The 56,094-nt window shown below is 69.7% G+C and carries 57 protein-coding genes and 9 pseudogenes (1 of these 66 only partly in view); 36 read left to right on the top strand and 30 right to left on the bottom strand.

Annotated elements, in window-relative coordinates:
- Positions 1–618: pseudogene (locus tag FXN61_RS09540) on the bottom strand (pyridoxal-phosphate dependent enzyme); the annotation flags it as partial.
- Positions 619–632: 14 nt separating this feature from the next.
- Positions 633–1,163 carry an NUDIX domain-containing protein gene (locus FXN61_RS09545; RefSeq protein ID WP_167972354.1) on the bottom strand — a complete coding sequence of 177 codons (531 nt, stop codon included), beginning with the start codon at positions 1,161–1,163 and terminating at the stop codon, positions 633–635.
- 177 nt (positions 1,164–1,340) lie between these two features.
- On the opposite strand from FXN61_RS09545, the gene FXN61_RS09550 reads away from it, so the two are divergent.
- Positions 1,341–1,688, top strand: a complete 348-nt coding sequence (locus FXN61_RS09550; RefSeq protein ID WP_167972356.1) for a hypothetical protein — start codon at positions 1,341–1,343, stop codon at positions 1,686–1,688.
- 152 nt (positions 1,689–1,840) lie between these two features.
- Entirely contained in the window at positions 1,841–2,305 is a 465-nt protein-coding gene (locus FXN61_RS09555) for a hypothetical protein (protein ID WP_167972358.1), read from the top strand.
- On the opposite strand, the gene FXN61_RS09560 is transcribed toward FXN61_RS09555, so the two are convergent.
- From FXN61_RS09560 to FXN61_RS50610, 5 genes and pseudogenes are all read right to left on the bottom strand, one after another.
- A complete protein-coding gene (locus FXN61_RS09560) occupies positions 2,302–3,129 on the bottom strand; it encodes a tetratricopeptide repeat protein (RefSeq protein ID WP_446684933.1) in 828 nt (275 codons plus the stop codon). The genes FXN61_RS09555 and FXN61_RS09560 overlap by 4 nt on opposite strands.
- Positions 3,127–3,267: pseudogene (locus FXN61_RS56915) on the bottom strand (hypothetical protein); the annotation flags it as partial. The pseudogene FXN61_RS56915 and the gene FXN61_RS09560, both read right to left, overlap by 3 nt.
- An 817-nt stretch (positions 3,268–4,084) precedes the next feature.
- Positions 4,085–5,407, bottom strand: a pseudogene (locus FXN61_RS56920) (AfsR/SARP family transcriptional regulator); the annotation flags it as partial.
- A gap of 93 nt (positions 5,408–5,500) precedes the next feature.
- The gene (locus tag FXN61_RS50605) at positions 5,501–5,908 is read right to left on the bottom strand and encodes an IucA/IucC family C-terminal-domain containing protein (protein WP_223165379.1); all 408 of its coding nucleotides are present in this window, start codon (positions 5,906–5,908) and stop codon (positions 5,501–5,503) included.
- Positions 5,908–6,921 carry an IucA/IucC family protein gene (locus tag FXN61_RS50610; protein ID WP_312877612.1) on the bottom strand — a complete coding sequence of 338 codons (1,014 nt, stop codon included), beginning with the start codon at positions 6,919–6,921 and terminating at the stop codon, positions 5,908–5,910. The genes FXN61_RS50605 and FXN61_RS50610 overlap by 1 nt, the downstream gene beginning before the upstream one ends.
- Between FXN61_RS50610 and FXN61_RS09575 the strand changes: the two genes are divergently transcribed.
- Positions 6,908–8,368, top strand: a complete 1,461-nt coding sequence (locus tag FXN61_RS09575; RefSeq protein WP_223165372.1) for an IucA/IucC family protein — start codon at positions 6,908–6,910, stop codon at positions 8,366–8,368. The genes FXN61_RS50610 and FXN61_RS09575 overlap by 14 nt on opposite strands.
- Here FXN61_RS09575 and FXN61_RS09580 read toward each other — a convergent pair.
- The 3 genes and pseudogenes from FXN61_RS09580 to FXN61_RS57095 all read right to left on the bottom strand — a co-directional run.
- Positions 8,355–9,185: a phosphoenolpyruvate hydrolase family protein gene (locus FXN61_RS09580; protein WP_167972364.1), complete on the bottom strand. Its 831-nt coding sequence runs from the start codon at positions 9,183–9,185 to the stop codon at positions 8,355–8,357. The genes FXN61_RS09575 and FXN61_RS09580 overlap by 14 nt on opposite strands.
- Before the next feature lie 2 nt (positions 9,186–9,187).
- The gene (locus tag FXN61_RS57090) at positions 9,188–9,589 is read right to left on the bottom strand and encodes an NAD-binding protein (RefSeq protein ID WP_512698744.1); all 402 of its coding nucleotides are present in this window, start codon (positions 9,587–9,589) and stop codon (positions 9,188–9,190) included.
- Positions 9,575–10,042: pseudogene (locus tag FXN61_RS57095) on the bottom strand (NAD(P)-dependent oxidoreductase); the annotation flags it as partial. The pseudogene FXN61_RS57095 and the gene FXN61_RS57090, both read right to left, overlap by 15 nt.
- A 109-nt stretch (positions 10,043–10,151) precedes the next feature.
- On the opposite strand from FXN61_RS57095, the gene FXN61_RS09590 reads away from it, so the two are divergent.
- The 23 genes and pseudogenes from FXN61_RS09590 to FXN61_RS09690 all read left to right on the top strand — a co-directional run bounded on the left by FXN61_RS09590 (position 10,152) and on the right by FXN61_RS09690 (position 32,074).
- A complete protein-coding gene (locus tag FXN61_RS09590; protein WP_376770612.1) occupies positions 10,152–11,507 on the top strand; it encodes an AMP-binding protein in 1,356 nt (451 codons plus the stop codon).
- Positions 11,429–12,058, top strand: coding sequence for a phosphopantetheine-binding protein (locus FXN61_RS56220; protein ID WP_376770613.1), 630 nt, complete (start codon positions 11,429–11,431; stop codon positions 12,056–12,058). Before FXN61_RS09590 ends, FXN61_RS56220 begins: the two co-directional genes overlap by 79 nt.
- Before the next feature lie 83 nt (positions 12,059–12,141).
- Positions 12,142–12,627 (top strand): annotated as a pseudogene (locus FXN61_RS54185) (condensation domain-containing protein); the annotation flags it as partial.
- 185 nt (positions 12,628–12,812) lie between these two features.
- Positions 12,813–15,083: pseudogene (locus FXN61_RS51780) on the top strand (non-ribosomal peptide synthetase); the annotation flags it as partial.
- Between the two features lie 101 nt (positions 15,084–15,184).
- Positions 15,185–16,360, top strand: coding sequence for a condensation domain-containing protein (locus FXN61_RS09610; protein WP_312877613.1), 1,176 nt, complete (start codon positions 15,185–15,187; stop codon positions 16,358–16,360).
- Positions 16,361–16,660: a phosphopantetheine-binding protein gene (locus FXN61_RS09615; protein ID WP_167972370.1), complete on the top strand. Its 300-nt coding sequence runs from the start codon at positions 16,361–16,363 to the stop codon at positions 16,658–16,660.
- A gap of 2 nt (positions 16,661–16,662) precedes the next feature.
- Complete coding sequence (locus tag FXN61_RS51785; RefSeq protein WP_376770614.1) at positions 16,663–17,250, top strand: beta-ketoacyl synthase N-terminal-like domain-containing protein; 588 nt, start codon at positions 16,663–16,665, stop codon at positions 17,248–17,250.
- Positions 17,183–18,115 carry a beta-ketoacyl [acyl carrier protein] synthase domain-containing protein gene (locus FXN61_RS51790; protein WP_376770615.1) on the top strand — a complete coding sequence of 311 codons (933 nt, stop codon included), beginning with the start codon at positions 17,183–17,185 and terminating at the stop codon, positions 18,113–18,115. Before FXN61_RS51785 ends, FXN61_RS51790 begins: the two co-directional genes overlap by 68 nt.
- Positions 18,003–19,997, top strand: coding sequence for a thioester reductase domain-containing protein (locus FXN61_RS51795; RefSeq protein ID WP_312877616.1), 1,995 nt, complete (start codon positions 18,003–18,005; stop codon positions 19,995–19,997). Before FXN61_RS51790 ends, FXN61_RS51795 begins: the two co-directional genes overlap by 113 nt.
- A gap of 3 nt (positions 19,998–20,000) precedes the next feature.
- Positions 20,001–20,846: a 3-hydroxyacyl-CoA dehydrogenase family protein gene (locus FXN61_RS09625; protein WP_167972372.1), complete on the top strand. Its 846-nt coding sequence runs from the start codon at positions 20,001–20,003 to the stop codon at positions 20,844–20,846.
- Positions 20,843–21,100: an acyl carrier protein gene (locus tag FXN61_RS50615; protein ID WP_167972374.1), complete on the top strand. Its 258-nt coding sequence runs from the start codon at positions 20,843–20,845 to the stop codon at positions 21,098–21,100. Before FXN61_RS09625 ends, FXN61_RS50615 begins: the two co-directional genes overlap by 4 nt.
- Positions 21,093–22,193 carry an acyl-CoA dehydrogenase family protein gene (locus FXN61_RS09635; protein WP_167972376.1) on the top strand — a complete coding sequence of 367 codons (1,101 nt, stop codon included), beginning with the start codon at positions 21,093–21,095 and terminating at the stop codon, positions 22,191–22,193. Before FXN61_RS50615 ends, FXN61_RS09635 begins: the two co-directional genes overlap by 8 nt.
- Positions 22,190–23,149 carry a 3-oxoacyl-ACP synthase gene (locus tag FXN61_RS09640; RefSeq protein WP_167972378.1) on the top strand — a complete coding sequence of 320 codons (960 nt, stop codon included), beginning with the start codon at positions 22,190–22,192 and terminating at the stop codon, positions 23,147–23,149. The genes FXN61_RS09635 and FXN61_RS09640 overlap by 4 nt, the downstream gene beginning before the upstream one ends.
- Before the next feature lie 8 nt (positions 23,150–23,157).
- Entirely contained in the window at positions 23,158–24,057 is a 900-nt protein-coding gene (locus tag FXN61_RS51800; protein ID WP_167972352.1) for an HAD-IIIC family phosphatase, read from the top strand.
- The gene (locus FXN61_RS51805) at positions 23,982–25,724 is read left to right on the top strand and encodes an amino acid adenylation domain-containing protein (protein ID WP_312877614.1); all 1,743 of its coding nucleotides are present in this window, start codon (positions 23,982–23,984) and stop codon (positions 25,722–25,724) included. Before FXN61_RS51800 ends, FXN61_RS51805 begins: the two co-directional genes overlap by 76 nt.
- 4 nt (positions 25,725–25,728) lie before the next feature.
- Positions 25,729–26,787: an MFS transporter gene (locus FXN61_RS09655; RefSeq protein WP_167972380.1), complete on the top strand. Its 1,059-nt coding sequence runs from the start codon at positions 25,729–25,731 to the stop codon at positions 26,785–26,787.
- On the top strand, positions 26,784–26,969 hold the full coding sequence (locus tag FXN61_RS09660) for a hypothetical protein (protein ID WP_167972382.1): 186 nt from the start codon (positions 26,784–26,786) through the stop codon (positions 26,967–26,969). Before FXN61_RS09655 ends, FXN61_RS09660 begins: the two co-directional genes overlap by 4 nt.
- Positions 26,970–26,982: 13 nt before the next feature.
- Complete coding sequence (locus tag FXN61_RS09665) at positions 26,983–27,906, top strand: phosphoenolpyruvate carboxykinase (ATP) (RefSeq protein WP_167972384.1); 924 nt, start codon at positions 26,983–26,985, stop codon at positions 27,904–27,906.
- A 1-nt stretch (position 27,907) separates the two neighbouring features.
- Positions 27,908–28,960: an LLM class flavin-dependent oxidoreductase gene (locus FXN61_RS09670; RefSeq protein ID WP_167972386.1), complete on the top strand. Its 1,053-nt coding sequence runs from the start codon at positions 27,908–27,910 to the stop codon at positions 28,958–28,960.
- On the top strand, positions 28,957–29,439 hold the full coding sequence (locus tag FXN61_RS09675; protein ID WP_167972388.1) for a flavin reductase family protein: 483 nt from the start codon (positions 28,957–28,959) through the stop codon (positions 29,437–29,439). Before FXN61_RS09670 ends, FXN61_RS09675 begins: the two co-directional genes overlap by 4 nt.
- A gap of 2 nt (positions 29,440–29,441) precedes the next feature.
- Positions 29,442–30,356, top strand: coding sequence for a hypothetical protein (locus FXN61_RS09680; RefSeq protein WP_167972390.1), 915 nt, complete (start codon positions 29,442–29,444; stop codon positions 30,354–30,356).
- Between the two features lie 11 nt (positions 30,357–30,367).
- The gene (locus FXN61_RS09685) at positions 30,368–30,586 is read left to right on the top strand and encodes a hypothetical protein (protein WP_167972392.1); all 219 of its coding nucleotides are present in this window, start codon (positions 30,368–30,370) and stop codon (positions 30,584–30,586) included.
- An 84-nt stretch (positions 30,587–30,670) separates the two neighbouring features.
- The gene (locus FXN61_RS09690; protein WP_312877617.1) at positions 30,671–32,074 is read left to right on the top strand and encodes a toll/interleukin-1 receptor domain-containing protein; all 1,404 of its coding nucleotides are present in this window, start codon (positions 30,671–30,673) and stop codon (positions 32,072–32,074) included.
- Here the strand turns inward: FXN61_RS09690 and FXN61_RS09695 are convergent.
- From FXN61_RS09695 to FXN61_RS09715, 5 genes are read right to left on the bottom strand one after another with little or no spacing between them, the layout of a single operon-like run.
- Positions 32,071–33,339, bottom strand: coding sequence for a protein kinase family protein (locus tag FXN61_RS09695; protein WP_223165373.1), 1,269 nt, complete (start codon positions 33,337–33,339; stop codon positions 32,071–32,073). The two genes, FXN61_RS09690 and FXN61_RS09695, sit on opposite strands and share 4 nt — an antisense overlap.
- Positions 33,336–34,130 (bottom strand): hypothetical protein, encoded by a 795-nt coding sequence (locus FXN61_RS09700; protein ID WP_167972396.1) that lies wholly within the window; start codon positions 34,128–34,130, stop codon positions 33,336–33,338. Before FXN61_RS09700 ends, FXN61_RS09695 begins: the two co-directional genes overlap by 4 nt.
- Positions 34,127–34,996: a VWA domain-containing protein gene (locus tag FXN61_RS09705; RefSeq protein WP_167972398.1), complete on the bottom strand. Its 870-nt coding sequence runs from the start codon at positions 34,994–34,996 to the stop codon at positions 34,127–34,129. The genes FXN61_RS09700 and FXN61_RS09705 overlap by 4 nt, the downstream gene beginning before the upstream one ends.
- Positions 34,993–35,562: a hypothetical protein gene (locus FXN61_RS09710; protein WP_167972400.1), complete on the bottom strand. Its 570-nt coding sequence runs from the start codon at positions 35,560–35,562 to the stop codon at positions 34,993–34,995. Before FXN61_RS09710 ends, FXN61_RS09705 begins: the two co-directional genes overlap by 4 nt.
- 2 nt (positions 35,563–35,564) lie before the next feature.
- Complete coding sequence (locus tag FXN61_RS09715; RefSeq protein ID WP_167972402.1) at positions 35,565–35,990, bottom strand: hypothetical protein; 426 nt, start codon at positions 35,988–35,990, stop codon at positions 35,565–35,567.
- A 207-nt stretch (positions 35,991–36,197) separates the two neighbouring features.
- Here FXN61_RS09715 and FXN61_RS09720 point away from each other — a divergent pair, with 207 nt between their 5' ends.
- Positions 36,198–36,563: an STAS domain-containing protein gene (locus tag FXN61_RS09720; RefSeq protein WP_167972404.1), complete on the top strand. Its 366-nt coding sequence runs from the start codon at positions 36,198–36,200 to the stop codon at positions 36,561–36,563.
- A gap of 6 nt (positions 36,564–36,569) precedes the next feature.
- On the opposite strand, the gene FXN61_RS09725 is transcribed toward FXN61_RS09720, so the two are convergent.
- From FXN61_RS09725 to FXN61_RS09735, 3 genes are all read right to left on the bottom strand, one after another.
- Positions 36,570–37,610 carry a fatty acid desaturase family protein gene (locus tag FXN61_RS09725; RefSeq protein ID WP_167972406.1) on the bottom strand — a complete coding sequence of 347 codons (1,041 nt, stop codon included), beginning with the start codon at positions 37,608–37,610 and terminating at the stop codon, positions 36,570–36,572.
- Between the two features lie 45 nt (positions 37,611–37,655).
- Positions 37,656–38,807, bottom strand: coding sequence for an AI-2E family transporter (locus FXN61_RS09730; protein ID WP_167972458.1), 1,152 nt, complete (start codon positions 38,805–38,807; stop codon positions 37,656–37,658).
- Positions 38,808–39,234: 427 nt separating this feature from the next.
- Positions 39,235–39,852: a hypothetical protein gene (locus tag FXN61_RS09735; RefSeq protein ID WP_167972408.1), complete on the bottom strand. Its 618-nt coding sequence runs from the start codon at positions 39,850–39,852 to the stop codon at positions 39,235–39,237.
- A 262-nt stretch (positions 39,853–40,114) separates the two neighbouring features.
- Between FXN61_RS09735 and FXN61_RS09740 the strand changes: the two genes are divergently transcribed.
- Positions 40,115–40,573, top strand: a complete 459-nt coding sequence (locus tag FXN61_RS09740) for an STAS domain-containing protein (RefSeq protein WP_167972410.1) — start codon at positions 40,115–40,117, stop codon at positions 40,571–40,573.
- Here the strand turns inward: FXN61_RS09740 and FXN61_RS09745 are convergent.
- Both FXN61_RS09745 and FXN61_RS09750 read right to left on the bottom strand, forming a co-directional pair.
- Complete coding sequence (locus FXN61_RS09745) at positions 40,520–41,254, bottom strand: GAF and ANTAR domain-containing protein (RefSeq protein ID WP_167972412.1); 735 nt, start codon at positions 41,252–41,254, stop codon at positions 40,520–40,522. The genes FXN61_RS09740 and FXN61_RS09745 overlap by 54 nt on opposite strands.
- A gap of 12 nt (positions 41,255–41,266) precedes the next feature.
- Positions 41,267–41,719, bottom strand: coding sequence for a GAF domain-containing protein (locus tag FXN61_RS09750; protein ID WP_167972414.1), 453 nt, complete (start codon positions 41,717–41,719; stop codon positions 41,267–41,269).
- Between the two features lie 409 nt (positions 41,720–42,128).
- Here FXN61_RS09750 and FXN61_RS09755 point away from each other — a divergent pair, with 409 nt between their 5' ends.
- Positions 42,129–42,575, top strand: coding sequence for a DUF5994 family protein (locus FXN61_RS09755; RefSeq protein ID WP_246291174.1), 447 nt, complete (start codon positions 42,129–42,131; stop codon positions 42,573–42,575).
- 5 nt (positions 42,576–42,580) lie between these two features.
- On the opposite strand, the gene FXN61_RS09760 is transcribed toward FXN61_RS09755, so the two are convergent.
- From FXN61_RS09760 to FXN61_RS09780, 5 genes and pseudogenes are all read right to left on the bottom strand, one after another.
- Positions 42,581–43,336, bottom strand: a complete 756-nt coding sequence (locus FXN61_RS09760; protein ID WP_167972416.1) for a GAF and ANTAR domain-containing protein — start codon at positions 43,334–43,336, stop codon at positions 42,581–42,583.
- Between the two features lie 41 nt (positions 43,337–43,377).
- Positions 43,378–44,109: a GAF and ANTAR domain-containing protein gene (locus FXN61_RS09765; RefSeq protein WP_167972418.1), complete on the bottom strand. Its 732-nt coding sequence runs from the start codon at positions 44,107–44,109 to the stop codon at positions 43,378–43,380.
- Positions 44,110–44,152: 43 nt separating this feature from the next.
- Complete coding sequence (locus FXN61_RS09770) at positions 44,153–44,365, bottom strand: sigma factor-like helix-turn-helix DNA-binding protein (protein ID WP_167972420.1); 213 nt, start codon at positions 44,363–44,365, stop codon at positions 44,153–44,155.
- Positions 44,362–45,390 (bottom strand): NsdA family TPR-like regulatory protein, encoded by a 1,029-nt coding sequence (locus FXN61_RS09775; protein WP_512698743.1) that lies wholly within the window; start codon positions 45,388–45,390, stop codon positions 44,362–44,364. Before FXN61_RS09775 ends, FXN61_RS09770 begins: the two co-directional genes overlap by 4 nt.
- Positions 45,377–46,314: pseudogene (locus FXN61_RS09780) on the bottom strand (acyl-CoA desaturase). Before FXN61_RS09780 ends, FXN61_RS09775 begins: the two are co-directional and overlap by 14 nt.
- A 230-nt stretch (positions 46,315–46,544) precedes the next feature.
- On the opposite strand from FXN61_RS09780, the gene FXN61_RS09785 reads away from it, so the two are divergent.
- Positions 46,545–47,057: a DinB family protein gene (locus FXN61_RS09785; protein ID WP_167972424.1), complete on the top strand. Its 513-nt coding sequence runs from the start codon at positions 46,545–46,547 to the stop codon at positions 47,055–47,057.
- 9 nt (positions 47,058–47,066) lie between these two features.
- Here FXN61_RS09785 and FXN61_RS09790 read toward each other — a convergent pair whose 3' ends face one another.
- On the bottom strand, positions 47,067–47,903 hold the full coding sequence (locus FXN61_RS09790) for a helix-turn-helix domain-containing GNAT family N-acetyltransferase (RefSeq protein ID WP_167972426.1): 837 nt from the start codon (positions 47,901–47,903) through the stop codon (positions 47,067–47,069).
- A gap of 98 nt (positions 47,904–48,001) precedes the next feature.
- On the opposite strand from FXN61_RS09790, the pseudogene FXN61_RS09795 reads away from it, so the two are divergent.
- Positions 48,002–49,333, top strand: a pseudogene (locus FXN61_RS09795) (FAD-dependent oxidoreductase).
- Positions 49,323–50,510, top strand: coding sequence for an MFS transporter (locus FXN61_RS09800; RefSeq protein WP_167972428.1), 1,188 nt, complete (start codon positions 49,323–49,325; stop codon positions 50,508–50,510). Before FXN61_RS09795 ends, FXN61_RS09800 begins: the two are co-directional and overlap by 11 nt.
- An 8-nt stretch (positions 50,511–50,518) precedes the next feature.
- Here FXN61_RS09800 and FXN61_RS09805 read toward each other — a convergent pair.
- Positions 50,519–50,626 (bottom strand): annotated as a pseudogene (locus tag FXN61_RS09805) (arsenate reductase ArsC); the annotation flags it as partial.
- 132 nt (positions 50,627–50,758) lie between these two features.
- Between FXN61_RS09805 and FXN61_RS09810 the strand changes: the two are divergent.
- On the top strand, positions 50,759–51,751 hold the full coding sequence (locus tag FXN61_RS09810) for an ArsO family NAD(P)H-dependent flavin-containing monooxygenase (RefSeq protein WP_167972462.1): 993 nt from the start codon (positions 50,759–50,761) through the stop codon (positions 51,749–51,751).
- Here the strand turns inward: FXN61_RS09810 and FXN61_RS09815 are convergent.
- Both FXN61_RS09815 and FXN61_RS09820 read right to left on the bottom strand, forming a co-directional pair.
- Complete coding sequence (locus FXN61_RS09815) at positions 51,741–52,097, bottom strand: ArsR/SmtB family transcription factor (protein WP_167972430.1); 357 nt, start codon at positions 52,095–52,097, stop codon at positions 51,741–51,743. The genes FXN61_RS09810 and FXN61_RS09815 overlap by 11 nt on opposite strands.
- A 52-nt stretch (positions 52,098–52,149) precedes the next feature.
- Entirely contained in the window at positions 52,150–52,944 is a 795-nt protein-coding gene (locus tag FXN61_RS09820) for a helix-turn-helix domain-containing protein (protein WP_167972432.1), read from the bottom strand.
- 86 nt (positions 52,945–53,030) lie between these two features.
- Here FXN61_RS09820 and FXN61_RS09825 point away from each other — a divergent pair, with 86 nt between their 5' ends.
- The 3 genes from FXN61_RS09825 to FXN61_RS09835 are packed head-to-tail and all read left to right on the top strand — an operon-like array spanning position 53,031 to position 54,957.
- Positions 53,031–53,189: a hypothetical protein gene (locus FXN61_RS09825; RefSeq protein WP_223165374.1), complete on the top strand. Its 159-nt coding sequence runs from the start codon at positions 53,031–53,033 to the stop codon at positions 53,187–53,189.
- Positions 53,182–54,177, top strand: coding sequence for a zinc-dependent alcohol dehydrogenase family protein (locus tag FXN61_RS09830; RefSeq protein WP_167972434.1), 996 nt, complete (start codon positions 53,182–53,184; stop codon positions 54,175–54,177). Before FXN61_RS09825 ends, FXN61_RS09830 begins: the two co-directional genes overlap by 8 nt.
- 27 nt (positions 54,178–54,204) lie before the next feature.
- Complete coding sequence (locus tag FXN61_RS09835; protein WP_167972436.1) at positions 54,205–54,957, top strand: hypothetical protein; 753 nt, start codon at positions 54,205–54,207, stop codon at positions 54,955–54,957.
- A 16-nt stretch (positions 54,958–54,973) separates the two neighbouring features.
- On the opposite strand, the gene FXN61_RS55200 is transcribed toward FXN61_RS09835, so the two are convergent.
- Positions 54,974–56,094: the 3' portion of a DUF4241 domain-containing protein gene (locus FXN61_RS55200; RefSeq protein ID WP_167972438.1), read on the bottom strand. Its footprint extends 253 nt past the window's final position; only the last 1,121 of its 1,374 coding nucleotides appear in the window; the start codon falls outside the window, past its right edge — the gene reads right to left on this strand; the stop codon is at positions 54,974–54,976.

Genomic DNA, 56,094 nt, shown 5'->3' on the forward strand with positions numbered 1-56,094 from the left:
CCTGGCCAGCCCAGCAGCTCGGTGCCGAGCGCGATGCCCGCGGCCGTGGCGCCGCTGCCCTGCGGCACGACGATGGTGGCGTTGTCGATGCCGCGCTCGCCGAAGCTGCTCGACGAGCTCGATCGCCGCCGCGACGTACCCGAGCGTGCCCAGGCCGTTCGAGCCGCCGACGGGCAGCGTGACGGCCTTGTCGTGGTTGACCCGCTCGTAGGCCTCGACGGTCTCCTCGGCGTCCGCGCAGATGTGCACGTTCGCGCCGAACATGTGGTCCAGCACGACATTGCCGGACTTCTCGTACGCGTCACCCTTCATCGGCACCTTGGCCGTGAGCACGAGTTCGCAGCGCAGGCCCAGCTTCGCGCACGCCGCCGCGGTCTGACGGCCGTGGTTGGTCTGCAGCGCGCCGAACGTGATGATCGTGTCCGCGCCCTGGTCGACGGCCTGCCCGAGCAGGAACTCCAGCTTGCGGAGCTTGTTGCCGCCGGCGCCCAGTCCGTTGACGTCGTCGCGCTTGATCAGGACCGGCGGGCTGCCGAGCGCGGCCGCGAGCCTCGGGGCGTCGTCCAGCGGGGTCGGCCAGCTGCCCAGTGCGACTCGCGGGAACGCGCTCAGGTCCATGGTGCGAGCTTAGGTCAGACCTCGCGGCCGAACTCCGCGTAGCGCGCGGAACCGCTCTCAAGTGCCGCGACGGCGAGGGTGAGCCTGCGGTGCAGTGACGGGTAGATCTTGGGCTTGGCCTCGTCGAGCGTCAGGTACGCCACGCCCGACAGCTCGGGGTCGTGCGCCACGGCACCGTTCACGACACCGCCGTCGAACACGAACTGGTGGCAGTCGCGCCAGACACCGTTGCGCGGGGTCCAGTCCACGACGAGCAACGGCCCGAGCTCGACGTCGAGACCGAGCTCCTCGCGGATCTCCCGGATCGTGGCGGCCTTCGGGGACTCGTTGTCCTCGGTCATGCCGCCAGGGATGTCCAGCACCGTCTTGTACGCCGGCACCACGAACAGGACGCGTCCCGCGGAATCGCGGATCAGCGCGCCACCGGCACACGTCTTGGTTGGCCGGCTCGACGCCACTCCCGGCACGAACTCGAGTTCGGCAGGACCCTCGTCGAGAACATCGACGGCGAATGCGGCGGGGTCACCCGCGTGCAGAGCAGACACAAGTTGATGATCACACCACAGAGTGAATCCCGCACGGGCTGTACGGGCGTTCGTGCCTGGTAAGCAGGTGTCCCCGTGATGACGGAATGCAACCAAACGATCAGAGAGTACGCTTGGCGCTGTAACTCCGTGCGATCAATCGCCGATGTCCAGGCAACATCGGTGGAGGTGACGCCAATGGGGGCAACCGGTGCCGCCAAGCGCAGACGCGACGGTAGATCGGCCCCGTGGTCGGTGGTCGGGCTGACTGTCGTTTTCGTCGTGGTGGCCCAGGTCCAGTTCGCCATCGCGATCGCGGAATCGGTCTGGTGGCCGGCCGCGGTCGGGCTGTTGCTGCTGGCCGTGGCGGTCGCGTTCGTGAAGACGGCGCGCAGGCTGCGTTGGGAAGACAGCGACCCGTACGAGGCACCGCCCGAGGTGGCCAAGCCGCTTCCCGCCGAGTACGAGCGCCACGTCGACGCCGACGGAAGTCTTGCTCGCGCGGTCGGCGACGTGGTCCACGCGTCGCGGCGCTGGCGGGCCTGACAGCCTCACAGGGCTCCGGCTGGGCGAGGCAGGGTCGCCCAGCCGTTTCCGCACGTCCGCCCCTGGATTTCAGGTTTCCGGCAAGGTTCTGGTCATGGCTCGTCCCCCAGGCTCGGTAGCGCAAGGGAAACCTCGCTCCGAAGGGGGAGAACATGAAGATCGCATCTGTGGCCGGTGCCACCGGCCTGCTGCTCGCTGCGGCGACCTCGATGATCATGGCAGGCCCGGCGAACGCGGCAGGGGAGAAGCCGTTGGGGGAGTACACCGGCCTGCCGGACACGGTCGAGACGACCGCGCCCGGTGACGTTTCGGCGATGCACTGCGGCCACGCGCACAGCAACCGCGACACCCGGACCGGCAACTTCTTCGACGCCAACGCCGTGGCCATCCGCAGGGGCCCGCACACGCCGGAGTGCGCGGCGGACGGGCAGGGGCAGCTCAGCCACCGCGTCGACTACCACTGCTGGACGAACGGTGACGCCGTGACCCGCGGCGGCGTCACCTACCGCACGTGGTCGTACCTCCGCGACGTCACGACCGGCGTTTCGGGCTGGGTCAGCGACGCCTACCTGGACCGCAACCCCGCCAGCTCCAGGGGCAGCACGTCGCCCTGCTAACGCTGAGCGGTGAGCCGGGCCAGCAGGCTCACCGTGTCGGTGTGGCCGGGACGGTGGCCGGTCTCGAGGTGGATCCCCAGAGCCTCCTCAGCGCTGGCCACCGCCTCGTCCATCGCGCCGTTGGCACCATGAGCGACCGCGAGAGCGGTCAGCGCGCGGCCGTGCAGCACCCGCAACCCGGCGTCGCGGGCGAGGCCGGCCGCGCGTTCCGCCGTCTCGGCGGCGTCCTCGCCGAGTGCGACGAGAGCGGAGCTGAGCTCGATCAGCGCCTCCACCTCGCCCCGGCGGTAACCGTCCTGGCGTGCGAGGTCGAGCGCGCGCCGATGCCGTTCCACGGCCTCGCCGAACCGGCCCCAGTGCCGATCTACGACGCCCAGCACGTTGTGCGCGTCCAGTTCCGTGGCGCGGCTCTCGGTCTCCTGGGCCAGTTTCAACGCGTGCAGCGCGTCCGCCTCGGCCCGGTCGTGGTCATCGAGCTGACACCGCACGAGGGCGAGCAAGATCAGCGTTGAGCCCTCCATCTCGCGCGCCGCCATGTCGCGCTGGATCTCCAGCGCATCGGTCACGTAACCGGCCGCCCGCTCGTACTCGCCCAGCTCGAAGCAGATCTGACCGAGCAGGCTGAGGTCGATCGCCTCCCCGACCCGTGACGAGTGCTCCCGGTGGATCTTCAACGCCAGCGTGCAGTGCTCTTCCGCCAGCCGCAGCCGGCCCAGTTCGAAGTAGACGTTGCCGAGGTTGCCCAGCACCTCGGCCTCACGGACGCGGGCACCGATCCGCCGCACCACGGCCAAAGCGTTCGCGTGGTGCGCCGCGGCCTCCATCAGCCGGCCCCGGTGCCGGTGGATCACCCCGAGGTTGCCCAGCGCGGCGGCCTGCGCCTCGTGCCAGCCAGCCCGTTCGCTGAACCGCCTGGCGAGCTCGAAGTGCTCGATCGCGGGCTCGTACCGGCTGAGGCTCACGCCGCGCGGTGGCGATGCCGTGGTGCATGGCGGCCTGGGCCATGAGATCGCCGCCGAACCGGGCCGCGCGCAGGCCGTCGGACAGCGCCGCCAGCCAGTCGTCGTGGTACTTGCGCAACCAGAAGAAACCGCGCAACGCGTCGGCGAGCCGCCACGCCAGCCGCCGGTCCTCGGTCGTGGCGGTGTGCCGGATCACCGCGACCAGGTTGCGGCGCTCGGTCTCCAGCCAGCCGAGCCCGTCGGCCGGGTCGTCGGAGCTGAACTCGGGCCGCGGCAGGTGCAGCATCGCCGGGTTCACCTGATCCGCGGCCCGGTAGGCGGTGTGCAGGTATCCGATCGCCATCCGCCGCACCGCCCCGGCTCGTTCGGCGGCGTCGTCGTGGCGCTCCGCCAGTTCTCGCGCGTACATCCGCAGCAGATCGTGCAGCTGGAACCGGTCCGGTGTGGTCTGTTCGACCAGGTGTGCCGATCTCAGCACGTCCAGCAGCCGCCGCGCGGTGGCCACGTCGGTGCCGGCGAGCCAGGCCGCGGCCGCGGTGTCGAAATCCGGCCCCGGATGCAGTCCGAGCAACCGGAACAACCGTCCGGCAGGCCCTGGCAACGCCAGGTACGACCACGAGAACACGACCCGCACGGCCGAGGCCGGATCACCCGGCACGTCCAGGTCTTCAAGCTCTGTCACGAGTTCGGCCAGCGGTACGTCATCACGTCGCACGGCCCGTTCAGCGGCAACCCGCAACGCGAGCGGCAGCAACGCGCATCGGCGGGCGAGATCGAGAGCCGCGGCGGGTTCGGCGGCCACCCGGTTCGCACCGAGCACCTGACGCAGCAACTCCACGGCTTCCCGCTCGCTCAGCCGTTCCAGCCTGAGCCGGTGTGCGCCGTCCCGCGCCACCAGCCCCGCCAGGTCGTCGCGGCTCGTGACCAGCGCGACGCAGCCGTGCCGGCCCGGCAGCAACGGCCGTACCTGATCCGCCGACCGCGCGTTGTCGAGCAGCACCAGCATCCGCCGTCCCGCCAGCGCCGACCGGAAGAGAGCGGACCGTTCGTCCACAGTGGACGGTATCGCCGCCGGATCGAAGCCCAGCGTGCGCAGAAACCCTTCCAGCGCGGCGTTCGGCGTCATCGGCTCGGCCACGTCGTAGCCGCGCAGGTTCACGTACAGCTGCCCGTCGGGGAAGTCGTCCGCGTGCTGATGCGCCCACTGCACCGCGAGCGCCGTCTTCCCCACGCCTCCTGTGCCCGCGACGGCCGAGATCACCACCGGTGCCGCCAGGCCGAGGAGGGTGTCCAGCTCGCGCAGGGCGTCGTGCCGGCCGGAGAAGTGCGGTACCGGTGGCGGCAACTGCGCCGTCAGGTGGGCAGGCATCGGCTTCTTGACGGCACGCACGGCAGGCGGTGCGAGCCCCGGATCCTGCCGCAGGATCGACGTGTGCAGCCGCTGCAGCTCCGGCCACGGATCGACGCCCAGTTCGTCGGAGAGCCGGTCTCGCAGCCGCTGGTAGGCGCTCAGTGCCTCGGCCTGCCGCCCCGACCGGTACAGCGCGAGCATGAACTGACCAGTCAGCCGTTCGTCCAGCGGATGTCGCCGGGTGGCCGCCGCCAGCTCCGTCAGGAGCTCGCCGTGCCTGCCGAGACCGAGCTGCAGGTCGATCCGGTCCAGCTCGGCGGCGAACCGCTCCTTCGCGAGCTCCTGCCGGACGTTGTCCAGCCACGGCGTGTCCAGCTCGGCGAACGCCTCTCCCTGCCACAACGCCAAGGCCTGGTCGAGCAGCGCCAGCTTCGCCGTCCCGTCCGCCGCGCGTCCCTCGGCCAGCAGCCGGTGGAACTCGTGCAGGTCGACCGCCGCCGGGTCAACGGTCAGCACGTACCCGCCGGACTTCCGCGTGATCGCCGCCCCTTCGATCCGGCGGAACACGTTTCTCAGCCGGGAAACGTAGGCGTACAGCGTGTCCTTCCCCTGGCGCGGCGCGTTTTCTCCCCACGCGCGCTCCATCAGTCCTTCCGCGGACACCACCTGGTTCGCGTCGACCAGCAGTGCCGCCAGCACACATCGTCTGCGTCCGTGCCCGAGATCGACGGGCATGCCGTCGCTCCACACCCCCACCGCCCCGAGCAGCCGGAACTCCGTGCCCCCCATGTCTTTTGGGATAGCACAATCGCCGAGCCTCCGTACCCGTTTCCGGAATCTCCCCGCGCGACCTGGAATCGGGCTCGTGGCGGCCCGGACGTGTCAGCGGTTGGACCGTTCGGACCAAGGATTGGGCAGGTACGCCCACGCCGTCGTCTTCGGGTCGAGCCGCATCAGCGTGAGCGGCTTGGCAGGCAGAGGGTCGTGCAGCAACGCCTGCCGGTCAGGCGTGTCCGGGACCGCCTTCGCCACCACGTCCCAGAGCTCGGCGTCCGGTGCGTCGAGTGCGGAGACCAGCCCGGTCAGAGCGGTCGCGAAGAACGTGGCGAACGTCTTGGCGCGCAAGCCTTCCTGGCTCGCGTGCAGTCGCGCGGGCAGGTCCGCGCGCGGGCTGACCCGGATGTCGGCCAGGTCGCGGTAGATCAACCGGCGCGGCCTGCCGTTCACCAGCCCCACCAGCAGGTTCTGCTCGTGCGCCTCCAGCGCCACACCTCGCGCGAGCAGCGTCATCAGCGGCGGGACGGCCAGCTCGGCGAACTCCGCGAGCCACCTGACCGGGTCGCCGAGCCGCGGATCGGTGGAGGGCCGCCGTCGACCGGGCGTGCGGTCAGCGCGGCCAGCGGCAGCAGGGTTTCCCGAGGACGTGGCACGGGCTTGTCGCGCAGGATCACGCCCAGCGCGCGGTTCGGTTCGCCGTCGGTGAGCACCGCGGCCGACGCGCGGTTGTGCTGCAGTTCGATCCCCTCGACGACGTCGGCGAGGAAGCCGGAAACCGTGGTGGCCGTGGCGATCGAGCCGCCGGAGATGTCCCGCACGGCCGAGGTGATCTGCGCGCTGAGCGTCGTTTTCACGTGCCAGCCGCCGGCGGACAACGTCCGCAGCGCCATCAGCGGGTGAGCGGTCAGCGTGCCGGTGCTGGACACGTTCAGGCGTCCGGCCTGCCACGGGTGTACCGGGAGGAGGATTCGTTCGCCGTCGCGGAGCTCGGAAGGCCAGTCGCCGAACACCACGTGGTCGCGAGCGGGGTGCAGGCGCAGGGCGACCGTCGGGCGGTGCTCGGGGCCGTACGCCAGGTGGTCGTGGGCGGTGAACCCGGTGCGGTTGCGGCAGCACGGGTGCAGCGGATGGCCGTCGACCACGCTCTGCTCGTGCTCCTCCAGCGACCGTTCGAGGAATGGAGTCGTCAACGGGCTCGTTGTGCGGGAGAGCGCCAGTCCGGCCACGCTGTGGGCGACCTCGGCGATCAGGTTCCCAGAGCCGGGCCAGCGCAGTGCGGTGAGGAGGTCGACCGGGTGGAGGTACTCGGCCGGATCGGCGCTGACCTGCGGCAACGGCTCGATCGCGAAGGCGCGCCGCAGGCGCGCGAGGATCGCCGCGCGGGCTCCCGGCAGCGCCGTGAGGAACCGCTCGGCGCGCTCTCCGTCCAGTGCGGCGGCGAATTCGGACTCGACCGGTGTTTGCGTCAGAATGATCAGATCCTGACACAGCGCCAGAGGGAAGCGGACACCGGTGGAATCGATCACTGATCCCGACGGCATCACCACGACCGCCCTGCTGAACTGCCTGCGCCGCGAGGTGGGCGAGCAGGGGGCGGGTGGCACGATCCGCCTGCCTCGCACCGGCGTCCTGCTGCGTGCGCGGGAGGGTCGCTGGCTGTCGGATCCCGAGGTGTTCTCCGGCTCGTGGCAACCCGTGTCGTGGCAGGAGCTCGCGGTGCTCATCACCAAGGAGCTCGGTGACCCGCCGGTCGGTTTCCTCGACGAGATCGCGGGTTCGCGGTCCGCCATCGCCGCCGTGCTCGACGCCCGTCCCGCTCCGCCGGAAGACCTCTACCAGCGGACCGAGCAGGCGTTGATCGCCGGTCACCGCTACCACCCCGCGCCGAAGGGCCGCGGTGGCGTGCCCGCGCGGGAGTGGTTGCCGTACGCGCCCGAGGTGCACGCCCGGTTCTCGTTGGCACGCCTGGAAGGTGAGTTCGTCGACGACGGCGACGTCCCGTTGCCCGCGGGTGTTCTGCCCGCGCATCCCTGGCAGCTGTCCCTGCTCGGCCTCTCCGCCGATGCGGTCGGTCACGAGGTGTGGCCGACGTCGTCGGTGCGCACGGTCTACGACCCGGCCGCCGACCTGTTCTACAAGTTCAGCCTCGACGTGCAGATCACCAACGACGTGCGCCGTTTGTGGGCGCACGACCTGCGCTGGATCCCGCCTCTTGCCCGCCTGCTCAGACCGGTGTTCGCGGACATCGCGTCCGCGTATCCCGGCACGGCGTTCCTGATCGACCGCGGCTACCGGACGTCCCCGGAATCCTTTGAGGGACTCGCGGTGGTGGTGCGTGACGGAGTTCGGCAGCACACTCTGCCCGGCGCGACCCCGTTGCTGGCGGCCGGAATCAGCGAGGGCTTCGACGGAAACCCGTTGAACGGCTTGGACCGCGACGGCGCCCTGCGGTGGTTCCGGCAGTACGTCTCGGTCGTCGTTCCGCCTGTGCTCCATGCCTTTTTCGCGCACGGTGTCGTGATGGAGTGCCACCTGCAGAACGTCCTGGTCGGTGTGGACTCCGACGGGATGCCGGTCCAGGCGATCTACCGGGACCCGGAAGGCATGCGGCTGCTGCCACGCCACGCCCGGCTGCTGTCCGAAGTGGACGGATCGGGTGGATCGCGGGGCGTTTCCGAGGCGAAGGGCTGGGAGCGGCTCCAGTACTGCCTCGTCGTGAACCACCTCATCGAGATCGCGGGTGCCGTGCAGGCCCGGCACCCCTGCCTGGACGTGTGGCCGGAAGCGCGGTCCGTTTTCCTTGCGTATGCCAGGGATCACGGTTCCCAAGAGCTTCTGACGTCGTTGCTGGAGAGCCCGTCCGTGCCCGCGAAGGCGAACCTGTTGCTGCGGTGGACGCGGGCGGAGGGCGCGGCGAGCCGGTACGTCGACTGCCCGAACCCGTTGTACCGTAAGGCGTTCAGCGCGCGCTGATCGACGTGAACCTCTGGGTCTGGCCGGTGATCGCGGTCTCGACCGGTGTGCGCTCGAGCGACGACGCGCCGTAGAAGCCGTGCACGCCCGTGGTGTGCTTGAGAACGTGAGCGACGTCCTCCGGCTCGGCGAGCGGGCCGCCGTGACACAGCACGAGGACGTCGTCGCGGACGGCGAGCGCCGCGTCGGCCCACTCCTGCAGCAGGGCGACGCTCTCGTCGAGGGTCGGACCGCTGACGGCACCGATCGTGCCGCCGATCGTGAGGCCGAGGTGGCACACCACGACGTCGGCACAGGCCTCCGCCATCGCGGCGGCGTCCTGGGCGGAGAACACGTACGGGGCGGTGACGAGGTCGTGGCGGCGGGCCGTCGCGATCATCTCCACCTCCACGCCGTACCCCATCCCGGTGGCTTCCAGGTTGGCGCGGAAGTTCCCGTCGATCAGCCCGACCGTGGGGAAGTTCTGCACACCGGCGAAACCGAGGCGCGCGAGCTCCGGCAGGAAGACCTCGGGCGAGTAGAACGGATCGGTGGCGTTCACGCCGGCCAGTACGGGCGTTCGCTTCACCACCGGGAGGATCTCTCCCGCCATGTCGACCACGACCTCGTTGGCGTTGCCGTACGCCAGCAGGCCCGCCAGTGAACCGCGCCCGGCCATCCGGTAGCGGCCCGAGTTGAAGACGGTGAGCAGGTCGATGCCACCGGCCTCCTGGCACTTGGCCGACAGGCCGCTGCCCGCGCCGCCGCCGATGATCGCCTCACCGCGCGTTGCCTTGGCGCGCAGGCGTTCCAGCACCTGCGCGCGGGTGAAGCCCACGCTCACTTCCCGCGGACGTGGTTGAGCACGGCGCTGATGTCGTTCTCCGCCAAGCCGTCCGCGACGGCCGCGGCGAGCTTCTCCTGTGCGCCGGCGGCCACGCCGTTCGCCACACCGCCCGCGTCGAGCACGAGGCGGAGGTCCTTCTCCGCCAGGCCGAGCGAGAACTGGGTGGAGCCGGGGTTCTCGAGCTTCGCGCGCACCCGCGGGATCAGCGAGCCGACCGCGGTGCCCTCCAGCGCGGTGAGTGCGGCGTCGGTCTCGACGCCGAGCTCGTCCGCGAGCGCCAGCGCCTCGGCCACCATGACGAACGACGATCCGAGCACCAGGTTCACGAGCAGCTTCACCGACGCCCCCGCGCCGGGGGGACCGACGTGCTTGACCTTGCCGAGCACGGCGAGCACGTCCGCGGCCTCCGCGAGGTCGGTCTCGGTGGCGCCCGCGTAGATGCCGAGCTCGCCGGAGCTCGCGGCGGGCAGGCTGCCCTTCACCGGCGCGTCGATCAGGCGCACGCCGTCGGGAAGGGTTTCCCGCAGTGCGGCAAGGGCCTGCGGGCCGATCGTGGACATCTCGACGACGATCGTGCCGGGCTTCAGCGCTTCCGCCGCGTTCGCGTAGACCTCCTGCACGGCCTCCGGGCCGAACAGCATGGAGATGACGAGATCCGCGCCCGCCACGGCCTCCGCCGGCGTGCTCGCGGCCGAAGCGCCCGCTTCGACGAGCGGCGCCGTCCGGTCCGCGGTGCGGTTCCACACGGTGAGGTCATGTCCTGCTGCCGCCAGCCTGGTCGCCATCAGTGCGCCCATGCGGCCCAGTCCCAGAAACGCGATGCGAGTCACGTGGCCGGACAGTACAGGAGCTCCGCGGTCGTGCTGTTGGGTTTCACGAAACTCAGATGTCGCAACGACTTCACGTTCCGTTCACTGGAACGTTCCAAGCGCGTGCATGCCCGGTCACGGATCGTTCATGATCGACTGGTGCGGCGGACCTATTTGTTTCATTAATTGCCACGAACGGTCTATTGGTCGTTCACCTTCAGTTCACTACCGTTGCTCCTCACGTGACGGTGGGGGGTCGCGCCGAGGGAGGGGCATTCGGGCCTGGGAGGGGCCGAGTGCAGGTGTGCAACCGTCAGATCTGGGCTTTCAGGGGAGAATCGTGGCGTTTCCGGACGCGCGCAGTGGATGCTGCGTGCCCGAACTCGTCCGTGGCTGGGTTGATCAACTTCCGTCCGCTCACGCGGTGGTCGATCCTGTGACCGACGAATCACTTACATACCAACAACTTTGGCACCTCTCCGGAGGGCTGGCCGCTGAGCTGACCGAACGGGGAGTCGCTCGGGGAGAGATCGTCGCCGTGAGCGGTGGACGGTCTGTCGGCATGGTCGTGGCGATGCTGGGCATCGCACGAGCGGGTGCCGCATACCTGCCGTTGGACGCGCATGCGCCCGCCGAACGGCTCACCGCGTTGCTCGAAGAGGCGGGCACGCGGTTCGTGGTCGGTGACAGCCCCGAGTTCCCGGGCGTGCGCAGGGTCTCCGCACAGGCGGAGAAGACCTTCAGCGCCAAGGAAATCGGACCGGACGACCCGTTCTACGTGAACTACACGTCCGGATCGACCGGACGGCCCAAGGGCGTCGTGGTGCCGCATCGCGCGGTCGTGCGGCTCGTGTCGAATCCGGTGTTCTGCACGATCGAGCCGGGTGACCGCGTCGCGAACCAGTCCAACCCCGCGTTCGACGCCACGACGTTCGAGCTGTGGAACACGCTGACGTCCGGTGGCACCGTCGTGGTGCTGCCCGCCATCACCGACCTGCGCATCGACGACTGGATCGCGCTGGTCAGGGACTCGGGCATCTCGACGATGTTCTTGACGACGTCGCTGTTCCACATGGTCGCGCGGGAACGGCCCGCGGCGTTGCGCGGGCTGAAGACGCTGATCGCGGGCGGCGAGCAGATGGACATGGCCGCCACCCTGCGCGTGCTGGAGTCGGGACCGCCGGCCAGGCTCGTCAACGGGTACGGCCGACCGAGACGACCACGTTCGCCACCTACTACGACTGCACGCTCGAAAGCCTGGCGGGCCTCGACCGGGTGCCGGTCGGATTCCCGTTGCAGGACACGACTTTGCACCTCATCGACGGCGAGCTGTGCGTCGGTGGTCCCGGTGTCGCGCTGGGGTACCTGCACCGCCCGGAGCTCACCGCCGAGCGGTTCGTGTCGGACCCGGTGTCGGGAAACCTCATGTACCGCACCGGTGACCTCGCCAGGGAGCTGCCGAACGGCGCGCTGGAGCTGCTCGGCCGGCGGGACCGGCAGGTGAAGCTGCGCGGGTTCCGCATCGAGCTGGAGGAGATCGAGCAGGCGGTCCTGGCGACCGGGCTCGCCGACAGCGCGTTCGTGGAGAAGGTGGGGGAGGGGCCGGCGGCGTCGCTCGTCGGGTTCGTCCTGCCCCGGTCCACGGTGGACGGTTCGGCTTTCAGCGAAGCGTTGCGCGCCAAGCTTCCCGCGTACATGGTGCCCGCGCGCTGGCACGTGCTGACCGAGCTTCCGTACGGCCCCACCGGCAAGGTGGACAGGGCGAAACTGCTCGCCGAAATTTCTGGTGATTCAGTGGTATCAGAGGGCGATGAAGTCACTCCTACTGATGTGACAGACCATGTTGGACTCATCTGGCGGGAGGTGCTGGGAGTTCCCGGCGCCGATCCGGCGGACAACTTCATCGACTCCGGCGGGAACTCGATCCTCGCGATCCAGCTGGCCTCGCGCCTGCGGGAACGACTCGCGATCGACCTCGGGCCCACCGACGTCCTGCTGGCCGATTCGCTGGCAGAACTGGCCACGCGCGTTCGGGATGAAGTAGCCGCCCGGTAACCGGGTTCTCCCCTCAGCACACGCCGATCTGGGCCGTGTGCGGGTTCAACGCGCCCTTTTCCGACTATCACGGAGTTTCGCGAGTGACTCAGTTGCATCCGCTGTCGTTCGCACAGGAACGGCTCTGGTTCATCGACGCCGCCGCGCCTGCCGCGCCGACGTACAACGTGCCGCTGCTGATGAGGTGGCGGGAGAAGATCGACCTGCCGAGGCTCACCGCCGCGCTGCACGCGGTCGCCGCCAAGCACGAGGTGCTGCGGACCCGCTACGAGCTGCGCGACGGCCGCCCGGTTCAGGTCGTCGGCGACCCGCACGTGCCGGTCGAGGTGGTGTCCGATGTGGACGACGTGCGCGCCGACGCGCTGCGCAGGGCGCGCGAGGGTTTCGACCTCGCCGCCGCGCCGCCGATCCGCTGCACGCTCTGGCCTGGCGAGCAGGACCTGCTGCTGGTCAACGTGCACCACATCGCCATCGACGGCTGGTCGCTCGCCGCGTTCTTCGACGACCTCGCCGCCGCGTACGCCGGTGCCGCTCTGCTGCCGCTTTCGCTGCAGTACAAGGACTTCGCCCGGCAGGACAGGTCGTCCTTCGACACCGCGGCGATGCGGGACCTCCTCGCACGCCGGGTCGAGGAGCTCAGCGAGCTCCCCGCCGGCCTCACCCTCGGCTCGCCGCGACGGCCACCGGGCCGGTCAGGCCGGGTGAGCAGCACGTCTTCACGATCCCGGACGAACTCTGGGACCGCACGGCCGAACTGGCGAAGTCGTTGCGCGCCACCCCGTTCGTCGTGCTGTTCGCCGCTTACCAGGCCGTGTTGCAGCGCTGGTCGGGCCGCGACGAGTTCGTCGTCGGCACGGTCACCGCGAACCGCCCGCACGCCGAGGCAGAACACCTCGTCGGGTTCTTCGTCAACACCGTGCCGTTGCGCTGCCTGCCGCGGCCGGGCCAGACGTTCGCCGCGCTGTGCAAGGAAGTCCGCGTCGAGGCGTTCAAGTCGCTGACCTACCAGAGCATTCCGTTCGACCAGCTGACGGCGAGTGGCGCCCGCGGCGTGGTCGACGTCGGCTTCGCGTTGCAGAACATGCTCCCGCCCAAGGCCGGCACCCCGTGGAGCACGCCAGAGCTGCTGCCCACGGGCACTGCGAAGTTCGACCTGATCCTCATCGTCGAGGACGACGCCGAGGGGCGGCGCGGGCGGATCGAGTTCGCGACCGACCAGTACTCGGCCGACATGGCCCGGCGTCTGGGCGACAACTTCCTGACGTTGCTGCGTGCCGCCGTCGACGAACCCGCGACGCCGCTCGCCACACTGCCGTTGACAGCCAATGGATCTGTCGTTCTCGGTGCGGAACAGGACCTCGGCGGTGCCACCTCGGTGCTCGACGTCGTGGGCCACGCGTACGCACCGGACGCGCCGGCGGTGAGCGTCGCGGGCGACAGTGTTTCGTGGCGTGAGCTGGACGACTGGTCCTGGGCCGTCGCGAACCGCGTCACGGGCAGCGGTGAGTTCGTGCCGGTGCTGGCCGCCCGCAGCCCTGCCCTCGTCGCCGCCTGGCTCGGCGTTCTCCGCGCGGGAGCGGCCTACGCGCCGTTGAGCCTCGACACCCCGGCCGACCGCCTGGACCACGTTCTGGCGGAGCTGGACGCGAAGATCGTGCTGGCCGACCAAGCGGGCGCGGACCTGATCGCCCGGCACGGCACCGATGTCGAAGTCGTGCGGATCGAGGACTTCCGGCGAGCGACCGGTACGCCGCGCACGCTCGACCTGATCGGCCAGGAACCCGCTGTCGTGATCTACACGTCCGGCACGACGGGCAGGCCGAAGGGCGTGCTCGTCCCGCACAACGGCATGCTCAACACCTGCGTGTGGTGGGCGCGCGACATCGACCTCGGTCCCGGTGACCGGGTGTTGTGCACGTGGTCGACCTCGTTCGACGGCGCGACGCACGAGGTGTTCCGCGCGTTGATCGCCGGGGCGGAGCTGGTGTTCGCCGACGACGTCGAGCGGCGCGACCCTCCTGCGCTGGCACGGTTGCTGCGCGAGGTCACCGTCACGTCGATGACGCCGAGCCTGCTGCGCGCCATCCTCGACGCCGACCAGGACGGTCCCACGACGCTGCGCACGGTGTACGTGGGCGGTGAGGGACTTCCCACGACGCTCGCAGAGGAATGCACCCGCCGCTGGGGTGTGCCGATGCGCAACATCTACGGCCCGACCGAGGCCAGCTGCATCAGCACGTTCGCGCCGGTGACGCTCGACGGCAGACCGCCCGCCATCGGCGTACCGGTGCCGAACACCCGCGCGTACGTTCTCGGTCCACAGCAGGAGGAGCTGCCCGACGGCGTTCCCGGTGAGCTGTGTGTCGCGGGCGCCGGAGTGGCGCTGGGCTACCTCGGTCAGCCCGACCGCACCGAGGCCGCGTTCCTGCTGGACCCGCTGGGCGGCCGGATGTACCGCACCGGCGACCGCGTCGTGCTGCGCGAGGACGGGCAGATCGAGTACCTCGGCCGGGTCGACGACCAGGTGAAGGTGCTCGGCAACCGGATCGAGCTCGGCGAGGTCCGCAAGCTGCTGGAGGACCAGCCGTCGGTGAAGACCGCCGCGGTCAAGGCGGAGGGCACGCCGCTGCGCCTGGTCGCGTGGGTCGAGCTGACCGGTGCCGCGCCGGACCGCGACGAGCTGCTGAAGCCGTTGCTGCGCTGGGTTCCCGCGGCCGTGCTGCCGTCCGAGGTGTACGTCGTCGACACGATTCCGATGACGGGCAACGACAAGATGGACTTCACCGCGCTCGACGCGATGCGTGGCACCAGGCTGCCGGATGCCGTGCGCGGTGCCGTCGAGCTGACGCCGGAACAATGCCGCGCGGCCGAGCTGTTCGGCAGGGCGCTGGACCGGGACGCGGACGAGCTCCCGCTGGACGGCGACTTCTTCACCCTCGGCGGCCACTCGCTGCTCGCGGTGCGGATGCTCGCCGACACTCCGGTGGCGTTGCGGGACTTCCTCGCCGACCCGACCGTGGCGGGGCTCGGCGCTCTGCTCGGCACGACGGCCCAGGAGAACGTCGAGGTCGTCGTGACGAGCACCCGGCGACCTCGGTGCAGCAACGGTTCTGGTTCATCGACAAGGTGTCCGCGTTGCGCACCGCCTACCTGGCACCGGTTCTCGCCGAGTTCGCCGGGCCCGTCGACGTCGAACGCCTCCGTGCCGCCACCGAACTGGTGCTCGGCAGGCACCCCGCGCTGCGCTCCCGCTTCATGTTGAACGCCAAGCAGCGCAAGGTGTTCTACCGCACCGACGGCAGCGCTCCCGAGGTGCACGTCACCGACGCGGCGCAGTGGACGGAGACGGAGCTCGCCGAGCACCTCGCGCAGGTGTGCTGGACGCCGTTCGACCTCGCCACCGAGGCACCGGCCTACGGCGAGATCGTCACGACCGCGGACCGCACGTTGCTCGTCCTGGTCACTCACCACATCGTCGCCGACGGGTGGTCGCACCAGGTGCTCGCCGAGCAGATCTCCCAGGCCTACCAAGGCAAGTCGCTAGCCGACCCGGTTCACCCGGCCGCGATCACCACGGGCGAGACCGGCGCGGAGGAGATCATCGCCAGCCTGGCGGGCGCACCGATCGACATAGAGCTTCCGCACGACAGTTCGCGCGGCCAAGTCCAGTCGACCGAAGGCACGACCTTGACAACGACTCTGCCCGCTCACGTCACCACGAAGTTGCAGGAGCTCGGCAGCACGACGTTCATGACGGTGGCGGCGGTGCTCGCGGTCGCGCTGGCCCGGCGTGGCACGCAGCGGGACTTCCTGTTCGCGTTCCCGTGGGCCGGCCGGGACAAGGCGCAAGACGCCGTCGGCATGTTCGTGAACACCTTGGTGCTGCGCGTCGATCTGCGCGACGAACCAACGTGGCGGCAGCTGTTGGAGCGCGTGCGTGAGCACAGCACGACCTGCTACCGCAACGCCGACGTGCCGTTCGACGCGATCGCCACGGCGCTGCATCCCGGCCGCGACCTCAGCAGGCCCGCCGTCACCCCCGTGTACGTGACCGCGCTGCCCGGCCACGCCGCACCACCGGATCTCGGTGCGCCCGCGCGGTATCTGCAGCCGGAACCGTTGCACATCAAGTACGAGCTCGAGCTCACCGCCACGGACACGACCGAGGAACTGGAGCTGTCGCTCGCCTACGCGACGGCGCTGTTCGAGAAGTCCACTGTGGACGACCTGCTCGCTTCGGTGGTCACCGCCGCGACCGACCTGGCCATCGATCCCGATGCGCCCGCACTGAAGGAGATCTGAGTGAACACTGCGACGCGCGACCAGGTGCGCCTGGCGTGGGCCGAGGTGCTGGACGTCGAGTCCGTACCGGACGACGTCAACTTCTTCGAGCTCGGCGGTGACTCGCTGCTGCTCATCGTTCTGCTGGAACGGCTCAACGCGATGACCGAACGCGATCTGGAGGCCGCCGACCTCTTCCAGCACAGCACCGTCACCGGGCAGGTCGAGCTGCTGACCTCGCCGGAGACGAAGCGCGAGCTCGTGGAACTGGGTGCGACGAACCGGCGTGGCCTGATCGGCCGCGCCCGACAGGGGAACTGAACGTGAGCGACACCGACATCGCGGTGGTGGGCGTGGGCTGCCGGTTCCCGGACGCCTGGACGCCACAGGAGTTCTGGCGCAACATCGGCGACGGCGTGGTGTCCACGCGGGAGCTGCCGGAGGAGGCGTTGCGCGCGGCCGGGGTGTCCGACGCGCTGCTGACCGACCCCGGTTTCGTCCGCGTCGGCGCCACCCTGCCCGGCGTCGCGGACTTCGCCGCGGAGTTCTTCTCCTACCCGCCCACCGAGGCCGAGCTGATCGACCCGCAGCAGCGGGTCTTCCTGGAGGCCTCGTGGGAGGCGCTGGAGACCGCAGGCCACCCGCCGCGTCTCGACGGACCCGTCGTCGGCGTGTTCGCCGGCGGCGCGTCGAGCACCTACACCTCGATGTTGTTCGCCGCCAAGGCACAGGCGGAGGGCCTGGCCGCGGCGATCGACGACGTCGACCTGCACCTCGGCGGGCTCGGGGACTTCCTGACCTCGCGGGTCGCCTACAAGCTCGGCCTGCGCGGCGACGGTCGGCGTGCAGACCGCGTGCTCGTCCTCGCTCTACGCCGTGCACTACGCGACGCTGAGCCTGCTTTCCGGTGAGTGCGACATCGCCCTCGCCGGTGGCGCGACGGTGCTGGAACCCCTGGCGGGCTACCGGTACCAGGCAGGCGGGCTGATGTCGGCGGACGGCCTGTGCCGCGCGTTCGACGCGAAGTCCACCGGAACGTCGTTCAGCTCCGGCGTCGGAGTCGTGGCACTGCGCAGGCTCTCCGACGCCCTGGCCGACGGGGACCGGATCCTCGCCGTGGTCAAGGGAAGCGCGGTCGGCAACGACGGCTCCGGCCGCTCCGGCTTCACCGCGCCGAACCCGTCCGGTGTGGCCGAGGTCGTGGCCGGCGCGCTGCGGATCTCCGGCGTCAGCGCCGACGAGCTGCGGTACGTCGAGGCGCACGGCTCCGGCACCTCGCTCGGTGACCACATCGAGCTGCGCGGCCTCACCGAGGGACTGAGGGCGAGCTCGTCCGGCACGAACTTCGCCGGGCTGGGCAGCGTGAAGGTCAACATCGGCCACACCGGTCCCGCCGCCGGCATCGCCGGGTTCATCAAGGCGGTCAACGTGGTCGCGACCGGCGACCTGCCCGCGCACCCTCTGTTCGAACGCCCGCGCGACCCCGGTGTGCTCGCCGAGAGCCCGTTCTTCGTGTCGTCGGAAGCGGGCCGCACGAACGATCGCGACCGGCACGTATTGATCAACTCGATGGGTCTGGGCGGCACCAACGTCGCCGCGGTGATCGCACCCGCCGCCGTCGCCCACGCGGCCCAGCGCGCCGGCGTCCGACGTCGTGCGGCTGGTGCTGTCGGCGCGCACCCGCACGGAGCTGGACGCGATGTCGAAACGGCTCGCCGAGTCGATCGACCCCGCGGAGGCCGCCGATGTCGCGCACACGTTGCGCGTGGGACGTAAGGCCTTCCCGGAACGCCGCGTGGTCACCGCCCCGGCGGAGAAGCTCGCCGCCGCGTTGAAGCTGCCCCGGCCGCCGTTCGTGAAGACCGTGCGCACGACGGCCCGGAAAGCGGTCGTGGTGGGCTCGGAGAACCTCGACCGGTTCCGGCTCGCGTTCGGCGCGGATGTCGAGGTACGTGCGGAGCAAGGCGTGCTGCCCGAGGGCGTGCACGTGGTGTCCACTTCGAACGACTTCGACGAGGCCGTCACCACGGCCTGGCTCAACGGTGTCGACGTGAACTGGGCGGCGCTCGCCGGTGACACCGGCCTGCGCGTGCCACTGCCCGCGTACCCGTTGCCGCGCAAGCGGTACTGGGCACTGGACCGCCTGCCCGCACTCGGTCAGGCCACGGCGGCGCCCGCGTGCGCCGTGGTGCCCAAGACGGTTGCCTCGGACGACGTCGAGGCGCAGCTGCTGGACGTGTGGCGCGACCTGTTCGGTGCGGAGTCCATCGGTGTCGACGACGAGTTCGGGATGCTCGGCGGGTCGTCGCTGCTGTCCGTCCGGATGGCACTGGAGGTGCAGCAACGCACCGGTGTGCTGGTGAACGTCCACCGCGCCGGCGGCAGCAAGGCCACCGTGCGGCGCATCGCGGAGATCGTGCGCGGTGTCCAGGCGGGCGCGGAACGCGGCGCCGCCGACATCGACCCGATCGCGGACGGCGACGGTGATCTCGTCGACCTGGACATGGCTCTGCCGCTGGGTGAGCTGGCAGCGCACGAGGCCGCGGGCAAGGACGTGCTGCTCACCGGCGCGACCGGATTCCTCGGCACGTTCCTGCTGCACGAGCTGCTGACCGCGACCGGCGGCCGCGTCTACTGCACCGTCCGCGCGGACGACGAGGAGCACGCCCGCAAGCGGTTGCGCGAGGCGTCCGAGAAGCTCTGCCTGCCGGAGCCGGACCCCCAGCGTGTCCGGATCGTGCTGGGCGACCTCAAGGACGGCGTGCTGGAGTCCTATCGGGACGGTGAGCTGGCCAGGCGCGTCGGCTACGTCCTGCACTGCGCGGCGAAGGTCGTGTTCACGGAGCCGTACCGGGTGCTGCGCGAGGACAACGTGCTCGCGATGGTCGACCTGCTGCGCTGGATGCGCGGCCACGGCATCCGCGACTTCAGCTTCGTGTCGACGGTCGCCGCGACGCACTACGCGATGGGCACCGACAACCGGATCCTGGAGACCCGGCAGCAGCCGCTCGACCCGCAGCAGGGTGGGTACGGCGTCAGCAAGTGGGTCTCCGAACGCATCCTGGAGCGCGCGGAGGAGGACGGCATGCGAGTGCGGATCTTCCGCCCCGGCTTCATCCTCGGTTCCACGAAGACCGGTGCCTGCAACGACAAGGACCTCATCTGGAACGTCCTCACCAGCGGTCTGGCCGTCGGCGCGCACCCGCTCGACGACCGTGCGATGCCGATGGCACCGGTGGACGTCGTCGCCCGCGCGATGGCGGAACTGACCGTGTCGCCGGGTTCGGTCGGCCGGGTCTATCACCTCGTCGACCGTGTCGCCTACAGCCCGCGCCGGATGTTCTCGTTGCTCGACGATGCCGGCCTCGCGACGGAGGCGGTGACGCCGAAGACGTGGCAGCAACGCATCGCGGACAAGGCGCTCGACAGCGGCAGCGCGCTGCTCTCGACCATGGCGCTCTACGAACTGGAAGGCCACGAACTGGCCGACGACGGACTCGAAGCCGTCGCCTGGCGTCCGTGGCTGGAACGCGCGGAGCTGTCCAGCGCGCCGACGGGTGAGTTGCTGCGCCGCTGCCTGACCTTTCTCGCCGAACGCCACGACAAGTTCGGCGAGCTCATCACCGGCGTCCTCGGCGCCGACCTCGTGGAGGCATAGAACATGAACCACCGCATCGGTGTGCTCGGCGCGGGCGTCATGGGCGCCGCGATCGCCACGCTCGCGATCGGCCACGGCGTGCCCGTCGTGCTGGTCGACGTCGACGAGGACACGCTCGCCAAGGCGCGCAAGGAGGTCCGCCAGCAGCTCAAGCTGGCCAGGTTGATGGGCAAGCTGCCCCGCACCGGCGAGGCGGAGCTCGTCACCACGACCGACTACGCGGATCTCGCGGACGTGACGTCGGTGATCGAGGCCGTCACGGAGAAGCCGGAGCTGAAGGCGAAGGTGCTCGCCGAGGTCTCCGGCGTCGTGCGGCCGGGCACGGTCATCGTGTCCAACACCTCGGCCATCCCCGTCGACGAGATGGCCGACTCGGTGGCGCGGCCGGAAGACCTGTGCGCCATCCACTTCATGAACCCGCCGTACCTGATCCGCGCGGTCGAGGTGATCCGCGGGCCGCGCACCGGCGACGAGACCATGAGCCGGGTCACCGACCTGCTCGCGGCACTGGACCGCGACGGCGTGGTGGTCGGCGACGGGCCGGGGTTCGTGATCAACCGCATCCTGCAGCGCTCGATCAACGAGGCCGCGCGCATCGTCGAGGAGGGCAGGGCGACACCGGAGGCCGTCGACGCCGCCTTCGAGGGTTGCCTCGGACACCGCACGGGACCGCTCGCGACTGCCGATCTGATCGGTCTCGACAACGTCGTGGACTCGTTGCGCGTACTGCACGACCGCACAGGGGACCGGGGCTACGAGCCCTGCGACCTGCTGGTGGCGAAGGTCGCCGCCGGGGACTTCGGCCGCAAGACCGGCCGCGGATTCTACGAGCACGGAGGAGCACTGTGACCACGTCCGTCAACCACGCAGCCGAGATCGAGCGGCAGCTTCTGGCATTCGTCGAGAAGCACACGAAGAAGACGTGGACGCCGGACGACGACTTCTTCGCGGCCGGTGCCGTGTCGTCCATGTTCGCGATGCAGCTCGTCGTGTTCATCGAGAGCACGTTCGACGTCGAGGTGTCCGGCGACGACCTGGTGATCGACAACTTCCGGACCGTCGGCTCGATGACCTCGCTGGTGTCGAGGTTGCGCGGTGAGTGAGGAGCTGTATGCGCTGGTCACCGATCTCGTCGGTGATCGCGCGGACGAGTGGGACCGCGTCGGCGTGATCCCCGCCGACGTCGTCCGGAAGCTCGGGCGCGCGGGAGCGCTCTGCCCCGAGGTACCGGTGAAGTTCGGCGGGCTCGGCCTGTCGAGCCTTGAGAACGGCGAGTTCACCGCACACGTCGGTGCGTTGTGCAGCTCGTTGCGCAGCCTGATGACCTCGCAGGGCATGGCGGCGTGGGCGATCCAGCGGTTCGGCTCGGCCGAGCAGCGCGCCCACTACCTCGCCAGGCTCACGTCGGGAGAGCTGGTCGGCATCGCGTTCAGCGAACGCGGTGCAGGCAGTGACCTCGCCGCGATGGCCACCACGATCAAGGTCGAGGGCGACGAAGTCGTCGTCGACGGAGCCAAGGTCTGGGTCACCGGCGCGGGCTACGCCGACCTGATCGTGGTGATCGGCCGGTTCGGTGACGGCGCCGCCGCGGTCGTCGTGCCGGTCGACGCGCCGGGCGTGAAGGTCAGCAGGGTCGCGAACCCGATGGGCTGCCGTGCCGCCGGACATTCCAATGTGGACCTTCACGACGTACGTCTGCCGGCGGACGCGTTGCTGCGCGGTGCGGGCCAGCCGTTGTCGATGCTGGTCACCTCGGCGCTCACGTACGGCCGGGTGTCGGTGGCGTGGGGCTGCGTCGGCATCCTGCGGGCATGCCTCGGTGCCGCCGCACGGCACGCCAAGGCGCGCCAGCAGTTCGGCAAGCCGTTGGCAGAACACCAGCTCGTGAGCCGTCACCTGGCGGAGCTGCTGGTCGCCGAGCAGGTCGCGACCCGTGCCTGCGAGCACGCCTCACGGTGCTGGGACGACAACTCACCCGAGATGATCACCGCCGCCGTCGTGGCCAAGCACGTCAGCGCGGGCAACGCGGCGCGTGGTGCGTCCAGCGCGGTGCAGGTGCTCGGGTCGTCCGGTGCGAACGACGGCCACGTGGTCGCCCGCGCCTACCGGGACGCGAAGCTCATGGAGATCATCGAGGGCAGCAACGAGATCTGTCAGCTCGTGCTGGCCGAGCACGCTCTGGCGGTGGCGTCATGACCTCTGCGATCGGCATTGGTGCGATTCACTGCCTGCTGCCGGACGAGCGGACCAAGGTCGTCGACCTGCCCGAGTTCGGATTGCTGGGCCACGACGAGCAGGAGTTCGCGCGAGCGTCCGGAGTGGACACCGTCTCGGTGTTCGAGGACGCGGCGACGACCGACCTCGCCGCCCGTGCGATCGCCGGGCTCGGGCCGGTCGATCCGGACGTGCTCATGCTCGTCGGCCCGCGGTCGCCGGAGGTGCTGCTGGGATCGGACTCGGGTTCGGTCGAACACCAGGCGGGACTGAAGAAGGCGTTCTCGTTCACCGTGGACGGCCTGGGCTGCGCGGGTTCCAGCGCGGCATGGGCGCTTGCGGCGGACCTGTTGAAGGCAGACGCCGGTCGCGAGTCCGTGGTGATCGCGCACGCCAGCCGGCCCACCGGCGCGGACCGGATCCGGTTCCCCGTCACGGTGATCGGCGACGGCGCGTACGCGATGACGATGGTGCGCGGCGGACGTCCGGTCCTGCGTGCCCACCGGCAGGAGACCGACGGGTCGTTCCACGACCTGTTCCGCGTCGACTACAAGCAGGCGCCCTGGTACGAGTGGCGCGAGGAGTGCGAGTCGGCGGACAGGTACCGCTTCGAACTGGCCATGCACAGCCAGAAGCGGCTCGGCCGGCTCGTGCGGGAGGTGCTCGCCGACGCGGGCGTGGAGATCCCCCAGGTCTCCGCGACGCTCATGCAGAACGTCACGGCCAGCGCCTACGGGTTCTACGAGACGTTGCTCGGCGTGCCGATCCACCCCGTCTGCGGGCGGCACCTGAGCGAGCTGGGCCACCTCGGCGCCATGGACGTCGTGCTGAACCTGGACCGCCTGCTGCGGTCCGGCGAGCTGCGGGAGGGGGATCTGGTGCTGGTGCTGAACAACAGCCCGGTCGCCGCGTGGGCGGTGACCCTGTGGGAAGTGTAGGTGCAGCGGTGAGCGACACCGTCAAATGCCTCGTGTGGGACCTCGACCACACGCTGTGGCAAGGAATCCTGCTCGAGGACGGCGACGTCACGCTGACCGGCGAGATGCGCTCGGTGGTCGCCGAGCTCGACTCGCGCGGCATCCTGCAGTCGGTCGCCAGCCGCAACGACCACGACAACGCGTGGGCCAAGCTCGAAGCGCTCGGCATGGCGGAGTACTTCGTGCACCCGCAGATCGGCTGGGGGCGCAAGTCCGACTCCGTCAAGGCGATCGCGGACTCGTTGAACTTCGCCCTCCACACCATCGCGTTCATCGACGACACGCCGACCGAACGCGCCGAGGTGGCGTTCCACCACCCCGAAGTGCGGTGCTACGAGGCCGAACGTGCCCTCACGCTGCCGAGCCTGCCGGAGTTCAGCCCCGCCGTCGTCACGGTCGACGCACGTCGCCGCCGTGAGATGTACCAGGCCGGCTTCCAACGCGAGGCCGCGCGGACCGACCACGACGGCCCCGACGAGGAGTTCCTCAAGTCGCTCGGCCTGGAGCTGCGCATCCACCGCGCCGGCGACGAGGAGATCTCGCGCGTCGAGGAACTCACGCTGCGCACCAGCCAGATGAACGCGACCGGCGTGCACTACTCGGACGCGGACCTGCGCGCGCTGCTGGCCGACCCACGCCACGAGGTGCTGGTCACCACGCTGACGGACCGCTTCGGCCCGCACGGTGCGGTGGGCGTCATGCTCATCGAGAAGCATCGCGACGTGTGGAACCTCAAGCTGCTCGCGACGTCGTGCCGCGTGGTGTCGTTCGGCACCGGCGCGGTGATCCTGCGGTGGCTCACCGACCAGGCCGCCGCGCGGGCGTGCACCTGGTGGCCGACTTCCGCAAGACCGACCGCAACCGCATGATGGAGGTCGCGTACCGGTTTGCGGGCTTCAACACAGCGGAATGCTCTTGCCGTGCAACGCTTTCTGAGACCGACGTCCAGCGCCTGCACCTCGTGCCGACGCGGCAGTGCGAGCCGACGACGATGACCGTCCACGCCCCGGAACTGGGTGGCCGGACGCTCTACGAGTGGTTCGCCGGGTCCGTGAGCCGGTTCCCCGACGAGCCGGCGCTGGAGGTGCGCGGTGAGTCGGTCACCTACGCCGAACTGCACCGGCGCGTCGTCTCGCTGGCCGATCGCGTGCTGCGCGAGCACGGCAAACCGCCGCAGCGGCTCGGTCTGCTCGCGGCCCGCAGCCTGGTGGCGTTCACCGGGTACCTCGCGGCGCTGCGGCTGGGCGCGACGGTCACACCGCTCAACCCCGGTTATCCCGGGCAGCGCAACCGGATGGTGGCCGAGCTGGCCGGCATCGACGTGCTGCTGGTCGACGAGTCCGGTCTGGCGCAACGCACCGCCGAGCTGGACGAGCTGGTCCCGACCGTGCTCCCGTTGGCGGAGACCGACATCGTGGACACCGGCGTGGACGAGGACGTGCTGCCGGCCTACGACGTCTCGCTCGACGACGTGGCGTACGTGCTGTTCACGTCGGGATCGACCGGCAGGCCCAAGGGTGTGCCGATCCGGCACCGCAACCTCTCACCGTACGTCGCGCACAACATCGAGCGGTACGAGGTGACGCCGGGCTGCCGGATGTCGCACACGTTCGACCTGACCTTCGACCCGTCGGTGTTCGATCTCTTCGTCACCTGGGGCGGCGGCGCCACCCTCGTTGCCCCGCAACGCAACGAGCTGCTCAAGCCGGTCGACTACGTGGAGAACCACGCCGTCACGCACTGGTTCTCGGTGCCGTCGGTGGTCTCGGTCAGCGCGGAGCTGGGCAACCTGCCCATGGGACGCGTGAGCTCGTTGCGCTACAGCATCTTCATCGGCGAACAGCTGACGATGCGCCAGGCCGGGCTGTGGCACGGCGTCGTGCCGGACGCGATCATCGAGAACGTCTACGGCCCGACCGAGCTGACCGTGGCGTGCACCGAGTACCGGCTGCCGCAGGACCCCGCCGACTGGCCGGAGACGTCCAACGGCACCGTTCCGATCGGCCCCGTCTACGACTTCCTGGAGTACCAGGTCATCGACGAGGAAGGCCGGCTGGCCGAGGAGGGCGAGCTCGTCGTCCGCGGCTCGCAGCGGTTCGACGGCTACCTCGACCCCGGTGACAACCAGGGCAGGTTCGTGGATCTGGTCGATGAGCTGACGCCGGAGCACTACTACCGCACCGGCGACCGCGTTCGGGTGGAGAACGGCGAGTGGGTCCACTTGGGACGGTTGGACAACCAGGTCAAGGTGCGCGGCTACCGCATCGAGCTCGGCGAGGTCGAGGCCGCCATGCGCAAGCACCCCGACGTGTCGCAGGCCATCGTGGTCGCGGTGCGCGCAGGGGACGAGACCGAGCTCGTCGGATTCCACACCGGCTCGCCGGTCGACGCGACGAAGTTCCTGCTGTGGCTGCGCAAGCAGATCCCGGTGCACATGGTGCCGCGCAAGTATCGGCACCTGGACGCCCTTCCGTTGAACGCCAACGGCAAGGTTGACCGGCCCAAGCTCCGCGACATGATCGCGGCGGAGAGGTAAGAAGATGTCGTTCCTCCGTCATCTGGTCCCGCCACCGGGACCGATCCGGATCCTCGCCGCCAGCAGCCTGGGCCGCAGTGTCGGCCACGGAATGCTGCTGTCGGTCAGCGTGCTGTTCTTCACCAGATCGGTGGGGCTGCCCGCGACCCAGGTCGGCCTGGGGCTCACCATCGCCGCGGTCGTGGGAATGCTCACCAGCGTTCCGGCAGGCCACGCGGCGGACGTGCTGGGCGCCCGCACCACGGCGACGTTCTTCGTCGTGCTGCAAGGCGTACTCATCTGCGGGTACGCGTTGGTGGGCGGGTTCGTGGGATTCCTGATCGCGGCGAGCCTCGTCGTGATGGCGGAGGCCGGCTCCGACGCCTCCCGCGGCGCGCTCGTGGCCGGTGTCGTGCCGCAGGGTGAACGCGTGAAGGCGCGTGCGTTCATCCGCTCGGTCAACAACATCGGCATCTCGCTCGGCGCCGTGAGCGGTGGTGTCGCGCTGCACTTCGACACCAGGTCCGTGTACGTCGGTCTCCTGATCGCGTGCGGTGTGGTGTACGCCGCGGCCGGTCTGGTCTACCTGGTGCTGCCTAAGGTCGAGCCCGCTGCGAAGAAGAGGGACGAGGACGGCGGCCCGCGCTGGGTCGTGCTGCGCGACCGCCCGTTCGTCGTGGTGGCGCTGATCAACGCGGTGCTGGTGATGAACGGCGGCATCCTCACCGTGGCGTTGCCGATCTGGATCGCGCAGCGCACCACGGCACCGACCTGGGTCTACGCGGCGATCCTCGTGCTGAACACGGTGATGGTCGTGCTGTTCCAGGTGAGGGTGAGCCAGGGCACCGACGACGCGGCGGGTGGCGCGAAGGCCTTGCGCCGCGCCGGTCTCGCTCTGGCGGCCTGCTGCGGGTTGTTCGCACTGGCCGCCGGTCAGCCGGCGTGGGTCGCGGTGGCGCGCTGGCGGCGGGTGCGCTGGTGCACGTGTTCGGTGAGCTGCTGGCCGCCGCCGGTGGCTGGGCGCTGGCCTACGAGCTGGCACCGGAACACGCGATCGGGCAGTACCAGGGCCTGTTCGGCATGACCGACCAGCTCGCGGCGGCGGTCACCCCGGTGGCCGCGACGGTGCTGATCATCGGTGTCGGCTGGCCGGGCTGGCTCGTGTTCGGCGTCCTGATGCTCGCGGCCGGTGCCGTCGCGCCGATCGCCCAGGGCTGGGCGTCGCGCACCAGGGAGCGGTACGGGGTGATGGTCCACAGTGGATGAAAAGGGGAGAGACTTGAACCGGAGCTGCTACGGCTTCCCGGTGGAGTGTTCGGCACACCCGGACGCGACGCACGTGATCGACGGCTTCTTCGGCCCCGCGGCTGGGCCTGTCGTGCCCGGTGCGCCGGTCGTGCGCGTGCTCGTCGACGTCGTCGAGCAGGGCGGGGACCAGACCGAACCACCGTACTTCCCGGAGAACTGGGAAACCGCCGAGAAGATCACCATCGACGTCGGCCGCACCACGGCGGTCGTCGACCCTGAGGCCTGGACCGTGCGCATCTCGTTGTCGCGTCAGGACCTGCACGACCAGATCGTCTGGGGACGCTGGATCCTTGAGCGCGCCTTCATCTACCTGGTGTGCCGGTCTCAGCGGCACTACCCGTTGCACGCGGGCGCGGTGTCGGTCGGCGGCCGGACCGCGGTCGTCACGGCGGACAGCGGCGTCGGCAAGTCGACGTTCTCCGCGTGGGCGCTTCGCCGCGGGGCTGACTTCGCGGGCGAGGACATCGTGGTGCGGCACATGGACGACGAGTCGGGCTCGCTGTGGGGTTATCCCCGCGTCACCTACCTGTCGCCACAACTGCTGGAGCTCTGGCCCCAGCTCGAAGGCGCGCAGAGCGCCGAGGTGCCGAAGCGCGACAAGTTCCGCGTGATCCTGCCGTCGTCGTTCGACTCACGGATGCTGGCCGGCTCGGTGCCCCACTGCCTGCTGTTCCTCGCGCGCGGCAACGGGGAGCTGCGGGACGTGGAAATCGACCACGCCATCGAGCGCACCCGGTCCGACTGGAACACCGGCAAGATCGGCACCTCGTTCGAGGCGGACGTGGAGAAGGACCTGCGCGGCCTGCTGGAGGGCATGCCGGTCTGGGAGCTCGCGCTGACGCCGGACTTCGACACCAACCACGACACCCTGGTCGCCGCGATGGAGAGGAGCTGACGTGGACTTCAGCCTGTTCTACTTCGCCAACAACAGCCGCGAGCTCGAGAGCGACCGTTACCGGCTGCTGCTCGACGGCGCGAAGTTCGCCGACCGCAACGGTTTCTCCGCGGTGTGGACGCCGGAACGGCACTTCCACGAGTTCGGCGGTCTCTACCCGAACCCGTCGGTGACCGGTGCCGCGGTCGCCGCCGTCACCGAACGGATCCAGATCCGCGCGGGCAGCGTGGTCGCACCGTTGCACAACCCGTTGCGCATCGCCGAAGAATGGTCCGTGGTGGACAACATCTCCGGCGGCCGCGTGGGACTCTCGTTCGCGTCCGGCTGGCACGCGGTGGACTTCGCGCTGAAGCCGGAGAACTACGAGAACCGCCGCGAGATCCTGATCTCCTACACGGACCAGGTCCGCAGGCTCTGGCGCGGTGAGAAGATCGACGTCGTCGACGGCACGGGGAAACCGCAGCAGGTCGGCATCTTCCCGCCGCCCGTGCAGGCGGAGCTGCCGGTGTGGATCACCAGCGCGGGCGGTGTCGAGACGTTCCGCAACGCGGGCCGCGCCGGCGCCGGGCTGCTGACCCACCTGCTCGGCCAGGACCTCGGCGAGCTGGAGGCGAAGATCGCCGAGTACCGCGCCGCGTCCGTCGAGCACCACGGCAAGGACGGCCACGTCGTGCTGATGGTGCACACGTTCCTCGGCGAGGACGAGGACGAGGTGCGCGAGCTGGTGCGCGGCCCGATGTCGGACTACCTGCGCAGCTCGCTCGGGCTGCTGCTGGGCTCCCAGCAGGGCAGCGCGCGCAAGATCGACCCGTCCACGTTGCGGGAGAAGGACGTCGACTTCCTCGTGGAGCGGGCGTTCGAGCGCTACTACGAGGACGGCGCGTTGCTCGGCACGGTCGACAAGACCCGCAAGATCGTCGACAGGGCGGCGGGCATCGGCGTGGACGAGATCGCCTGCCTGATCGACTTCGGCCTGCCGCAGGACACCGTCCTTTCCGGACTGAACCACCTGAACGCGTTACGTCAGAGCGTGTCAGTTTCGGGCAAGTCATGAACACCCGCTTCCGCAGCACCGCGGCGACGTTCCCAACCGGCGTGACCGTGCTGAGCACGGTGTCGGACGGCGAGCCGCACGGCATGACCGTGAACTCGTTCGCGTCGATCTCCATCGACCCGCTGCTGGTGCTGGTGTCGGTGAACAGCTCGTCGCGCACCTACGAGCGGATCGTCCGCTCCGGCACGTTCGCGGTGACCGTGCTGAGCGACTGTCAGCAGGAGGTCGCCAGGTGGTTCGCGAACTCAGGGAGGCCGTCCGGCGCCGAGGGGTTCGCCGGTGTCTCGTGGAAACCAGCGCCGCACTCGCGGTCGCCGGTCCTGCTGGACGGGATCAGCTACTTCGACTGCGAGCTCGACCAGGCACACACGGCCGGTGACCACACGATGCTCATCGGTGCTGTGCGCGCGTACGACGTCTTGTCCGACCGGCCGCCCCTGCTCTTCGTGCGCAGCCGGTTCACCGAACTGAGGAAGTGAGCATGGAACTGGTCAAGGAGTGCTACGGGTTCCGGGTGGTCTGCTCGGTGCACCCCGAGGCACGCGACGTGGTCGAGGCGTTCTTTGGCGACGGCGAACCCGCGCCGGGCGCGCAGGAGGTGCACCTGACCTTCGACGTGGTGGACGGAGCCGGTGTGCCGTCGGAGAACCCGCCGCACACGTTGGAGGTCATCGCCGCGAACCCGATCACCATCGACACCGGCAACTCCCGCGCGGTGATCACTCCCGACGACTGGACGGCCACGGTCGTCCTGGCGCGCGGCGACCTCTCCGACCAGATCGTGTGGGGCCGCTGGATCCTGGAGCGCCTGTTCCTGTACCTGGTGTGCCGTTCGCCCCGGCACTACCCGCTGCACGCGGGCGCGGTCGGCGTCGACGGCCGCACGATCATGCTGTCCGCGCCCACCGGCACCGGCAAGTCCACGTTCACGTTCTGGTGCCTGCACCGCGGTGCCGAGCTCTTCGGCGAGGACATCATGGTGCGCCACATGGACGACCCGTCCCGGACCGCGTGGGGCTACTCGCAGGTCGTGTACCTGGACGAGGAAACGATCACGCGCGCCGCGCTCACCGACGCCGACGTCAGTGCCGTGGCACCGGGGGAGAAAGCCCGCGTGCGGCTTCCCGCGTCGTTCAGCGACAGGCTGCGCACCAGAGCCGACCTCGACGCGGCGGTGTTCCTGGTCCGCGACGGCTCGACCGGCACCCGCCCGTTGTCCCTCGACGATGCCGTGAAGCGTTGCTGGGACGACATCACCACCGGCAAGACCGACCAGGCCGTGCTGGACGCGGTCGACGCGGATCTGCGGACGCTGCTCGCCGATCTCCCGCTGCGCGAGTTCGCGCTCGACGGCGATCTGGACGAGTGCTACGACGGGCTGCGCCGCCTGCACTGAGGCAACGACCTGTGAGGGGCCCGGAACCTGGTTCCGGGCCTTCGTCGTACCCGCGGAAGCTGAACCGGCAGCCGACGATCTGGACGATCAGCCGGCCGGGCTGGCTGTCGTTGATCGGATGGGCCTATCCCGCGTTCGCGCTGCTCACGTTGATCGTGATCGCGCTCGCGGTGAGGGCCCCGGTACGGCGCGGTCTGCCTCGTCGGTCCACCCTCGCGTTGACGGCCTAGGCCGATCGGGTGCTCACCCGCAACACGCGGCCCCCTTCCGGCGATTTCACTCATGGGCGGGGACCGAGGGGATGAGCGGCCATCATTTTCGTCAGCTACACCAGGAACGACGAACCGATCGTGCAGGCGCTGCGAGAAGACCTCGAGCGGCTGCACTGGCCGGTGTGGATGGACCACGAGATCCACGGCGGCGAGCAGTGGTGGCGCGAGATCATCCAGACCATCCAGCAGACCACGGTGTTCCTGTTCGCGTTGTCCGACGCGTCGTGGCGCTCGCGGCCGTGCCAGGAGGAGCTCGACTACGCCAAGAAGCTCGGGATCCCGGTGTTGCCGGTGCAGGTCGGCGCCGTGCACAACACCCGCATCCCGATCATGGAGACGCAGGCGATCGACTACCGCGAGCGCACGCCGGAAGCAGTGCTGTCGCTGGTCGCGGCGCTCTCCGACCTGGCGCGGCGCCAGGTGCGGCTGCCGGACCCGCTGCCGGATCCGCCGAAGGTGCCTTTCGAGTACCTGTACCGGATGGCGGAGCGGCTCGGGCCGAAACCGATTCCCGCCGACGACCAGGAGCTGCTCATCGGCCAGTTCCGCAGCAAACTGCGCAACGAGGACGACGCGGTCGCGCGCGCCGACATCGTCAAGCTGCTGAAGGAACTTCGCGGCCGCAGGGAGCTCACGGTCGGCAACGCCGAGGAGATCGACTCGCTGCTGGAGACCGCGGAACCCCTGGTGGCGGAACCGGACGACGGCGCGACCCGACTGCCGCCGACCGACCACTGGCGCAAGGGCAGGACGGACACCGAGCCACTGCCGCGGCAGATCCCGGAACCCAAGACGCCTCCGCTTCCCCCTGCCGCTCCGCCGCCCCGCGTCAGGAAGTCCGACCCACCGGTCAGGCCGGAACCGGTGCACCGCTGGCCCGTACCGGAGTGGGTGAAAACTGAGTCGGTGCAGGCCGAGCGCACGAAGGCTGAGTCGGTGCAGGCGGAGCCCGTGAACGCGGAGCCGGTGAAGCAGGAGCCTGCTGCCGTGCAGAAGGACGAACCACAGGGGGACGCGGCACCGGACTGGTTGCGCCAGCTCGTCGCGAACGGTCCTGCCGAACAGTCTCCTCCCGCCACGGCACCCGCCGCGCCGACCCAGGTGTGGTGGGGCGCGCCGCAGCAGCGCGAAACACCGGCGGTACAACCGGAATCCCCGCAACCGGAATCCCCCCGACCGGAATCCGCGCGGCCGAAGGGGCTCGCGTTCGCGAGCGCGGTGCTCGGCGCGACGGGCTTGCCGTTCCTGTACTTCGGGCCGGCGGAGGGCAGTCGTGACGCGGCGCGGGCAGGTGTGGTGATCCTGCTGATCGTCGTGGTGCTGGGCGTGTCGCTCGCACTCGTCTCGGTGACGCGCAAGGAACAGGGTGCCCGCGCCGCCGTGGCGATCGCCGTCGCCGGCCTGGTCGGTGTCGTCGCGTACGCCGCGCTTTCCGGCGTGTTCTAACCGGATCTGCCGCGCCGCACGAACCCGACGATCAGGGCGACCACGAACGCGAGAATGCCGAACAGCCCGGCAAGCTCCGGGTCCGCGCCCGTCGCTTCGAGCACGCCCGCCACGAGTGCACCGACTCCCAGCCACGCCGCCAAAGCCGACACGATGATGAGCCAGACAGCGGGCTTCTTCTTCCTCTGCTGCGGCACGGGCGGGGCGGTGCGTTGAGCGGCCGCTTCCCACCAGTTCGCGGCGGCGGGCCTCGGCGGGACCGGCTGTGGTTGTGGCTGTGGTTGTTGCTGTGGCGGTATTTCCGGCCTCGGCTGCGGAACCTGATGCGTCGCGCTTCCCGCGACAACGGTCGCCGTGCGCTGCCACCACGGCACCACTGCGGGACCGAGCAGGTCTTCGAGGCCTCCCGCCGCCACCCACCCCGGAGTGCAACAGGCTTGGAGCCGGACCGCCAGCTCGTCGACCTGCGGGTCGCTCAAGTCCGCGAGGTGCCGCCACACCGGTGTGTCGAACGAACGGAAGTCCTGCTGGGTGAAGAGCAGGTTGTCGTCGGTGTTGAGGGTCGCCCACGTCGGGCGGCGCGCCAGTGCCGACAGCGACAGGTAGATCACGAGGCCTGGGAACGTGTCCATCCAGCGTCCCCACGGCCGGTCGGGTGGCTGGTAGTTGTGGTGCCCGGTCTCGGTCGGTGGCGGGTCGGCGGCGAAGTCCTCGATCCACGCGCAGTCGAAGTCGACGAGTCGCAACTCACCGCGAGTGTTGACGAGGACGTTGCCGTGCTGCAGGTCGCCGTGCGCGAAACCGGATTGCTGCAACCGGTTCACCAGACCGCGCCACGACTGCGCGAGATTGGTGAGCGCACCGACGTCCTGGCGGACCACCAGGTCGTCCACGTGCCGATTAAGCGTGTGGCCCTCCACCCACGGCATCTCGACGACAGGCCAGGTGCTGCCGTTGACCCGGATGCCGTCGTCGATCCACCGCGGCAGTGCAACGGCGTCGGTGAGACTCCGAGCGGTGAAGTACCCGTGCAGGGCGTCGTACCGCGCGCTGTCGCTCGCGTCCGCACGCGTGAAGAACCGCAAGGCGCGCGCCTCGTTGCCGGCCATCGCCTTGAACACCACCGCGCTCGCGCCTGATGCGGGCGAAGGGATCTGGTAGATCGGGTGCACGACCAGTTCGAGAGCGCGCAACTCCTCGGTGGTGAACGCGTCCGGCTGTTGCACCGCTTTCATGTAGTCGTCGAACCGGGGAAATCGCATCACACGCACACCACCAGCTGGTCCGGCCACGTGGCCGCGACGCTGATCCGCATCAGGGTGACGTCGTCGTTGGCCATCTCCCGCGTGGCACGCCGGTCATCGACAAGCGCCAGGAAGCGCTTCGGATGGTTCAGGCCGGCGAGAACCGACCACAGCTGTTCCTGGTCTTCGTGGCACTCCCTCACCATCCAGTGCGCGAACGCGTCCGTCGCCAGGTAGACCAGATCACCGGGTGCCAGGTCCCCTTCCGCGAACCCCATCTGGTCGATCACGCCCGGCAGCGCGTCCCGTGCCGTTGGCACACCAGAGGGGTTCACGCCGAAGCCGTCAATGGAGATCTCCGGGAACTGGGCGATCAGCTTCCCGTGCCGCACGTGGAACAGCACCGTGTCGCCCAGAGCGACGGCACGCCAGTGCGGGCGTCGGCCCCCGAGATCGGCGAACTCACAGCCGAGGAACGTGGCGAACGCACCGACACTGTCCAGTTTGAACAGTTCCAGGCCGGTCGCGCCCGACAGCAGCGGATCGTGCCGCCACTCGTGCTGCGCGCGAGAAGCCCACCCCAGCAGCGACCGTTCGGTCAGCTCGACGTCCGCCGCGAGGAACCCCTCGACAAGTTGCATCGCCCACCGCGTCGAACCGAAGCCCTCCGTGGCACCGTCCGCCATCGCGAACCTGGGGCCGCGCCCGGTCACGTCCGCCGGCGCCGCGGCAGCGCCGTCCTCCCACTCCCACGGATCGTTGCCCTTCTTGGCGGCGGAGAAGACGACGGGCCACGCGTGCACAGGCGTCACCGCGACCGATCCGGCACCCTGGTGCCGATCTGCAGCACCCGCAGCAACGTCGACCGGCCGACGTTGAACGCGAGCCCGCGCGCACCCTGTCGCACGTCGTAGCCGTCGGCCCTGGCGTTCTCCGCCATCGGCGGCGGCAGCTCGCTGCTCAGCGCGAACAGCTCGGGCCCCGGCATCGGCAGGCCGGCGGGACCGGACGGGAAGACGATCTCCTGCGAGGCGGTGGGCGAGAGGAACACGTTGAAGAACAACGCGGGTCCGTCGCTGGTCTCGATCGACGTCAGCCGCTTCGCCCAGTCGTGCAGCGTCGCTCCCTGATGCGGGCTGTCGGTCACCATGCCGTCGGTGATGTTGATGACGATCGGCGGGAACGAGTCGGGATGCGCCGAGACCCAGTCGAAGACGTGCGCCCCGGCGACCTCGACCGCCTGGCACATCGGGGTGCGGTAACCGTGCACGGGGTCCACCCACACCGGCATCTTCACGCTGACCGGCATGGCGTCGATGGACGGTTCCTCGCGCACGGCGACCGGGTTGGCCGCCAGCTCCGGTAGCGGCACCAGTCCGCGACCGGCCAACGTGCCGCTGAACGCGCTCTCCACGCCCTCGCCACCGGGTCCGGTGATCCGCGCTCCGTAGCTGAACACACCGACGTCGAAGTAATGCCGCACCGGTGCGTTGACCTCGATCGTCGCTTTGACGCACATGTCGAGCAGGATGTTGTTGACCGCCAGCGCCGCGCCCGCCGCGAGCGACCCGCCGGACGTGCCCCACGTCAGCTTCATGGAGTCGGACCGGTCGAGCAGGATGACGACACATCCGGGTGTCGCCCGCGAGACCCATTGCCGGTAGGTGCCCGTGGTCATCTGCGCTCCTTGTCGGCAGTGGCGGCCATGATCAGGTTGTGCCGGACGACGGTGGCCGGCCATGCCGTCCCCGGCAGCCACTCCCACCTGGTGCGGCAGTGCGGGTTGTGGCACTCGAACGCGTACGCCTGCCCGTCGCGCCGCACGTCCAACTCGAATCCCGCGCACCGCGGGCACTGCGCGATCTGCACCCGGTGCGCGTCGAAGTCCGTCAACGGCACCGACTTCGTCTCGGCCTGCGCCACCGGCGGCGGTGCGGGTTTGCCGGTCTGGTTCCACCACTGGTCGTTCGTCTTCGGCGCGGGTGCGGGTAGCGCCGGCCTCGGCGGCGGCGGTGGCGTTGGTGGCGGTGGTTGCATGATCGGTTGCGGCTCAGGTGTGCTCTCGTCGGGCAGCCACAGCAACAGGAGCGCGACCGTGCTGCCGAACAGCGCGCTGAACGAGACGACGAGCAGCATTCGCGTGGTGCCGAGCCCGTCGAAGAAGGTGACGCCGAGCGCGGCGCCCGCCACCGCGAGCACCACCGCCGCCCCGAGGACCAGCCGAGCGATGACCCGTTCGGACAAGATCAGCCCTCCTTGACGACGAGGTTGAATGGGCCGGTTCTGGGGTCGACGTTCCAGCACGGAGCCTGCGGATCGCTGTCAGGTGCCACGTTGACCCCTGTCCACCTTTTCGGCAGATTCGGCAGGCACACCCTCAACGGACCATCGACGAGGGTGTGTTTGACCGTGCCGTCCATGCCGACCGTGAGCTCCGCTTCGGAAGTCACCGGCTGGATGGTCACCGGGGTGCCTTTCAGCCCGTCCGCGGCCTCCGTGATCCGCCTGCCCGGCTGGACCGTCTTTTCGGTGACCAGGCGAATCGTCAACGTGCCCTGCTGTTGTTCAGGCTGGTTCGGTGCGTCAGCGGGTTCCATGGCCGCGCCGAGCGCGAGCGCTACACCGAGCGAGATCAGCAACGCGTACACCGGCGCCATGAACTGACTGCGCATCCACTCAGGCATTGCGGTTCACCGGACGCCTCCGTGCGGTCGGGTGAGTGCTCACCTGTCAGTCGCCCGCGGGCGGTGATGCGTGTCAGCGGATGCGCCGCATTCCCACTAATGGTCCAGTGGACAATGATCAAAGCGGCGGCTTCAACGGCACGTCGACCGGGTAGGTAGCGTGGTACGGACAATTCGGCCTGGAGGTTTCATCCCGTGGACGAGGGCGCAGGCGTTCCGTTGAAGGTGGACGCGGAACGGCGTGAGGACGCTGTGGTGTTGAGGGCCGCGGGCGAGGTCGACTCCTACTCAGCTGGGGCGTTGCGCGACAGCCTGGCCTCGGCGTTCACCGACGCGGCGGACGCGGGGCTTCCCGTGGTGCTCGACCTGAGCGGCGTCGCCTTCTTCGCGTCGTCCGGTCTCTCGGTGCTGGTGGAGTACCACCTGCTCGGGGACGAGCGGGGTACGCCGCTTCGGCTGGTGTCGCCTTCCGGGAGCGTGTTGCGGGCGCTGCGGGCCACCATGCTGCACCAGGAGCTGGAGCTGTACTTCAGCCTGGCCGACGCACTCGCGGCCCGCTGACCCGGCTCACCGTGCCGGGTGACGCAGAGGCGCGCCGGCGTCGTGCAGGTGGCGCAAAACCTGGGCATAGGAGCGACGCAGGGTGGTTTTGCTGTAGGGGATGCCGATCCGGATGCAGAAGTCCTCGACGAGAGGTTGCGCGCGACGCAGGTTCGGGCGGGGCATGTGCGGGTAGAGGTGGTGCTCGATCTGGTGGTTGAGACCACCGAGCAGGGCGTCGACCCACCGGCCGCCGGTGACGTTGCGCGAGGTCAGCACCTGCTTGTGGAGGTGGTCCAGCCGCTGGCCTTCGGCGATGATCGGCATGCCCTTGTGGTTCGGCGCGAACGAGCAGCCCAGGTAGACGCCCATCAGGCCTTGGTGCACGGCGATGAACACGACCGCTTTCACGGGGGAGAGCACGAGGAACACCGCCGCCAGGTAGGCGGCCAACGGCATGATCTGGAGCGCGGCTTCCCGCCACGGGTTGCGCAGTTCGTTGCGGCACAACGCGACCAGGCCGGAGATCCGCAGCACGGCCGCCTCAGCCAACAGCAGCGGGAAGAACAGGAACGCCTGGTACTTGGTGATCCAGCTGTACAGGCCGCGCTTGCCGGCGGCCTGCGCGCGGCTGAAGGCGAGGGCGTGGATCTCGATGTCCGGATCGTGGTCCTCGTGGTTGGGGTTGGCGTGGTGACGGTTGTGCTTGGCCACCCACCACTGGTAGCTGATGCCGGTGAGGCTGCCGTGCAGATGCCCGACAACGTCGTTGTGGCGGTGGCTGCGGAAGATCTGCCGATGTCCCGCGTCGTGTCCGATGAACGCCAGCTGCGTCGAGGCCACGGCCAGGACGGCCGCTGTGACCACCTGCCACCAGGAGTTGCCCAGCATCGCGAACGTCACGGCGATCGCGCCGAGCAGCAGCGCGTTGACCGCCATCCGCGCCAGGTAGTAGCCGCGCCGGTGGTTCAGCAGCCCGGCGGCCTTGAGCTCCTTGGTGAGGCGGGCGAAGTCGCTGCCGCGCGGGCGGTCGTCCGTGGCTGTCAGTACGTCGTGCGTTGAGGTCATCTATCTGCTCCGGATGGTTTGGGTGTGAAAAGCCGTCGTCGGCTCTCATTTCTCGGCTTCGGTGTCCAGCCCGGGCTCGTCCGGTCCGGACGCCTCCGGTTGGCTGGTGTGCACGTCGGCGGGCAACACGTGTTCGTCTGCTTCGCTGAGCAGGGAGCGCGCCGCGGAGTTGAGCACCGCCAGCAGCGGAACCGCGAGCAACGCGCCCGCGATTCCCGCGACGAGCAGCCCGGCCGCGATGGCCAGCACCACCGCGAGCGGATGCAACTTGACCGCCCGTCCCAGCAGGAACGGTTGCAGGATGTGGCTTTCCAGCTGGTTCACCGCGATGACGATGATCAGGACGATCGCCGCGGTGACGGGACCGTTCGCGACGAGTGCGATGAGGACGGCCACGGCACCCGCCACCACAGCGCCGAAGATGGGGACGAACGCGCAGATGAACACCAGCGCGGCCAGCGGAACCGCCAGGGGCACGCGCAGCACGGCGAGTCCGATGCCGATGCCGACCGCGTCCACCACCGCCACCGCCCCGGTCGCACGGATGTAGCTGACCAGCGCGGCGAGGCTGCGCCTGCCCGCGACATCGACTCGCCGGCGGGTCGGGCTGGGGACGACTCGGATGAGGAACTGCCAGATCCGGGGGCCGTCGTAGAGGAAGAACGCGAGCGAGAACAGCACCAGGAGCATCTCGGCGAAGGTCTCGCCGACCGTCGCGGCGGTGGTAACGGCACCCGCCGTGATGCCGGACTGGTTGTCCTGCAAGGTTTTCACGATCCGGTCCGCGAAGTCCCGCAGCTGTGTCTCGCTCAGCTGCAGCGGTCCGTTGACCAGCCAGCCGGACACCGCGTCGATGCTGCGGGCCAGCTGCGCGGTCAGGTCCGGCAGGCCGTTGATGAAGGTCATCACGACGAACGTGAGCAGTCCGCCGAGCACGACCAGCCCACCGACGAGCACGAGAACGGTGGCGAGGGCCCTGGGAACCCGGTGCTTCAGCAGAAAGCCCACAGCCGGCGCGAGCAGTGCCGCCAGGAGCAGTGCGATCGCGAGTGGGACGACGAGCGCCGCCAGCCTGCCGAAGATGAAACCTATGACGTAGAGCGCCGCGACCACGACGAGAAAGCGCCAGCTCAGTGCCGCGCTGACACGCAGTGCGGCGGGGATCGCGCTGCGCGTGGGCGGCGCGTCGTCGTGGATGGTCTGCGCGCCTTCGTCGCCCGGCCCGCCGGGGAGAACCTCCGGATGAGGCGAGCGGAATCGTCGATCCGCTCTGGTGCTCACAACGTGTGTACCTCCGGCGTCGGTCTCCGACGCCGGGGTCTGGGGTCATCGGTGAGGCGGCGACGTTCGCAGCGCCTCTGATAGGGATTCCCCTTCATGCTACTGGCAAACCCGGTGGACCCGCCGCCGTCCGAGGGTTGAGGGTCGTCCAGGCGGGCATCCTGGGGTGGACGTCGCACCTGAGACTCAGGTGTCGGGAAGAACCGAGGGCAAGGTCGACCAGGCGAAGGGTCACCTCAAGGAGTCGGCAGAGAAGGTCGAGTACGCCTTCAAGAAGGACTGACTCACTCACCGCCCTCCGCAGGAGCGTGCCACCGTCTCGGTGCACGCTCCTGCTCGTTTCTCAGCTCCAGACGGAGGTCACCAGCCCTGCCAGGAGGAGCACCGCGCTCACGGCGGCGCCGAGCAGTTCGACCGGCACCAGTCGTCGCCGGGCCCACCGGGCGAACGCCACGTCCACCGCGACGTGCGCGGACGCGGTGACCGGCACCCACCACGGTCCGGCCGCCAGGAGCAGGGTCGCACCGAGATGGAACACGGTCGCGGTGATGCCGCGAACGCCACCGTGCACGGGATGCGTGCTGATGAACCCGCCCTGCGACCTCAGTTGCTCGGCCGCCTGTCGACCGATGGGCCAGCTGAACTGCGTGAGCTGGGTGGCGGCCACGAACACGAGCTCGGCCAACGCCCAGCCGAAGCCCGCCCAGAGCGCCGATCCGGCACCACTGACGACGATCAGCACGAGCGCGAGCCTGACCACCTCGTCGGTGATCCCCGACGCCACCGCGAGGATGGTGTCGCGCCGCCTGACCGCGTGCAGCCGCCCTGCCGATGCCAGCACCGGCAGGCGTGCCGCCAGTGCGACCAGCCATCCCAGCACGCCCAGCAGCGCCGTGCTCGCCTCTGAGACGCCGAGCATCATCGCCAGGGTGGCCGCGAGAAGCACGAGAACGCCCGCCATCACGGCGGCGCTCGCCCGGATCCTCCCGGTGACCCTGGTCGAGCCGGTGCGGGGTCGTTCCCCGCTCGCAGAGTCGTCGATGACCCAACGCTACGCCGGAACCCGGCTTCCGCAGAAGGCATCCGGACGACAACTGTCTATTGTGGAGTGACTACGGGCGAGACCGGCCGGCCGACGATTCCGCGTTGTCCGGGGCAGGGTGTAGCGTCTGGGCCAAGTGCCCTGGACCCCGGCGTGGCGTCAGCCGACCGAGGAGCGTCCCGTGGCACATCTCGATCACACCACGAATGTCACCGTGCATCCCGCTCCGATCGACAGGGCCGGTGCTGAGCTCCTGACCGTCACTGCGCGAGCCGTCCCGTCCGGGGCGGTCGTGGTCGCCGTGCACGGCGAGGTGGACGGGACGAACTGTCCGTTGTTGCTCGACCGTCTCATGGCACACGGGCGATCCACCCACCACCTGATCCTCGACCTCGGTGAGGTGAGCTTCTTCTGCGCGGCCGGTCTCACCGTTCTGGTCGTCGTGAGGGAGGCGGCACTGCTCGCCGATCGCAAGCTGTGTGTGATCGCACGTACCCGCCAGGTGCGCCGACCCCTGATGATCACCGGACTGGCCCGCGTGCTCGACCTCCACACCGACCTCGCCGGCGCGCTCGTGTGCCCTGAGCTACCAGCGGGGCCGCGGCTGGTTGATCCTCGTCAGCCCGCCGACCTCCGGTGACCGGGCGGTGACCTGCTGGGCGACGTCGGACAGCAGCTGGTTGGTGTTGCGGGCGTAGGTCCGCATGAGGGAGAAGGCGTCCGCGACATCGATCTGCAGGCGTTCGGTCAGCACACCCTTGGCCTGTTCGATCACGACACGGCTCGTCAGTGCGGCCTGCAGCTGCTCGGCGAGCATCTCGTTCTGCCGGATCGCCCGCACCTGGAGGAGGCTGATCGTCGCGACGTTCGCGAACGACTGCGCCAGCGCCGCACTCCCTTCGGGGAGTGCGCCAGGTGAGGTGCGGAACAGGTTCAACGAACCGATGACCTCGTCCCGCAACCGCATCGGCACCGCGTCGACCGCGGCGAACCCGAGCTCCAGCGCGGCGACGCTGAACCGCGGCCACCGTTGTGGTTGCACGCGCAGGTCGGGGCACCGCACTGTCTGTCCGGAGTGGAAACATTTCTCGGACGGGCCTTCTTCGCTCGGGAGCGGGAACCGCTCCAGAGGCAGTTCGCTGGAGGCGGCCACCAGCTCGAGCGCACCCCGTTCGTCAGCCAGCAGGACCCCGGCGGCGTCCACGGTCAGCAGCTCGACACAACGTTCGGCCAGCACGTGCAGGAACTCGATGCTGTCGAACCGCTCCACGAGCGTGTCAGCCAGCTCGACGAAGGTCTGTGCGACCCGTTGGTCCGGCACCTGTGCCACCTCTCACGCCGACTGGTCCAGCAGCAGGGTCATCGCCACGCCGACCAGCTGCACCACCTCGGCGATCTCGCCCGGCGTCAGTGAGCCGTCGGTGTCGCGGTGGACCTCCAGTGCACCGAGCGACAGCGCGCCCATCGTCAACGGGAACGCGAACACCGCCGCAACCCCGGTCGCGATCGCGGCAGGGGTGAAGAACGGCCAGCGCGCCGCGATCGAGGAGTTCGTGAGATCCGGCACGAGCACCGGCCAGTTCTGCCGCGTCGCCGCGGAGGCCGGTCCCTCCTCGTGCACGGTCTGCAGTTCCGCGATCTCCTCGCCGCAGCAGCCGGTGCTCTCGAACGGGCGGACGGCGCCTCTGCCCGCCCGCAGGTAGATCGCCGTGCCGACCGCGTTCGTCCTGACTCCGCAGGCGATGCAGACATGGCGAACGGCGGCCTGCTTCTCGTACGCGGCCATCACTGACACATCTGCCGGAACCGCGTTCATGCGTTGCCGCTGACGGTGCTCACTGACATCTCCTCGCGAGATCAGAGAGACCGCAGGGTCCGGGCGGTTTTTCTCAGAGTAGCCCCGGCGTGGCCGAGATCAAACATTTTACCCATTTCGCGCCACCTGCGTCAGCCATCTGCTGAAGGTGGGCCGAGAATTCGGCCCTCGAACGGCCGAGCAGCCGGAACACGGCGTCTAGCAGCGCAGACAGGGTGGTCCGGCGGTCGAAGATATCCGACATCTTTCCCGCCGATCACGGTGGAAAGAGAGTAGTGTCGATTTTGTCGAGAGCATCTCGTACCTGGGCGGTCAAGCTCATGTCGTGCTCGGCGAAACCTGAACCGGCCCCATTTCGGCCGGAGACGGGAGTTCCGGAATGATGTCGGCCCCTCACCTTTCCATCACCTCACCGGCCGTCACGGCCACTGAGCAGCCTCGGTATCCGCTGCGATTGCGGTTGCGGCCGAAGGCGCTCACCACGGGGGATGTTGACGGTGCGTGGTGGCCGCGTTCCCGGGACCTCGCCGCCGAACTGCCCACGCTGCTCGCGGTGCTGGCAGTTCGGCTGGGCGAGATCCCGCGGGTGAGCTACAACCTGACCGAGTGGGACACCGCGCCGAGCCAGATCGCCATCGGCGGTGTCCGGGTCCGGCTCAGCGGGTTCTGGTCCAGGCCGCCGCACACCGTGAGCGTCGTCGCGGCTGACCGGCGCCGCCTCACTCTGCTCCTCGTGCCGCCGGACACCGACCCGTCCACCGCCCACCAGACCATGATGCGCGCCGCTTTCCGCGAGAACGCCATGAGTCTGTCCACAGTGGATTAGCCTGGCTACTGCTGTGGGCGTCGTGCCGACAGGTCTGCCGTACTGACGACCTTCAGCGCGGACATGTCGATCGTGCCGGCGATGACATCTTCCGCCACCTTGCTGAGGTACTCGTTGTGGCTCCTCGAATACCGGCGCAGGGTCTCGAACGCCCGGCTCATGTCGATCTGCAGGCGCTCGGCGAGCACGCCCTTCGCCTGTTCGATGAGCACCCTGCTCTGCAACGCCTTCTGCAGCTGCACGGCGAGCAGCTCGCGATGACTGATGACCTGGGCCTGCAGCAGGCCGATGGTGGCGACGTCCGCCATGGCCTGCGCGACCCTGAGCGTCGGCTCGCTCAGCACTCCCTCGGCGACGGTGAACAGGTTCAGCGCACCGACGGTCTGCTCGCGCAACCGCATCGGCAGCGCGTGCAGAGCACCGAACCCGGCATCCCCGGCCACCGAGGAGAACTCGGGCCATCGTTGCGGCGTTTCGGTGAAGCTGGCGACCGTCACCGGCGCGCTGGTGAGATAGCACTCCATGCACGGGCCCTGCCGGTGCTGGAGCTCGAAGAGCTCGAGCAACCGGGCACGGTCGCTGGAGGCGGCGACCACCTGCAGCTCACCGTGGTGGTCGACGAGCAGGATGCCGGCGGCGTCCACATGCAGCGTGGTGACGCAGCGGTCGGCCAGGAGGTGCATGAACTCGACCGGGTCGAAGTCGGCCACCAGGGTGTCGGCCAGCTCGACGAAGGTCTCCGCCAGATTCTCCATGGACATGGGAGCCACCTCTGTTGGTCGGTCGCCGGACGGAGAAGCGATCATCTGGGATCAGCCCAGCCCTCCGGACTCAGTCGCAAGCGCCGGGCGACGATGTCCCGGGAGACCTCGACGACCGACTGGTCAAGAGCGAACGCGTGTGCACGCAGTCGCACCAGTGCTTCGTCCATGGTCACCCCCATCTGGACGGACAGCATCCCGGTGGCCTGGTGCACCTCGGCACGGCTGAGCGGCACCCCGTCGGCTGGAGGAACGTCGGCGTCGAGGTGCAGGCGCGTCAACTCGTCCAGCAGCAACGACATGATGATGTCCGCCACGACGTGTGCGTCATAGACCTGCTCGGGAGTCAGTGGTCCCGGGCTCGTCCGGTGCAGCACGAGCGCACCGATCCGGATCGCACCGCTGCGCAACGGGAACACGAACACCGCTCGTGCGCCGGCGGCGTTGGCGGCCGGCACGAAAAGGGGCCACCTCTGGCGGTTCTCCCAGGAGTCCAGCTCTTCCACCAGCACCGGCACACCGGTTCGCACCGCGTCCTCGCACGGTCCCTCGCCCAGGGTGAACCGCAGGTTGTCGAGCTGGCTGCCGATCTCGTTCGTGGAATACCGGGACTCGCCCCGGCCCGTGCCGTTCATCAGGGTCAGCTGGGCGCCGCTCACCCCGATCAGCACGACGGACGCCTCGCACGCCGCCTCGGTGGAAGCCGTGATGCCGCGGGCCGCCGCGTCGTTGGCGAGGTGTGCCAGCACCTTGGCCAGTCGCTCACCGCTCACCGGCTCCGCCTTCCGTTGTGAAGAGCATCCCACGTGGAGCGGTTCACGGAGGGAGGGGCCACGCCCGTGCGATCACCGCTCGAAGCGCTTCGAGTGCCTCGTGCTGCACCAGGCGCACCGCCGCCGGAGTGGAGCCCAGCACCAGTGCCGTCTGCTCGGCGGACAGACCGTGAACGACGCGCAGCTTCAGCACCGCGCGTTGCTCGTCGGTGAGCACCTCCAGGTGCCACGGCCCAGGCTGGGCCTGATCGCTCACGGCACCGGCGGCGCCGGTGTGGTGTTACCGGCGTCGATCCGCTCAGCGAGCTCCCGCGCGCCGGCGTGGTCGGGGTGGTTGCGCGCCTGCGACGCGAGCGGGCGGAAACGATCGCGCACGCGGGCCGAGCCCATGGTTTCCGACGCCGCCAGCGCCCGCAGTCCGGTGTCCACGCCGACCTGGACGTTCCCTTCGATCAGATGGCTGGTGGACAACAGGATCAGGCTGAGCGTTCGGCTGCGGACCATGCCCCCGCCGTACCCGTTGACCGCCGTGGTGAGCAACGAAACGGCGCTCCGCGCGTACTGCCGCCCCGCGGTGCCTGCCAGGTCCGTGTGCACGGCGCCGGCCAGTCCGGACAGATCCGCCTCGGTGAAGAACTCCGCCCAGCCAGCCACGACGCCGGTGCGGTTCGCGGCGGTGAACTGCTCCTGACCGCGGTCGAGCAGGGTGCGGGCGCCGTGCTCGGCGCCCTTCTTGGCACACGCCCACGCCTCGTTGACCGACAGGATGCTGGCCGCGAGGTCGTCGCCGGACCGGGAGGCCGCGAGCTGCCCGAGTTCGAAGTACCGCAACGCCTCGTCGAGGTGTCCGTGGTGCAGGAACACGCGGCCGAGCCGGTAGCAGACGTTGGCGGTCAGCCCGTCCGCACGAGCAAGCCCTGCCAGTACCAGCGCGTGACAGAAGTGGTTGTGCGCGTTGTTGACCAGGCCGGCGTCGAAGCACACCCAGCCCGCCAGATTGCGCAGATCCGCCAAGGCGACGTGCAGCCGCTGCCGCACGTGCTCAGGCGCGGTCGCGGTGAGCAGCGGAAGACTTTCGCGGATCCGCAGCCGAACACCGTCGAGACAGCTCTCACCGCCACTGCGGTAGTCCATCTCCCGCAACGCGCGGGTGTCTTCCTCCAGCCACGCGACATCGGAAAGCCCGATCATGACAGGCAGCACCCCGGACCGGAGTTTGGTGGTGCGTGGCACCGCCGGGGGCCGGGGCGGTCGTTGGTCACCGATCTTAGTGCTCACCACCGTCGGGTTCGGCCACTGTTCGGCCGCAGGTGTCCGCCTTGAGCTTGCGCGCGAACCGCTCCTGTCGCGGCCAGCGCACGGCGGTGGCCCAGCCGAGGATCTCGAACACCCGGATCAGCCGCGCGGAGATGTCGATCTGACCGCGGCGAACGCCGTGGCGCGCGCACGTGGGGTCGGCGTGGTGGGAGTTGTGCCAGGACTCGCCCATCGACAGGATCGCGAGCGGCCAGAAGTTCGCGGACTTGTCACGCGCCTCGAACGGCCGGTCGCCGATCATGTGGCAGATCGAGTTGACCGACCACGTGACGTGATGCAGCACGGCCACCCGCACGAGACCGGCCCAGAAGAACGCGGTCACCGCGCCCCACCAGCTCCAGGAGATCAGCCCACCCGCCGCCGCCGGCGCGACGAGCGTGACGGCCGTCAGCGCGGGGAACCAGCGGTTGACGCGCTGGATGTCCGCGTCGGCGAGCAGGTCGGGCGCGAAGCGGGCGGCGTTGGTCAGTTCGCGCCGGAACATCCAGCCCATGTGCGCGTGCCAGAACCCTTTGCCAGCGCGACGGCCGACGTGCCGAACAGCCAGGGGGAGTGCGGATCGCCCTCGCGGTCGGCGTAGGCGTGATGGCGGCGGTGGTCGGCGACCCAGCCGATGATCGGGCCCTGCATCGCCATGCTGCCGGTGAGCGCGAGCCCGATCCGCAGCGCGCGAGTGGCCTTGAAAGCACCGTGGGTGAAGTAGCGGTGGAATCCGATCGTCACGCCGAGGCTGGTGGCGGTGTAGAAGAACGCGGCGAGACCGATGTCGATCCAGTCGAGGCCCCATCCCCACGCGAGCGGAACCGCGGCAGCCAGCGCCAGTGCGGGAATCAGCGCGAAGAGTTTGACCAGGAACATCTCGAACGGGGTCTTCTCACCCGCGAGCATCGGCTGCGGTGCAGCCCGAACGCGGGAATCTGTCGTGCTCACGTCGCGTACCTCCGGCAACAGCGTTTGCGCCGCCGGGGTCTCGGGCGATCGTGTGTCGTGAAAAGCCAGCGCCGGCGCTGCTCGCCGGTCGTCGACACTTCCAGGCTACCCGTGGCTCAGCAGTGACGAAACCGCGCGACATGGAGCGCTTCTTCCCCCGCTGAATCCACCGGCGCACACTTGCGGTTGTGGACACGCAGGCCGTTCACGACGACTTCGAGCGTGCGAGGGCGACGTTTCGCACGTTGCTGGACAGCGCCACGAACGATGAGCTGCGACACCGCTCAAACGGCACGCGGTGGACCAACCGGCAGCTGCTGTTCCACATGCTGCTCGGCTTCCTGATCATGCGGGCGTTGCTGGCTCTGACGAAGATCGTCGCCCGGCTGCCGTCGTGGGCGGGCCGCGGCTGGGCGAGGCTGCTCAACGCGGGCACGAAGCCGTTCGACGTGGTCAACTTCGCGGGTTCGTGGCTCGGCGGCAGCGTGATGCCTCGCAGGGCGATGGTGGTGTTGTGCGATCGCACCATCGCGGCGTTGCATCGGCGTCTCGACCGCGAGACCGACAGCAGCCTGGCGAAAGGGATGCCGTATCCGACTCGGTGGGACCCGTTCTTCCGCGAGTTCATGACGGTGGCGGACCTGTACCGGTTCCCGGTGCGGCACTTCGACTTCCACCGTGAGCAGCTCTCGCTGAGCTGATCCGGAGGTCTAGTCGGCCGCGCGGCGTTCGAGGAAGACGGTGTCGCGCCACACCCCGTGGTGCTGCGCGATGCGTTCGCGGACGCCGAGGGTGCGGAAGCCCGCAGAGTGGTGCAGGGCAAGGCTGGCGCGGTTCTCGGGGAAGATCGAGGTCTGCAACGTCCACAGGCCCGCGGCGTCGGCGGCGTTGACGAGCTTGTGCAGCAAGGCTTTGCCGACTCCCCGGCCACGGAAGTCGGCGGCGACGTAGACGGAGTGCTCGGCCACACCGGCGTAACAGTCCCGTGTGGACACCGGTGCGGCCGCCGCCCAGCCCGCCACCGCGCCATCGACCTCGGCGATCCAGCGGTGGTCGCGCAGCCACTTGGCGTCGAGCGCCCTGCGTTGGGGGACTTCGGTTTCGAACGTCGCATCGCCGGTGGCGATGCCCTCGGCGTAGATGCGGCGCACGGCGGTCCAGTCGTCGTCGCGCATCGCGCGCACGGTGACGTCGAGCGGCAGGTCGTCCGGGCAGCACGGGCGGGGTGCGAGCACGCCCATGACGACGTCGGCCGCATGTGGGAGGCCGGTGCAGCAGGACGGATTGACTGAGACGTGCGTGGCGGTGCCTTCCTTGTGCACTCGCACGAAGCCGACCTCGGCCAGCTTGCGCACGTGGTGCGAGCAGGTGGACTGGCTGATTCCGAGCAGTTCGGTCAGCTCACCGACGGTCATCGAGCGTCCCGCCGTCGCGACCGCGTGCAGCAGCCGCACGCGCGTCGGCTCGGCGAGGCACGCGAACCAGTCCGCGTACGTTGCGGCGTCGTCGGTGGGCAGCACGGCCGGTGAGGCCGCTGTCGTGGTCATGGCTGAAGTATCGACGCAAATCGATGGTTGCGTCAATCGATCCCGGTCGATACAGTCCCTGGTGTTGATTCGAAATGTGTCGATACAAGGGGTGCGTCGTGAGCGAGTTGCCAGTCGTCGTGGTGGGTGCTGGACCTGCGGGTTTGTCCGCGGCGGCACACCTGGTCGAACGGGGCGAGCAGGTGCTCGTGCTGGAGGCGGGCGACCGGGCCGGTGCCGCCGTGTCGCAGTGGAACCACGTCCGGTTGTTCTCGCGATGGAGCGAGCTGGTCGACCCGGCGGCCGAGCGTCTGCTGACGCCGACCGGCTGGGTGCGTCCCGACGGTGGCGCTACCCGACTGGCGCGGAGTGGGCGGAGTCGTACCTGCCGGCCGCTGGCCGCGGTGCCTCGGCGACCGGGTGCGGCTCGGTGCACGGGTTGTGGGCGTCGCGCGGCGTGGCCGTGACCGGGTGGTCGACGCCGGACGTGAAGACGAGCCGGTGACCGTGCACGTGCTGACCGCGGACGGGGAGGAGCGGATCACGGCACGAGCGGTTGTCGACGCTTCCGGCACCTGGGGATCGCCGAACCCGCTGGGCGGTGACGGTCTTCCCGCGGCAGGGGAGAAGGCGGCGGCCGCGCGGATCAACTACCGCGTGCCGGACCTCGCGGTGGAACGGGCGCGGTACGCGGGCAAGCGGATCGCGGTCGCGGGCAGCGGCACTCGGCGTTGACCGCGTTGGTGGCGCTGGCGGACCTGGCCGAGCATGAACCCGGCACGAAGATCGTGTGGCTGCTCCGGCGCGGCGCGGTCGGCAACGCCTTCGGCGGTGGCGAAGCGGACCAGCTCCCGGCGCGCGGTGCGTTGGGGCTGCGTGCGAGGAAGGCAGCCGAGGCCGGTCACATCGAGACGGTGACGGGGTTCCGCACGGCATCCGTCGAACGGGCGGCGGACGGCAGCCTCACGCTGGAGTCGTTCGACGGCCACCAGGTCGAGGGCATCGACGAGATCGTGGTGCTGACCGGGTTCCGGCCGGACCTGTCGTGGCTGTCGGAGATCCGCCTCGACCTCGACCCGGTGTTGCAGGCGCCGACGAAGCTCGCGCCACTCATCGACCCGAACGTCCACTCCTGCGGCACGGTCTACCCCCACGGTGAGGCGGAGCTGCGTCACCCGGAGCCGAACGTGTACCTGGTGGGCATGAAGAGCTACGGACGCGCGCCGACGTTCCTGTCGCTGACCGGCTACGAGCAGGCTCGCTCGGTCGTGGCCGCGATCGCCGGTGACCACGAGTCGGCCGGACGTGTCGAGCTCGTGCTGCCGGAGACCGGCGTGTGCGGTGGTGCCGGCGTGTTCGACGCACCGGCGGAGCAGAAGAACAGCGGCGGATGCTGCAGTGCGCCTGAGACGGTCGACGTGTCGATCGGCCTCGCGGCCAGTGCACGTTGAGACGACGGCGCAGCCCGGTATCGATGCCGGGCTGCGCCGCGTCCTGATCGTGTTGTGCACCACCGAGATCATCAGCTGGGGTGTGCTCTTCTACGCGTTCCCGGTGCTGCTGCCGACGATCAGCGCGCGCACGGGATGGTCGCTGGCCGCCATCACGGCCGGGTTCTCCGCGAGCCAGGTCGTGGCGGCGCTCGTGGGTGTGCCGGTCGGGAGACTGCTCGACCGGCACGGTCCCCGAGCCATCATGACCGCAGGCTCGGTCATCGCCGTCCCGGCGCTGATAGCGCTGGCGACCGCGCAGTCGTTGGCGTGGTTCACGGTCGCGTGGCTGCTGGCCGGTGTCGCGATGGCCGGGGTGTTCTACGCACCCGCGTTCGCCGCGTTGACCCGCTGGTACGGGCCGAAGCGCGTAACAGCGCTGACGGCCGTGACACTGGTGGCGGGGCTGGCCAGCACGGTGTTCGCGCCGCTGACCGCTGTCCTCAACGCCTACCTGGACTGGCGCACCACCTACCTCGTGCTGGCCGGCTTCCTCGCTGTCACAACGATTCCGCTGCACTTGTGGGGCTTGCGGCTGCCGTGGCCGCCGATCGAGCACGAGACGGAGCACCGCCCGTCCGCCGTGGCACGCAGCAAGCCTTTCCTTGTGCTCACGGTCGCGATGAGCCTGGCCGCGTTCAGCGTGTACGCGGTCGTGGTCAACCTCGTGCCCCTGCTGACCGAACGCGGCATGTCGACATCAGCGGCCGCCGTGGCCCTGGGCCTCGGTGGGGTGGGCCAGGTCCTCGGTCGGCTGGGCTACGCGAGGTTGACCGCGAAGACGTCGGTGCGCACCCGGACGGCGCTCGTGTTGCTCGCGAGTGCGGTGATCACGACGCTGCTGGGCGTGGTGCCAGGTCCGGCTCTGCTGCTGATCGCGGGAGCGGTGCTCGCCGGCGTGGCACGCGGCATCTTCACGCTGGTGCAGGCGACGGCGATCACGGACCGCTGGGGTGCGGTCCACTATGGACAGTTGAGCGGCCTGCTCGCCGTGCCGGTGACACTGACCGCGGCGATCGCTCCGTGGGCAGGCAGTGCGATGGCCTCGTGGCTGGGTGGTTATCCAGCGGTGTTCGTGGTGCTGGGGGCGATCGGGGTGCTGGCGGCCGCGTTGTCGACCGCCGGCGTGCCTCGTTAGCCGAGCAGTTCGGCGACCAGGCCGGCGGGGTCTTCGAGCTGCCAGTCGAGGTAGCGCTTGCCGGGGAACACCGGGCAGGTGTCGCCACAGCCCATCGTGATCACCACGTCGGAGGCTGCAGCAGTGCCGCGGCGTTCGTCGATGCAGATCACACCTCTTGTATCGACGGTTGTCAATCCAGGTCGCTAGGGTGATCGTCATGACGAGCCCGGATCAGACGCTGCACCCAGGAGAACCTGTTGAGCACCATGGGGCTGCCCGTGCTCAGGTCTGACGTCGTGGTGATCGGCGGCGGCCAGGCAGGGCTGGCCGCCGCCTACTACCTGCGCCGCGCGGGCGTCGACCACGTGGTGCTCGACGCACAGCCGCTGCCGGGCGGAGCGTGGCCGCAGACGTGGAACTCCCTGCGCCTGTTCTCCATCGCGCGCCACAGCTCGCTGCCCGGCTGGCCCATGCCGTCCCTTTCGGACGGATACCCGACCGCACACCACGTCGTCGACTACCTCGCCGCTTACGAGAAGCGCTACGACGTCCCCGTTCATCGGCCCGTTCAGGTGACCTCGGTCAGCCGCGGCGAGGACCGGCTCCTGGTGCACACCGACGCCGGAACCTGGTCGGCGCGACACGTCATCAGCGCGACCGGCACGTGGTGGCGGCCGTTCCGGCCGCTGCTCGACCTGCCCGGCCGCCAACTGCACACCGCCGACTACCACGACCCGCTCGAGTTCGCGGGACAGAAGGTCGTCGTGGTCGGTGGCGGCAACTCCGGCGCACAGATCGCGGCCGACCTGCTGCCGCACACCAACCTGACCTGGATGACCCGCCGGCCACCGCGGTACATGCCGGACGAGATCGACGGCAAAGCCCTGTTCGACATCGCCACGCGACGCGGCGGGGTCGGTGACCTCGGGGACATCGTGGCAGTGCCGCCCGTGCGCGAGGCACGCGACAGCGGTCTGCTTGTCGCCACACAAATGGACACCGCGGCGTTGTCCGAAGCTGATGCCGTGGTGTGGTGCACCGGATTCCGGCCCGCCCTCAGTCACCTCGCTCCGCTGCGACTGCGCGACACCGAAGGACGCGTCGCCGTCGACGGCACGTCCGCCGTGGAGGAACCGCGCCTGCATCTGCTCGGGTACGGAAGCTGGACCGGTCCCGCGTCCGCGACCCTCATCGGCGTGGGGTCGACCGCGAAAGCGACGGTCGCGAAGATCTCCGCCGCCCTGGCCCTCAGGCCGTGACCACGCGCCGTTCGCTGCTCACGCTGCTCAGCACCGCCGCCATCCGGTCGGTCGTCTCCGGGCGCACGCGGTAGTACACCCACGTGCCCCTGCGTTCCGAGTCGACCAGACCCGCCTGGCGCAGCAGCTTGAGGTGATGCGAGATCGTCGGCTGAGACAGGTCGAACGCCGGCGTGAGCTCGCAGACGCAGACCTCACCGTCGGGCTGTGAGGCGATCATCGACAGCAGCCGCAGGCGCACCGGATCGCCGAGCGCCTTGAACATCGTCGACAGCTCCGCCGCCTGTTGCTCGGCGAGCGGTCCCTCCGACAGCGGCTCGCAGCAGCTTGCCTCTTGCTTCGACATCTTTCAATATTGTAGGTACTTCGGGTTCCGCGCAACACGTCCGCGCAAGCGCTCACGACGACATGGCCGGGCGCCGGAGGATTTCGGCGGTGGTCTCGTCGACTGGCAGCCAGGCCTCCAGGTGCAGCTCGGCGAGGGTGACGTCGACGGCGGTGGCGAACGACGTCAGCGTCGTGAGCAGCTGGAGGGTGCCGGCCGGTGTGTGCAGCTGCAACGGGACCGCGAAGCCCAGGTAGTCAAGGCCGGGCGGCGGTGCGTCCGGCAGGTACCCGGACAGTTCGGTGATCAACTCGCTGAGCTGCGGATCGGGGTGGCGCGCAGCCCTGGCACGCAGGCCTTCGATCACGTGCCTGCCCCAGACGGCCAGGTTCTTCACCCGAGCGGCCATGCCGCCGGGGTGCAGCGCCAGCCGCCAGATGTTCATCGGGCCGGCCAGCAGTTCCGGCGCGGCGCCTTCGGTGAGCACGCCGATCGCATCGTTGGCGGCGACGATCTGCCCGAGCGGGCCCGCGACCAGCGCCGGGTAGGGCATGTGCCCGGTGAGCACCTGGTGCAGCGCTTCGCGCACCGGGCGCATCCGGGGATCGTCAAGGTTCGTCTCCCCGAACGCGGGCGCGTAGCCGGCCGCGATCAGCAGCGCGTTGCGTTCCCGCAGCGACAGGTCCAGCGACTCGGCGAGGCGCAGCACGAGAGGGCGGCCGGGAAGCGAGCGGCCGGTTTCCACGAAGCTCAGATGCCGTTGGGTGGTGCCCGCCCTCGTGGCCAGCTCCAGCTGGCTGACTCGGCGTGCGTCGCGCCACCGGCGCAGCTCGCTCCCCAGAGCGCTGTGGTTCTCGATCGTCCGCACGTGTTCCTTCCCAGCCGGTCGCGATGGCGTGTGCCCATTCCTCACAGGGAATTGTCCGGCCTCGCCGGAGCTCACAAGATCGGTTCATGACCGATGTGAGTGAAGTGATCAACCGGTTCAACGCCGCGTTCGCCGGCCCGCCTGACCACGTGCGTGGCGTGAACCTGATGCGGGTCCGGGACGGGCTGATCGTGGAAGCGCTCGGGTACAGCAAGAGCGCGCCGCGCGAGGCCGCGGATGCGTAGCTGGCGGGCGATCAGCGGTGCGGGGATCGACGGGCTGACCCTGAGGGAGACACCCGCGCCGGTACCGGGACCGGGCGAGGTGCTGGTGGCGGTGCGGGCGGTGTCACTCAGCTTCCGGGAGCTCCTCGTGCTGCGCGGCACCTACGTGCTGCCGGTCAAGCCGGACCTGGTTCCGGTGTCGGACGGCGCCGGTGAGGTGGTGGCGCTGGGGCCTGGTGTTCAACGGACACGAGTCGGCGACCGGGTCATCGCCGGGTTGTTCCCCAGCTGGCTGGACGGCCCGTTCGGGCCCGAGCACCTGCCCCAGCTCGGCGGGTCGTTGGACGGGATGCTGGCCGAACTGGTGGTCCTGCCGGAATCCGCGCTGGTTCCGGTGCCCCAGCACCTGTCGTTCGCGGAGGCAGCGACGCTTCCGTGCGCCGCCGTGACGGCCTGGAACGCACTGTCGGGCGTCCACGCGGGCGACACGGTCGTCACGCTGGGCACCGGCGGCGTGTCGCTGTTCGCGGTGCAGTTCGCCGAACTGCTCGGCGCCCAGGTCCTCGCCACCACGAGCGCCCACGACAAGGCCCAACGGTTGAAGGCGCTGGGCGCTCACGAGGTGCTGAACCACCGCACCACACCGGACTGGCCCGCCGAGGTGCGGAAGTCGACGGGTGGCCGCGGCGCCGACCGCGTCGTCGACGTGGTCGGCGACCTGTCGCGGTCGCTGCGAGCGGTGGCGGTGTCCGGGCAGGTGGCGCTCGTCGGGTTCGTCGGCGGCGACGTGCCCGCGTTCGACCCGAGGGTGCTGTTCGGCACCGGTGCGAGCGTCCGGTCGATCGCCGTCGGCAGTCAGGCCCAGTTCCAGGCGATGAACCGCGCGATCGAGGTCAACCGCCTCCGCCCGGTTGTGGACCGGGAGTTCGCGTTCGAGGATGCCGTGCAGGCGTTCCGGTACTACGAGGATGAGCAACCGCTTGGGAAGGTTGTCATCATGGTGGGCTGACCACCGTTGACGTGATGTGAGGTTGACGTGCTGATGCTCGACTACCGGCTCGACGAGTCGTACGAGTCGTACCAGCAGCACATCAACCTCGCCACGGCGGACGAGTGGGTGCTCGGCTCCGACTGCTTCCTCGGCGAGGTCTGCTTCGCCGCGGGCCGGCAGGACCTCAAGGTCGGGCCGGTGCCCGTCCCGGTCCTCTCCGTCGCCAGGGGGCTCTACCTCGCGGTGGCGGAGGGCCACTCCTACTCCGAGGCGTACGAGGTGGAACGGCTCGTCGAGTTCACGTTCCGCAACGACGCCGCAGTGGTGCGCTCCCGGTTCACCGGCGGCAGCGCCGAAGTCGACCGCACCGTGCTGCACGTGGCGTTGCGCGAGTTTTGCGCGCGGGTCGTCCGCGAGCTGGGGGAGCAGCACCCCGCGTTGCTCGGCAACAACATCGTCACCATGCTGCTGGACCGCATTCGGCGCGACGACACCGCCGCGCCGGAGCTGGTGCGGGTGCTGCCCAGGGACCCGGACGGGATCGGTGACCGGATGGGCGCTCTGATCTGGTCGGGCGGTGGTCTCGTGGGCACGTCACTGAGCCGGGTCGACGTGGAGCTGATGCCCGCGGCCGAGCCGGAGCTGGACGAGCAGCCGGATCTGGCGGACTTCAGCCGGCCGCTGTTCCTCGCCGCTGGGCCGGTGGAGGCGGTACCTGGTCTGGTGCGCCGTGCCGTGCGGGTCGCGCTCACGCTGCACGGGCTGGATGACCACCCGGCGGCGCGCCTGCTCGGATGAGTGTTCGCCGGCAAGATCAGCCGGGCTCGGCGGTGGCCAGCTCGGGCACCCGGAAGTCGAGGACGAAGCGGCTGAGGGAGCCGTCCTCGGCGCGGCCGAGCCACACGGGGAACGCGCCGTCGCTCCAGCCCGGCACGATGATCATGTCGGTCTGGCCGGCGGAAAGGGTGTGATAGGCGGCTTTGCCGGTCATGGCGGCGTCGATGTCGGTGCGTGGGAACGCCGTCGCGCCGGTGTGATCGACCAGTGCGAGCGTGGCGGTGTCCACCGGGTTGCCGAAGAACTCGCCGTCGCCCAGTTCCAGTTCGTGGTCGCCGTCGCGCAACGCCAAGTGCCATGACGTGACCAGTGCGTCCGTGACGGTCACTCGGCACGCGACCGTCCAGGTTGTTTGCGGCGCCTCGTTTTCCGTCACCTGGAACACGTCCACCGGATACTCGCCGGATGGAGCCGTCGCGGCCAGCGGTGCGGAGGCGGCGTCGAGCCAGCTGGGGTCTCCGACGAGCAACTTGCCGCTGGGCAGCCGGATCTTGCCGGCGGGGATCTGCTTCACGGTCAGGGCGCGACCGTCCTGCGTGCGGAACCGCGCCCCGTCGGTGGTGAGTTCGGTGACGTGGCGCGGGCGCAGCGGGTGCGGCGGACGCCACGGGAACGTGGCGGGGACTTCCTCGGGGCCGGAACGGACGGTCACGGGCCCGGTCATGCCGGCGAGCACCGGCCAGCCGTCGACCTCGGGTGCGGCGATGTCCTCCTGGGGTCGCGTCGGCTCCGGCCAGTTCGTCCAGTCACGCGAGGTCTGGAGCTTGCCGCCGTTGGACAGCTCCGTGTCGACCGAGACCGCCTTGATCGCCGCGGTTGCGTCGCGGCGGACACGGGCCCGGAACGTCGGCTCGTCGCCGTCGAACTCCGGTGCGTCCTGCTCGGCGTAGCTCCAGCCGCGCACCTCGAACAGCCGCAACCGCCCGTCCGGCCAGCGCCGGTAGGCGACACCCCGGTACCGGCGACCGTTGGCGTCGATGAACCACACCTCGGCGTGGTGCGCCGACCCGCACACCTCCACGACTGCCCGCACCACTCCGCCGGCCAGCAAGACCACGGCGTACTGGCCGCCCGCGGCGTCCTGGGCGCGTGCGACCG

The sequence above is a fragment of the Lentzea indica genome (genome assembly GCF_012184385.1).
GTDB classification, from domain to species: domain Bacteria; phylum Actinomycetota; class Actinomycetes; order Mycobacteriales; family Pseudonocardiaceae; genus Lentzea; species Lentzea indica.

Coding starts and splice junctions, on each gene's coding strand:
- FXN61_RS09550 (WP_167972356.1), top strand. CDS start 1,341: ATGGGGGCAACCGGTGCCGCCAAGCGCAGACGCGACGGTAGATCGGCC.
- FXN61_RS09555 (WP_167972358.1), top strand. CDS start 1,841: ATGAAGATCGCATCTGTGGCCGGTGCCACCGGCCTGCTGCTCGCTGCG.
- FXN61_RS09560 (WP_446684933.1), bottom strand. CDS start 3,129: ATGGAGGCCGCGGCGCACCACGCGAACGCTTTGGCCGTGGTGCGGCGG.
- FXN61_RS50605 (WP_223165379.1), bottom strand. CDS start 5,908: ATGACGCTGCTCGCGCGAGGTGTGGCGCTGGAGGCGCACGAGCAGAAC.
- FXN61_RS09590 (WP_376770612.1), top strand. CDS start 10,152: ATGATCGACTGGTGCGGCGGACCTATTTGTTTCATTAATTGCCACGAA.
- FXN61_RS56220 (WP_376770613.1), top strand. CDS start 11,429: ATGTACCGCACCGGTGACCTCGCCAGGGAGCTGCCGAACGGCGCGCTG.
- FXN61_RS09625 (WP_167972372.1), top strand. CDS start 20,001: ATGAACCACCGCATCGGTGTGCTCGGCGCGGGCGTCATGGGCGCCGCG.
- FXN61_RS09640 (WP_167972378.1), top strand. CDS start 22,190: ATGACCTCTGCGATCGGCATTGGTGCGATTCACTGCCTGCTGCCGGAC.
- FXN61_RS09655 (WP_167972380.1), top strand. CDS start 25,729: ATGTCGTTCCTCCGTCATCTGGTCCCGCCACCGGGACCGATCCGGATC.
- FXN61_RS09660 (WP_167972382.1), top strand. CDS start 26,784: ATGACCGACCAGCTCGCGGCGGCGGTCACCCCGGTGGCCGCGACGGTG.
- FXN61_RS09675 (WP_167972388.1), top strand. CDS start 28,957: ATGAACACCCGCTTCCGCAGCACCGCGGCGACGTTCCCAACCGGCGTG.
- FXN61_RS09680 (WP_167972390.1), top strand. CDS start 29,442: ATGGAACTGGTCAAGGAGTGCTACGGGTTCCGGGTGGTCTGCTCGGTG.
- FXN61_RS09705 (WP_167972398.1), bottom strand. CDS start 34,996: ATGACCACGGGCACCTACCGGCAATGGGTCTCGCGGGCGACACCCGGA.
- FXN61_RS09715 (WP_167972402.1), bottom strand. CDS start 35,990: ATGCGCAGTCAGTTCATGGCGCCGGTGTACGCGTTGCTGATCTCGCTC.
- FXN61_RS09725 (WP_167972406.1), bottom strand. CDS start 37,610: ATGACCTCAACGCACGACGTACTGACAGCCACGGACGACCGCCCGCGC.
- FXN61_RS09735 (WP_167972408.1), bottom strand. CDS start 39,852: ATGGCGGGCGTTCTCGTGCTTCTCGCGGCCACCCTGGCGATGATGCTC.
- FXN61_RS09750 (WP_167972414.1), bottom strand. CDS start 41,719: ATGGCCGCGTACGAGAAGCAGGCCGCCGTTCGCCATGTCTGCATCGCC.
- FXN61_RS09755 (WP_246291174.1), top strand. CDS start 42,129: ATGATGTCGGCCCCTCACCTTTCCATCACCTCACCGGCCGTCACGGCC.
- FXN61_RS09760 (WP_167972416.1), bottom strand. CDS start 43,336: ATGTCCATGGAGAATCTGGCGGAGACCTTCGTCGAGCTGGCCGACACC.
- FXN61_RS09790 (WP_167972426.1), bottom strand. CDS start 47,903: ATGACCACGACAGCGGCCTCACCGGCCGTGCTGCCCACCGACGACGCC.
- FXN61_RS09810 (WP_167972462.1), top strand. CDS start 50,759: ATGGGGCTGCCCGTGCTCAGGTCTGACGTCGTGGTGATCGGCGGCGGC.
- FXN61_RS09815 (WP_167972430.1), bottom strand. CDS start 52,097: ATGTCGAAGCAAGAGGCAAGCTGCTGCGAGCCGCTGTCGGAGGGACCG.
- FXN61_RS09825 (WP_223165374.1), top strand. CDS start 53,031: ATGACCGATGTGAGTGAAGTGATCAACCGGTTCAACGCCGCGTTCGCC.
- FXN61_RS09830 (WP_167972434.1), top strand. CDS start 53,182: ATGCGTAGCTGGCGGGCGATCAGCGGTGCGGGGATCGACGGGCTGACC.